Here is a 57,671-nt window from a genome sequence, read left to right as displayed (position 1 = left end):
GGCCGGGACCGGCCCCCAGGCCGCACGCCCGGACGGCGGGCGGGCGGAGGGCCGGGGATACGGCGCCGCGCCGCGCCGCCGCTTGACGGCTTACACCGAGGTCTGGCAGGAGGCCCGCACCCTGGCTCTCAGCCCCGCCCAGGTCGCCTCACCGCTCGCCCGGCGACCGTACGACCTCCGGCACGCGGCCGTCTCACTCTGGCTCAATGGCGGCGTACCGGCTCCGGAGGTTGCAACCCGTGCCGGCCACGGGGTGGGTGTCCTGCTCCGCGTATATGCCAAGTGCATCGACGGTCAGGAGGAGATCGTCAACCGGCGGATAGCGGACGTACTGACCGCATGAGATCACGAGCAGCACACCTCGAAGGGCTCCGGCTCCCCCGGGGCCTTTCGGCGTTGCAGGGCCGAACCATCCCGTGCGCATCCCGGATCATGGGCGTCTACCTGGGAAAACGCCTCATGATCCATCCCGTGTATATCCCGTGACCAGCGACAAACGGCCGCTCACGGCGGCATCTGGCTGCCACCATCCACCGTTCGACTCCGTCCCCTCCGCTTCCTCCGTCCAGCGGGTGAGGCCGTCTCGGATAGTCAGGGTGTCAGGGTGTCGGGGTGTTCGGCGCCCTGGACGCATTCGCTGACGGGAAGCAGTGCGGCGAGATCGTACACGTGCACGGCGGAAGCGCCTCATCCGACACCCAGACCCGGAGGATGGCGATGCCCCACACACCCTGGGCGATGATCACGTCGGACTACAATGAGGCCAGCCAAATAAGCCTAGATGCGGCGATCAGGACGATTCCTACGGCAAGCACTCGGAGAGTCCATGATCTTGTAGGCAAGATGACAGCTATTGCCGCCGGGACGCATGCCAGTCGCGTCAATAAGGATGCTGCGTCTACAGCATCCGCATCAACTTGCGGCGGCACCACCGACGTCCATTCGAATTGATAGACGTTGACGATGAAGTTTGCCGCAAGGAGGAATGCCGCAATTGCCATACATAAGACCCAGGGCACAATAATCCATATTGACCCTTTCTTGGACCCCCTGGTCACAGCATTCATGCGCATACCACCGCGTGCTTGGGCCTGCACGGGTTCTCACCCAGCAGACCTTTGACTAGATTTTTATTCGCGACCATAACCTTGCCGTAGGCTTGGGCGTCCCGAGTGTTCCAATATTTCGAGCCGCCATTGTACCAGGCTCCGACGCGCTGCACCTCTTGGTCGGTCCACTGTCCACCAACGGCGTTATGCACCCTCCCCAGATAATACGCCACAATGAACAAGTTCGATGCAGTATTTTGCAGCACGTCCAGCACGTTCTTGACAACCTCCTTGACTGTCATTCCCTTGTCATTGTATCCGAGCAGTGTAGCGGCAAGATCGAGCTGCATCTGCACTTCCCCGAAGGACGTATCCAATGCAGCCTTGAGATCTTTCTCACCGGCCCTCTTAATGAACGCCAAAGAGTCGACCCATGCTGGATCGCCTCCCACCTCGTTATAAGCCACCGCACCGAGAACCCAACTGGGGATTCCCCAGTAAGCAGCCGCCGCGCCAATCACATCCTTATAGGCGGCCACCCATCTTTTCTTGAAGTCTATAAGGCGAGCCTTGTCCCCAGCGGCATAACGAGCTGCATCTGCAGTTGTCCACTTCGGCCCCTTAACCTTCGCCCAATGGCGCGCGAATTCTTCTGCCGCTCGGTGCATCGCCGTTTTTTTGTCATTGCTCGGCGGACCCTCTGCGCAAGTGATATAGCAGCCGTCCGGGTGTGTCGGATACTGGTTGTAATACGCGGCAGTAACAGCCCACATGATCCCAAGTGCTTTATCGCTAGCGCCGGGATCATACCTACTCATGAAATCATTTTGAGCTTCTTCGCTGGCATCCCAGAAGTCGATGACCAGACCGTCCGCCCTCTTCGGCACGGGTCGACCATTAGGCATGACCTTCATGCCCAGCCTCTTGATCTCGTCCTCGCCGAGCCAGAATTTCATTTCGTTCTGGAGCTCGATCATCCGGACCCAGCTCGGGTCGACAATGGCTCCGCCGCAGCCCCAGATCATGCAGGCGATGGCTCCGCCGCCGATGTCTTCTCGGCCACAGCTGCCGATGCATTGTCCGCCGCCTGATGACCAGGAACTGTTGTAGCCGCCTGCGGGGATGGTGGTATAGCCGCTCGATCCGAAGTAGCTGGAGCCGCCATAACCGGATCCGGAGATGGAGCCGTTGTCGATGACGGTGTAGCGGCCGGTGGGGTCCGTGCCAGTAAGGGGCGAGGCGTTGGCATAGGTGTAGCGGTTGCTTTGCACCGATGGACTAGGGCTAAGACCTGCGGTATCGCGACTGGTGAAGGTCCCCGTGCCGGGCTGGTACCAGCGGGCGTGCATGTTGACCTTGCCAGTGTCAGGGTCGGTGTATTCGCCCTGGTAACCGAGGCCGGTCTTGGTGCCGGTCTGGGCGATGACGGTGCCGAACGGGTCATAGGCGGTCGAGGTCTGCAAGCTGGTGGTGAAGGCGGCCACCAGATCGCCGCGCAGGTCGCTCAGTGCGGCCACCGCTGCGCCGGTGCCTTCCTTCAAGCCGAGCAGGCCGCCGGCGGGGTCGCGGGCGTACTTGGCTTGGACGGTGCCGCCGCTGTCGGTGATGGCGGCCAGGTCGTTGCCGAGCCCGGAGTAGGCGAAGGTGTGCTTGGCGGTGCCGCGGATGCGGCTGGTCATCCGGTTGAGGGCGTCGTAGCTGTAGAGGCTGTCGCCGTCGGCGATGAGCCGGTCGAAGGCATCGAAGGTGTACTTGGTGGTGGCACCCGCCTTGATGCTGGTGGCCAGGGTGCCGCGCGGGGTGTAGGTGTAGTCAGTACCGTCGCCGTTGGTGAGACGATTGCGCTCGTCGTAGGTGAAGGTCGCGTTGCCGGCCTTGGTGCGGTTGCCTGCGGCGTCCCACTCGTAGGCGGTGACCGCGCCGCTGGGGGCGGTCCAGGAGGTGAGCCGTCCGGCGTGGTCGTAGCCGTAGGTGTTGGCGCCCGATCCGGCGGTGCCCGCGGTGGTCTTGGCGGTGAGGTTGTCGTCCTTGTCCCAGCCGTAGGTGATCTTGGCGAGTTGGGTACCGGAGCCGTTCTTCAACGTCTGGCCGGTGACCCGGTCCATGTCGTCGTAGTCGATGGTCTGGGTGCTGGCCGCGCCGCTGGTGGCCGTGATGGTCTTCAGCCGGCTGGCCGGGTCGTAGCCGTAGGTGAGGGTGCGGCCGGTGACTGGGTCCGTGGTGGTTTGGAGGCGGCTGGCGTTGTCCCAGGTGAAGGTGGCGGTGCCGGCGGCGTCGGTGCGTTGGGTGGGGTTGCCGAGGTCGTCATAGCTGTACGCGGTCTCCTGTGTGGAGCCGCGGGAGACCTTCAACGGCAGGCCCCGGTCGTTGAAGTCGACGGTCAGGTCGCCTGCGACTACCGGGCGGCCGGCCAGGTCGTAGCCGAAGGTGCGTTCGGCACTGGTGGCGCCGCTGCCCGCGCCGCTTTCCTTGGTGAGGCGGCCCAAGTGGTCGAAGGTGCGGTCGACGCGTACGCCGCCGGGCTGGATGGTAGCTACCTGGTTGCCTGCCTTGTCGTAGATCTGGGTCCAGGTGCGGTCGGCCGGGTTCGGGTGGGCGGTGGTGGACGCTTCGGCCACCGTCTCGACCAGGCCGAGGCTGTTGTAGCTGGTCCAAGTGGCGTTGCCGCGGCCGTCGGTGAGCCGGGTACGGGCGCCGGCGGCGTCGTAGCCGAAGCTCGTGGTGATCTGCTCCGTGGACGAGACCGGTTCGACGAGCGAGGTGGCCCGATTCAGCGCGTCGAAGGTTTGCTTGGTGACGTGGCCCTCGGGTGAGGTGACGCTGATTTGGTTGCCCGCCGCGTCGTAGCGGTAGCCAAAGGTGCGCTGCACCGTGCCGCCTGCGTTCAGATCCTTGGCGGCGGTCTTGCGGCCGGCCAGGTCGTATTCGGCGGTGGTGGCGTTGCCGTTCGGGTCGGTGGCCTTGATCAGGCGGCCGGCCAGGTCGTAGTCCATGGTGGTCTTGTTGGTCAGCGGGTCTGCCATGGTGGTGACCTGGCCCGCGGCATTCAAGGTGTAAGACGTCGCCTTGCCGCCTGGGGTGGTCTGCTTGAGCAGGCGGCCTGCATTGTCGTACTCCATGGTGGTGGTATAGCTGGCGGTGGCGGGCCTGCGCTCGATCTGCGTGGCGGTGATCCGGCGGCCGAGGTCGTCGTAGGTGGCCTCGCTGCGCGCGCCGTTCGGGTCGACGGTAGCCAGTTTCTCTCCGGCCAGGTCGTACTCGGTCACCCACGTGCCCGCCAGCTGCCCGTCCGGAGCTGGGTCGGTGACGCGGACCTGACGGCCGAGCTTGTCGTAGTCGAACGTGGTCGTGTAGCCGCGCGGATCAGTGGTGGAGATCAGTTGCCCAGCGTCGTCGTAGGCGTAGGAAGTGGCCGGGGTGAGCGCAGTGCCGCCGGGTGGGGTGTAATTGGGCGCGCGTCGGCTGGTCAGGCGGCCGACCTTGTCAAAGGCCGAGGTCACAGTGCGGCCTTCGGCGTCCGTCTCATGGGTCTTGGCACCGAGGGTGTCGTAGCCGAAGTGGGCCGTGGGGTGCGCATCGGCAGCTGTACCGGCCCTGTCCACCTTGACCTGCGGGCCAGTCGCCTCAATCATACGTCCCAGCGCGTCATAGCGCATTTCGGTGGTGAAGTCGGCCTTGGTGGCGCCGTCGGCGTTGCCGCGCGGGTCGGTGATCGCGGTGGTCAGACCGCGGTCGTCGATCGTCCAGGTGGTGACGAGGTCCTGGTCGCCGTTCTCGATCGTCTGGCGGGTGCGGATGCCCGCGGCGTTGTAGGCGTAGCTGGAGGTTTCCTCGCGGGTGCTGCCGGCGCCGGTCCGGGTTTCCTTGGTGGTCAGGCCGTTGGCGTCGTACTCGTAGGCGCTCTTGCGCTTGAGTTTGGCCGGGTCGAGCGTGGCCGAGGTGAGCCTGCTGGCGGCATCGTAGATGTAATCGGTGGTGGCGACACTCACGCCTGAGATGGGGTCCAGCCCGGTCACCTGCTTGACGAGGTTACCCGCCGCGTCGTACGTGTTGGCTTCCAGCACCACGTCCTTGGTCGTGGTGGAACCGTTGAGCTTGACATCGTCGCCGACCACCTGCGACAGCCGGTCGTCACCAAAGTAGGTGTAAGACGTCTTGCGGCCTATCGCGTCCACGCGCGCCGACAGGCGCCCACCGGGATCGTAGGAGAACGACTCCAGGACGATCTCCTTGGCCGGCTGCGGGCTGACCGGGCTGCCGGTCCAGTTCTTCAACGTCCGTGTGGCCAACTGGCCGCGCTTGGTATAGGTGTAGCCGAACACCGAACCGAGCTCGTCGGTGACGGTCGCCTGCAGGCCGAGCTTGTCCCAGCTGGTGCGAACCACACCACCCTCAGGGTTGGTGCCGGTCTCCTGGTGACCATAGGCGTCGTAGGTGTAGGTCATGGTCCGCGCCGGGTCGCTACCGGTCAGGTCGCTGACAGTCGCGGTGAGCGTGTTGCCGTCCGGGTCGTAGGTGTAGCTGGTCTTCGCCGTATGCGTGACACCGCTGATCTCGTTCTTCACACCCGGTGCCGTCTGCGTGGCCACCCGGCTCAGCTTGTCGTAGGTGAAGGTGGTCTTCACGCCGCCGGGTTCGGCGTCGGAGATCTGCGTCTGGGCGCTCACACGGCCTAACGCATCGTGCTCGAACTTTGTGACCAGCCCGGATGGGTCGGTCTGCTCGGCCAGATCGCCGGCGGCACTGTAGCCGAAGGTCGTGGCGTTGCCCTTGGCATCGGTACGTGTCTTCACCAGACCGGCCGGGGTGGTGCCGCCGCCGACACCCGCTTCGGTGCCGTCGGTGTAGGCGATCGTGGTCGAGCGGCCGTTGGGGAAATCGAGCGTGGCCGGGGTGGTCTGCTTGGTCAGATCGCCGTACGTGTTGTACTCGAAGCTGGTGAGGTAGGTGTTGTCGTTGGCGCTGGCAGAACGGCCGTCGCGAACCTTGGTCACGCGGTCGTTGCGGGCGTCGAACGGGTCGTCCTTGTTGAAGGAGAACTCCGAACGCGCCGTCTGGCAGTCGCCGCTGCCCCGGCACGTGGTGGTGGACAGGACGTTGCCGCGGCTGTCGTTCGCCCAGGTCGTGCTGTTGTTGTTGGCGTCGGTGACCTTGTTCAGGTAGCCACCGGTGTCGTACTCATACGTGGTCTTGTACTCGAGCTGATCGACGGTCGCGGCCAGCCGGTAGCCGCGCCAGGCGTCATAGTCGTATTTGACGGCGTTCTGCTGGGTGGGGTCCGTCACCGTCACCCTGGACAGCTGGGTGGTCTTGTCGTAGACGGGCTCGGACAAGCTCCATAGGCCACCGTGCTGGTCGGTGTGGGTCTTGAGCCGGTCGGTGGCGGTGTCGTAGGTGTTCTGCGCCCGGACTCGGCCGGACGGCAGGGTGATCTTGTCCAGCAGGTTCAGGGCAGGGCCGCGGGCGGCGTAGTGGTCAACTATCTCATCCGGGCTCAGCGCCTTGTCATACAGCGCGACCTCGTCGATGTCGCCTCGGAAGTAGAAGGAGACGTAGGCGTACTGGCCGGGCGAAGGCGCGGCGGGCCAGTTCTGGTCGAAGTCGCCGACGCCGACACGGGCGTACTCCAGCCACGTTTGGGGGCTGGGCTGCGAGCCGGTCCGCGTGGCGACGCTCTGCCCGTCCAGATAGATGGTCTCCTTGGGACCGTCGCCGGTCAGGACAAGGTGGTGCCATTGGCCGTCATTGACCGTGCGGCTGGTCGTCATGACATTCGCGGGGGTTGCGCCGCGGTACAGCTGGCCGCGCAGTTTGCCGTCGGTACCGACGTACAGCATCGCCGGCACCGGCCTCTCATCCAGCGGCGCACTACCGCCGTAGCCGGGGCTGTCGCCGGTGTCCTTGCCGGACAGCAGCACCCCCGCCCCGGTGGTCTTGAACCACATCTCGACCGACATGCGCGTATGCCGGGAGGCCATCGCGTTGCGCGGCAGGACGAGATACTGCGCGTCTTCGTCGAAGCCTGTGAGCTGGACGGCCCCGTTGGTGGTGCCACTCAAGGGTGAAGGCCGGCCACGCGAGGAGATGCGAAAGTAGCGGGCGGTGCCGGAGACCCCGGTCAGGTCGCGGGCGGCGTCAGTGGCGGGGGGCTGGCACGCAGCGGCGTCCGGGTCCCAGTAACACCTTTGCGGCGGCTCCCATTGTGTGCCTGTCCCGGTTTCGTCCAGACGCCAGTAGCCGATCGGGTCCGTGTCCAGCACCCGGTTCTTGTACTGCGAGCCGGTGGTGTAGCTGTAGATGGTGCAGTTGGGCGCCTCGGCGGGCGAGCACACCTTGGTGAGCTTGTCTCCGTCGTAGTGATAGGTCCATGTCAGCGGGCTGCCGTCGACCGGATCCGTGGACACCGAACCCACGTGGGCGCCGTTCCAGGCGAACGTGAGGGATCGGCCCCCGGTCGCGGTGACCTTCGACAGGCCGGTCCCGGTGTAGACCAGGTCTTGGGTACGCCCCCGAGCGTCAGTGATCTTCTGAAGGCGGCCCTGGGCGTCGAAGGTGTAGATGGTGGACGACTTGTCCATCAACCGCCAACCCCCGGCGGCCACGTCGGCCAGGGTCGCGTGAACACCCGGCGGCGCCTGGTAGCCGCCGTCACCCTTGGCGACGAAACGCAGCACCTGCCCCTGCGGGTAGGTGACCAGGAGCGAGGCGACACCGAGGCTGGTCTCCCGCTGGATGCGCATGTCCCAGCGGGTACTCCAGCCGGCGCCGAAGATGCCCGTACGGCGCGGGTCGAGGCTGTTGTACCAACGGTTGACCGTCAGGCTGGGACCGGCGGCGGGCACCTGCGCGTCGGTCGCACTCGTCGTATAGTTGCCCGCCAACGGCTCAAATGCCCGCCCACCGGGGCCGGGCTGGCCAAGCGTGGAGGCGACGACCGGCTGCCGGATCCCAGTGATGAAGCAGCTGGACTCCCAGTCCTCAGTGGCGTCGGAGTAGCGGGCGATGAATTCGACGCAGTACTTCTTGCCCCACTCCAGCTTCCCCGCGGGGGTCTGCCAGCTCCGGCTCTGGCTCAAGCCCGACTCCGCGCACACGGCCGTCGACAGTTCCCCACAGTGCAACTTGAACGAGTACTGGGCCGCCACGCCGCCGTTGATCTGGCCATAGATACGCGAGCTGGCGGTCATCAACGGGGTCAGCGTGCTGACCAGCGATCCCTGTTGGGGATAGACGTTGAATATCTCGACACAGTCGATGGTGCATCCACCGCCGGCGGCCACCCCGGCCCGTGTCGTGGTCGCTTCGTAGGCATCGGCCTTGTCCTGACGCCCCGCGGGCTCCCGCTCCGCCACGGCGTGTGCGGCTCGTTCTCTGTCACCAGGATCACGGCTGTCGGGGGCAAGTGCACCCTTCGGCGGCCGGGTCGATCGCCTGGGTGTGCCCGCTTTCTCTGGGGTAGCGGTGACCGCCGATTCCACCAGCGAAGGCAGTTCGGTGGCGGAGCCTCGCATCTGCACGGGCACGTTCTCGATACCGTCCGACACCAGGACGTCCTGAGTAGTGGCAGCAGCAGACACGGGCTGCGGATAGAACGCCGGCGGTGCTCCTGATAGCAGGACTGTTAACGCCACCACCGACGGCACAGCCAGACGAGCCCATGACAAATACCGGCGCATACGCCGTCACGCTCCGAACCACAACGAGGGACACCCTTATTGGGGTGCCAGACGTCGCTCCACCCCACCCGGCAGAAGTCCTGACTCGTGCGGCTCTGGAGCACTGACCAAACGGGCAAAGCGTAACTTTCGCAAGATCAGTCAACAAGGGTCATCTCAGCTACCAAATCGGCACGGAGTGCGACGTACCGGATGAAAGCTCGCGGCCATAGGCGAACCAGTGGCAGGCACCTGCACGTCGGTCGCGCTGGTCGCATAGTTGCCCGCTAGCGGCTGGAACGCCCTGCCCCTCAGGGCCGGAGGAACCAAGCGTGGAGGTGACGACTGGCTGCCGGATCCCTTGTGATGGAGCAGTTGGTTCCAATCCTCGGTGGCGTCGCACGAAGGAATGCGGACAGCGGAGGCGATTCATCAACACTCCCCACGAAGACAGGTATCGACAGTTAGTAGGTGACTCCGAAAACCAGCAGTTCGTCAAGCTGTGCCAATAGGGAGCCAGTACAGAACGAGCCACAGAGTTGACCGGTCGGCGGAGCTGGTGCCGACGAAGAGCCAAACCATCAATCCGCAGAATCAGCAGAATGCCTCTTCGAGAGAAAGGACACAGGCCAGCCGCCCGGCTAGGCCCCGCTTCTGCATAGGCCGACGCGATCCGCAGATCGCCGCGGAATTCTGCAGAAACGGCGCAGACTACTCGCCATCCCCACAATCTTGGGCCGCCAGGTAGGTCATCCACAGACCCGACACGAACCTCATGATGTGCAGATCTACCGCTCACAGCGTGTTTGAGAGGGGTGAAGCAACACTGTGATCACCGCTGGTCAGACTGATACGTGTGGAAGTACGGGATGGGTGGTGGGCAAAGTTGCCCCCCCGCAGGTTCGTGATCGAATCGACGAACACCTTCGTCGTGGACGGCTGATTGCAGCCATCATGCTGTTACGGTCCGAAGGCGGCATTGATCCTGTGCCTGGCCTATATGAGGCGCAGGACATGCTGCAGGAACGATCCGTCCGGTTGGCCGAGCAGGGCTTGGATGACATTGAAGAAGCGCCTGTGCAACTTCCACGGCTGGTCAAGGCGGTTAGGGCGATCAGCGAGCCGGTGGTCGCGGTTGAAGCGCTGTGGGACGGAGATACCCAGGGCTGGTTCGTGGAACTGGTCGCGATCGTGCAACGGCCGGGCCGGCACCATCACCGCTTCGACGAGTGTCTGCTGGCACTGTTTCGTCGCGGGAGTGACCTGCGGCTGTTCAACGGGGAGGTTCCGACTTGGCCGGAAGCCGTTGAGGCTGTCGAGAAAGGCCAGGCGATAGCCCACAGCCTGGGCGTGCCATTCCACTTCGCCAGCCCGGACACACCCGATGACAGCTTGCCACGCTGGTGGGACTCATGAGCTTCGCGACAAGCGCGATCAAGGCTGGCGGAGGTTGTGTCGACGCCGACGTTGGGCCGGATGGCGGCGTGTGATCCGTCAGGCCATGCCTGTGATGGCGGCCCAGTGGATGATGGCCTCGGAGAAGGCGGGATCGCATTCATGGTCACGGGCCAGGCAGCGGCAGGCGGGCAGCCGAACCAAGGTACGCTCGACCGCCCACCTGCGGGAGATGACGTTGAAACTGCGCTGGTCAGCGGGCTTACGCACGATCTCCAGGGAGGTACGCAGGGAGTAGCGTGCCCAGTCCACCAACCGTCCCGCGAAACCCCTGGTCGGCGAAGACCTGCCGGATGGGCGTTGTTAGGTACGCCGACAGAGCTCCCACTGCATGTCGGTCAGGTCCGAAGGGTAGCGATCAGGGGGCATCCAGCCGCCCTCATGCTGCCACGCCGAACATGAATGATCTTCTAAAACACGCACTCAGTCGCCGCTACCGACCCGCATCGACGATCGATCAGTTGAGGGTCGAGTCGGGCAGCCCCTAGGGGCGCAAGTAGACCTGCAAACTTGGCCGCGTATTGGCCGTGAGTGGCCGTAGAACGCCGATGATCGCCGTAGACAGCCGGACACAAAGCGAGAGGCCCGTCACTGCGTTTCCGCTGGTGACGGGCCTCTTCCCGCTGGTGTGGCAGGTGCAAGGTTCGAACTTGCGTAGGCTGAGCCGACGGTTTTACAGACCGCTCCCTTTGGCCACTCGGGCAACCTGCCGTGCCATCCGCTCTCGCGGCGACAGATAGAAGGATAGCGGACTTCCGAGGTGTACGTGACAACGGTTGGGTGTGCGCCGGATCTCCGTTGGGCACCGCGCCGAAACGGGTGGAGGGGAGCCGGAATCTGGACGGTTCTCCGTACGGGGAGCGGTGTCCTGCGCGGCGGGCCGATGCTGGCTAGGCTCGTGCGCTGGGTCCGCGCGTTTTCGCGTACGCCGGGGAAGCAGGATCCGGGTAGTGCTTTCGCCGCTGAGAGGATGAGTGTTTTGGCCGATTCGTCTTTCGACATCGTGAGCAAGATCGACCGTCAGGAGGTCGACAACGCTCTGAACCAGACGGTCAAGGAGATCGGGCACCGCTTCGACTTCAAGGGTACGGGGGCCGCGATCAGCTGGTCAGGGCAGGACAACATCGAGATCAAGGCGAACAGCGAGGAGCGGGCGAATGCCGCTCTCGACGTGTTCAAGGAGAAGGTGGTCAAGCGGGGCCTCTCGCTGAAGATCCTCGACGCGGGTGAGCCCAAGCTGTCGGGCAAGGAGTACCGGATGCTGGTCAGCCTGAAGGAGGGCATCGACCAGGAGAACGCGAAGAAGATCTCCAAGCTGATTCGCGACGAGGGGCCGAAGGGGATCAAGGCGCAGATTCAGGGCGAGGAGCTTCGGGTCAGCTCGAAGAAGAAGGACGACCTTCAGGACGTCATCTCCCTTCTGAAGGGCAAGGATCTGGACATCGCCCTCCAGTTCGTGAACTACCGCTAGCGGAGGCCTACTTCAGGCCTTTGAACTGGCGTTCCAGCGTTCCGCAGGGCTCGGAGGGCACATCCGGGGCACACGGTCGAGCGCGCTGTCCACGAGGGCACGCGTCTTCTCCTGTGCCTCGGGCCGCTCCCCCACATGTACGTATCCTCGGTGGAGTGGCTGAGAGCGGGCTACACAGCCTTGGTCGAGGTGCCCTTGCGGATCGGCCAAATGGCTCCGTGGGTGATGTAGGCCAGTCAGAGGCGGGGGCACCCACCCGCCACCAACAAGGTGCCGGCGAAGTCTCCGCGTTTGATGGTCTTCTTGGCTCGTTGAACCATCTATCCGAGATCTCGTGCCTGTGTCGATCGTCGACGCGGCACCCGGTCTTTCCGATCCGTCGCCTTGACCCGTTTTCGCTGGCCGGAGTTCTTCGCCGACGCGCACCATGGGAGTTCGATCCTCCTCCCGGGGAAAAGAAATCTAGGCACCGGTGCGAAAGAACCACTGCCTGACTACGGGCGCCCATCGGCAGTTGGGGAACTGTCCGTCACTGAGTCCTCACTCAATGAGACCATGGATGAAGTCAACCACAAGGGAGTACTCCCTCTGCCGCAAAGGTGGAACAGTGGACATAGAAGGACGCCTTCTCGACCTGATGTCACGGATGCGGGCACTCGAAGCGGGCGTGCCCAGCAGTGGCGCCGGCAAGGCCACAACGGCCGAAGTCGACCAGATAAAGGCCGACATCGCCGAGTTCCGTATTGAGGTCAGACAAGATCTCGCAGCTCTCGGCGACGAGATGGCCGGGCTTCGGCGGCACTTGAACGAGTACCTCAGTTCCATCCAATGCAAGGTTCAGCTCCAGCCGGGGTCCCTCTAACCCGAGCTCATCCCTAGATAGCCAAAGGCTCAGCCAAAGCCGCCGATCTGCTCGCGGCGGCTCAGGCTGAGCCCAGCATCCGCTTGATCTCTGACCTGCGTGGTACGGACATGAATGATCGGCCTCACAGTGCTTCAGGTTGATCTGGTCCAGTCCCCAGGGTCTGGCTGGTTGTCCAGCCCGATCGCGCCCTCAGTCAGATTGCTCTGGAGGATGGCGGCGGGCGGTATGTCGGGGCTCGATCGTAAGCTCGGTAAACGTGACGAAGATCCCCCTGCGCCGCTTTACAGCGCGTGCCCTGCCCATTGATGATCAAGATCGGGTTCTCCTGCTCCACGGCTTCGATCCGGCCAGGCCCGATGAGCCGTTCTGGTTCACGATCGGCGGGGCGGCGGAGGATGGCGAGACGTTGCAGGAGGCGGCGGCGCGGGAGTTGTTCGAGGAGGTCGGGATCCGGGCGAATGCGGACGAGCTCAGCGGACCGTACGGGAACAGCGTGATCGAGTTCAACTGGTCCGAGTACGCCATCACGCAGGATCAGACGTTCTTCGCGATCTGGGTGGGGGCCGCTGCGGTCGTGTCGTTCGATCACATGGAGCAGACCGAGAAGGACACGACGATGGCTTACCGGTGGTGGAGCGCGGAGGAGCTCGAGAGCACGGAGGAGACCTTCTTCCCGACGGATCTCGCGTCCATCCTGCGCCGGGTCACTGAGGGCGGAGGATCCGCGTAGCGCCGGCGATCAGCGCCGTGGCCAGGATCCAGCCGGAGACGATCAGTCCGTACGCGAGCCACTGCGTCCACCCACCCGGGTCGAACAGCTCTCGTTGCCCGAATGCGGGGATCGGGAGCAGGAGGTCGAAGGTGTAGGCGAAGGCGTTGAAATCGGGGCTCTCGGAGGGTTTGAGCGCTCTTGGGGGGCTGATGGCGAAGACGACCGTCCCGATCGCCAGCAGCAGGGCGAACCATATGCCCGCCAGCCAGGGGCGGTAGCGGTACCCGACCGCGACGTCGAGCAGCCGCCCCCACGCCCGGCTACCGAGGCCCTGCGTCTGCCGGCGGGCGCGGAGTTTGGCGAGTTGGGTGCGCCGGGCGAGCGCGTCGTTGCCGTCGCTGAGGAACCACGCGGCGAGTTGCTCGTACGGCTGCGGCCTGAACCCCTCCGGATCCCGGGTCACCCAGTCGATTCGGCGGGTTACGCCGGAGCCGCGCAGGCGGTCGTAGGTCAGGCCGTTCAGGCGTAATTTCTCGGGCCAGGTGTCTGGATTGTCGTGCAGCGTGCCGACGGTGGTGTGTGCGAGGGTGACGACGCCTTCGATGGGCTTTGCGGGCTTCAGGTAGAGCTCGCGGAGCTCCATGTGGCTTGCGTGGAGGGCGTAGCGAGTGTCCGGGCTTCGGATGATCCCGTTGAGCGAGAGTGTCCCGTTGATTCGCGCTCCGCGTAATCGTATGCAGCCCAGTGCCAGGAATCCGTCGGTGCAGCGCATGGTGTCCTCGACGACCATGTTGTCGGCGATGAGGGCCTGGTTGCCGGGATTGCGGAGGGTTGCGCCGTCCAGGAAGAGTCCACCGTTGAGGCGGGCGCCGACCAGACCGATTGCTCCGGTGAAGTCGGCGTTGCGCAGGTACGTGCCGGAGTCCACGACGACGGCGTTCGCGTAGAGCGCCCATCCCTCGTCGTCGTCGGCCGTCACCTTGGTCCCACCCAGCCACAGCCCGCTCTCGAACTGGGCCCGGTTCAGGCGGACGGTGCCGGTGATGTTCGAGCCGGACAGGCTGAGGTGCCCGGCCACCCGCAGGCCGCCGCCGCTGAGGCCCGGGAGACGGCAGTCGGTCAGGCGTACGGTGCGGGTGTTGGAGTCGGTGAAGCGGATGGGTTCATCCAGATGGCAGCCGATCAGGCTGAGTTCGTACGGGATCGTGCCGCCGATGATCGTGAGCCGGCCGGTGATCCGGGCGCCGCGCAGACGTACCGCCGGGACCGAGCCGGTGCCGGTGTCGCGGGCGCCGAGGAGCAACTGGGCGATCACTTCGGCTCTGATCGAGCGTTCGGGCCCCCACGTGTGGCCGTCCGTGGGAGCGTTCGCGCCGGCCGTACGGAACGGACCGATCTTGAACGGGCCCAGCTCGACGGTCTGGCCGGTGGAACGCGTTCCAGAGCCTCCGCTCCGCCTTGGTTAATCGGCCCATGGGTCAGCGGCGGTAGCCGGCCATCCGCTCGAGGCGGGCGACCCGCTCGGACGTGGGCGGATGCGTGGAGAACAGCCGGCCGAAGCCCGAGCCGCTGAACGGGTTCGCGATCATCATGTGGGAGGCCGAGGTGAGGCGGCTGTTCTCGGGGAGCGGAAGCCTGCGGGCACCCATCTCGATCTTGCGGAGCGCCGAGGCCAGGGCGAGCGGGTCGCCCGTGAGCCTGGCACCCGATTCGTCGGCCTGGAACTCTCTCGTCCGGGAGATCGCCATCTGCACCATCCCTGCCGCCACCGGTCCGAGCACCATCATCAGCAGCGCGCCCACGAAGCCCGGCCCCTCGTCATCGTCCGAGCCGCCGAAGAACACGGCCACGTAACTGATCCAGGTGATCATCGTGGCCAGCGCGCCGGCTACGGAGGAGATGAGGATGTCCCGGTTGTACACGTGTGACAACTCGTGCCCGATCACTCCGCGCAGCTCGGCCTCGTCGAGCAGCTTGGTCAGGCCGTACGTCACGCACACCGCGGCCTGGCGAGGGCTTCTGCCGGTCGCGAACGCGTTCGGCTGCACCGTCGGCGAGATGTACAGGCGCGGCATCGGCTGGCGAGCCTCGGTGGAGAGCTCTCGCACGATCCGGTAGAGCGTGGGCTGCTCCACCTCGCTGACCGGCCTGGCACGCATGGCCGACAGGGCGATGCGGTCGGAGAAGAAATAGGCGACTCCGTTGCTCGCCAGGGCGAGCACGAGCGCGATCTGCACACCGGCGCCGCCGCCCAACCACGCGCCCACCGCGACAATCAGCGCCGACAGGCCGCCCAGCAGGATGGCCGTGCGCAGACCGTTGTGGTGCAAGGTTTCCCCCCTTCGTGGTCTGGGTTCACCTCCTCCAACGACCACGACCCGGTGCTTCGTTCCCCAGCCGCTCCCCGGCGTGCTCAGCTGCGGGCGGAGCGCGACTTTCTTCTTACCCACGGCCCGTCTCTCAACCGAAGGCGGACAGTGCGGTCATGTCCAGGACCAGTTGGGGGGCGATCGAGAACAGCACGGCCACTGCCAGAGCGAGGCCGATGGCCAGCCACGTCATGGGCGTCGGGCGGTGCCGGACGAGGACCGGTGCCGTGGGAGGGGTGAAGAGGCGCGCGGTCCAGACAGCGTAGTAGTAGAGGCCGATCACGGTGTTGACGGCCATGATCAGGGCAAGCCAGCCCGAGCCGCCCTCCACGATCTCGCGGAAGACGAACACCTTGGCGAAGAGCCCGGCCAGGCCCGGTGGCAGGCCGGCCAGGCAGACCAGGCAGAACGCCAGCGCGAGCCCCGCCGCGGGTCGCCGGAACGCCAGGCCCCGGTAGTCGTCGAGCTCGTTGCGGGTGGCGGTCCTGGAGACGAGCAGGACCACCGCGAACGCGCCGAGGTTCATGGCGGCGTAGATGACCAGGTACGCCATGGAAGTGCTGACCGCGCCGACCCCGGTTCCGGCTGGGTATGTGCCGGGTCCCCTGGCAGGCCGAAGGGTTATGCCCTGGGCCGCCACCGCCAGCGGCGCCAGGATGTAGCCGGACTGCGCGACGGAGGACCAGGCCAGCAGGCGTACGGCGGAGCGTTGGCGCATGGCGAGCAGGTTGCCCGCGGTCATGGTCAGCGCGGCGATGATCCCGACAATGGGCGCCCAGGTGGCAGCCTGCCCGGACAGTCCGGCGACCAGTACGAGGATCAACCCGGCGAACCCGGCCGCCTTGGAGATCACCGAGAGCAGCGCGGCCACGGGGACCGGGGCGCCCTGATAGACATCGGCCGCCCAGGAGTGGAACGGCACCGCGGCGATCTTGAAGGCGAACCCCGCCACGACGAGCACGACTCCGACCGAGACGACGGCGGGCAGACCCTGGACCGCCGCGAGGGTCGTGGTCTCCGCCAACCCCGGCGCCGGGGCCTGACCGCTGAACACGGCCGCGAGGCGGGACAGGTAGACCGTGCCCGCGATGCCGTACAGAAGCGAGACGCCGAACAGCATGACGGCCGTCGACACCACCGAAACCACGAAGAGCTTCACGGCGGCCTCGGAGGCTCGGCCGTCGTAGCGCTTCATGGCGGTGAGGGCGAAGACCGGGAGCGAGACCAGCTCGAGCGCCACCACGAGCATGATCAGGTCTCGGGAGGCGGGCAGGGTCACCGCGCCGACGAGGGTGCAAAGGAGGAGGAAGTACCACTCACCCACCGGGATGCCGCCGGCCGCCAGCTCGGTCATCGACATCAACACGACCACCACGGCCGCGACCAGCACCATGCCCGCGAAGACCAGCGTGAAGCCGTCCGCCACGAAGGAGCACTGCCTGGTGGGACCGGCGAGGTCGGCCGGGACGCAGAAGGTCGATCGCGGCGGGCCGCCCCCGATCGCCTGGGCGACGACGAAGGCCAGCGCGACCAGGACGCCTGCCAGCGTGACGAGCCCCAGCACGGGCTTCGTACGGGGGCGGGCCGGGAGGAAGGCGTCCAGCAGCAGGACCAGACCGGCCACCAGGGCCAGCGCCAGCGGAGGCGCGATCACGAAGTAGTCGATCTGCTGGATCATGAGACGGCTCCCAGCAGGGTCTGCACGGCCGGTGTGGTGAGCGACAGGAGGAGGCCCGGCCAGAGCCCGAAGAGCAGGATCAGGGCCACCAGCGGTGTCCATGCCAGCAGCTCGTAACTCCTGATGTCATCTGGCGCCTGCCGCCGGGGCGCGCCGGTAACCCGCTGAGGGCCGCCCGGGAGGGTGCCGCCGCTCACGGCTCCGGCATCTTCCAGGCGCGCGTCACCGCTGGACGGTCGGACGTGCTCTGAGGGCGTGCCGCCGCTCAAGGGTCCGGCATCTTCCAGGTACGCGTCGTCACCGGACGGTGCGGCATGGTCCGGAGGCGTGCTGGGTTCGGTGGCGCTTGGAGGCTTGTGCTGGCCGCTGTAGGGCTCCGGTCTCGGGGGCGGCTCCAGGGTGGCCGTCGCCGAGCGTCTTGCCGTCGAGCCGAGAGGTACGACGGGACGCTCGTCCGGTGTGACGCCTTCCCGCTCGTCCATGCGGGGGCGACCGTGGGTCACGCGGGACAGCATGACCAGGAAGTACGCGGCCGTCAGGACCGCCCCCAGCCCTCCGATCGCCATGTACGTCACGAACAGCGCGCGGGGCAGCCCGTTCGCCGGCTGGAAGGCCCCGAACAGCGCCAGCATCTCCCCCCAGAATCCGGCCAGCCCCGGCAGCCCCAGCGAGGCGATCGACGCGAAGGTGAGCACCGAGCCCAGCCGCGGCAGCGTCGCCAGCATGCCGCCGCCCAGGGAAGGCATGTCGGCGGTGTGGTAGCGGTCCTTGATCGCCCCGGCCAGGAAGAACAGCAGGCCGGTGATGAGGCCGTGGGCGACGTTCGCGAAGAGGGCGCCGTTGATGCCGACCGGGGTCAGCGTGGCGAACCCCAGCAGGACGAAGCCCATGTGGCCGACGGACGAGTAGGCGATCATGCGTTTGAGGTCTCGCTGGGCGAGGCAGGCCAGAGCGCCATAAATGATGCCCACCACGGCGAACGCACCGAGCCACGGAGCCACCGCCATCGCGCCCTCGGGGAGGATGGGGATGGCGATCCTGGCGAAGCCGTACGTGCCCATCTTCAGCAGCACCCCGGCGAGCAGCACCGAGCCGACGGTGGGAGCCTCGGTGTGGGCGTCGGGCAGCCAGGTGTGCAAAGGCCACATGGGGGTCTTCACCGCCAGGCCGATGCCGATCGCCACGAACGCCACGATCTGCACAGACCTCGCTATACCGGCACCGTGGGCCGCGCTCAGGGCCTCGATGTCGAGCGTGCCGGTCTGCGCCCATACGAGCAGCAGGCCGAGCAGCATCACGACCGAGCCGAGCAGCGTGTACAGGATGAACTTGACCGACGCCGCCCGGCGGCCCTCTCCGCCCCAGATGCCGATCAAGAAGTACATCGGGATGAGGACGATCTCGAAGAACACGAAGAAGAGCAGCAGGTCGAGAGCGAGGAACGTACCGATCATGCCCACTTCGAGCACCAGCAGCGTGAACACCAGTGCCCTCGGCCGCGCCCCCACGAACCCCCTCCGCGCGGCGCCCCAGCACAGGTAGACGAAGCACAGGAACGTCAGCAGCGCCGTCAGCACGATCAGCGGCAGCGAGATCCCGTCGACGCCGAGGTGGAAGCGGAGTCCCAGCCCGGGGATCCACGCCTGATCGACCTCGAACTGCGGCCGCGCGCCCCGTGAGTAGTCGAACGTCGCGGCCAGCAGCACGGCCAGTGCCAGCGTCAGGCCGGACAGGGTCAGTCCGTACGTGTGCAGCAGCGGCCGGAGCCGGTGCGGCGCGAGGAGGAGCAGGAGGGCGCCGAGCAGCGGCACGGCCAGCAGCGCGACAGAGAGCCAGGCCATCATGCGAGCACCTCCGCCTCTGCGCCGAGGCGATACCGGGCCGTCATGCGAACACCACCGCCCCCACCGCGATCAGCAGGACACCGGCCAGCAGGCCGCTCACGTAGAGCTGGACATTGCCGTTCTGGGCCAGTCGCAGCAGTCCGGACAATCCGCGCGCCGACCTGCCGGACGCGCGCACCGCCCCGTCCACGACCACGTCGTCCGTCCGCACCACCAGCCTGGCCAGGGCCAGGACCGGGCGTACGAACAGCGCGGCGTAGAGGCCGTCCACGGAGAACGCCCGCTCGCACGGCCCCCGCAACGGCCCCAGCAGGCGGGCCGGGTCGGCGATGGGATCGATGCGCCAGAACGCGTACACCGTCCCGGCGCCGAGTGCGGCGAGCACGACGCTGACGGCGGCCACGCCGAGGTCCAGGTGCAGCTCCCCCGCGAAGCCCAGCAGCAGGGCGGGGACGGCGAGGACGACGACAGGAACGAGCATCGTGCGGGGGGCCTCGGTGACGTCCACGACGTGGGCCGTGCCCGGCTCCGGCTCGGGGAGCGCCACGGCCCGCGCCTGGCCGAAGAACGTGCGTAGCCAGGCTCTGGTGGCGTACGCGCCGGTGACGGCCACGGTCGCGAGCGCGCAGCCGTACAGGAGGAGCGCGGCCGCGTCCGTCAGGCCACCGGTGGACAGTGCGCGGTCCATGGCCAGCAGGATGCCGTCCTTGCTGAAGAAGCCGCTGGCCGGAGGGATGCCCATCAAGGCGGCGAAACCTATCGTCATCGTCACGAACGTCACCGGCAGTTCGCGCCGCAGGCCGCCCATCTGGGTCATCAGGTTGGAACCGACGTGGTGGATCACCGCACCCGCGCACAGGAACAGCAGAGCCTTGAACGCGCCGTGAGTCAGCAGGTGGAAGATGGCCGCCGTGTCGGAGCCCGCGGCCAGGCCGCCTGCCATGTACGCGAGCTGGCTGATCGTGGAGTAGGCGAGCACGCGTTTCAGGTCGTCCTGGGCCAACGCGGCCAGCGCCGAACCCAGCATGCCCAGGGCCGCGACGACGGCCAGCACGTCGAGCGTGGGCCGGGCCGCGAGGAACGCGGGGAACAGCCTGGCCACGATGAAGATCCCGGCGGCGACCATGGTGGCGGCGTGGATCAGGGCGCTGATCGGCGTGGGGCCCGCCATGGCGTCAGGGAGCCACGTGTGCAGCGGGACCTGGGCGCTCTTGCCCGCCACACCGGCCAGCAGGAGCATCGTGGCGGTCACGAGCGTGGCCGCGGACATCTCCGGCACTTTGCCCAGCACGTCGGTGATGCGGAAACTTCCCGCCGCGAGACCGAGCACGAAGATGCCGAAGAGGAAGCCGACGTCGCCCAGGCGGGTGACGAGGAACGCCTTGACCGCCGCGCGGGAATTGCTCCGGTCTTCCCACCAGTGGCCGATGAGGAGGTACGAGCAGAGGCCCATGATCTCCCAGCCCACGTAGAGGACCAGGAGGTCGCCCGCGTAGATCACCAGGAGCATGGCGCTGGTGAACAGGCTGATGAACGCGCTGTAGGAGGGGTAGCGCGGATCGTCCTTGAGGTAGCCGACGGAGTAGACCTGTACGGCCAGGGCGACGAGGGTGACCAGGACGCCGAGGATGCTCGACAGGTTGTCGGCCTGGAGGATGAGCGTGATCGGGACGCCGCCGGTGACGATGGTGCCGTACGTCTGGCCTGTGGGTGGGGAGGTGGTCGCGCCGTGCAGGTAGGCGACGCCCGGGCCCCAGGCGAGCCAGCCCGCCAGGATCGCTGAGAGCGTGGTCGGGAGGATCGCGATCCAGGCTGCCCGGGTGTTGGCTCGCTGGGCCGCCGCTCTGGTTGCCGCAGCTGTCTCGGCTGACTTGGCTTCGTGCTCGGGCGTTGTGGCCTCTATCGCGGAGGTCGCGGTTTCGAGGGCCGGGGTTGTGGCCTTTGGGGTGGAGGCGGGTGTCGTCGTCCCGAGGTTGCCGGCTGGGGCGCCTGGGCTGGGTGTCTTGGGCTCTCCTGTGCTGGAGGGGGCGGTGGAGCGCTGGTGGGGCCAGCGGGAGAGCAGAAGCCCTGCCGCGGCGGCGACGAAGGGCAGGAGCACGGCGATGAGCGGGAAAGTCGTCACAGCGTGCCACCTCGCTTGGCGGGCTGCTCGTCCCCACGACCGCCTTCGGTCTCCGCCTTCCCTGTCCGATCCGCCTCGCTTGTCCCGTCCGAGTGGTCTGAGGCTGCTTGGGGTGCCTGAGCCGGCTGGGTGTGGTGGTGCTCGTTGGGCTCGGCGGTGGCGGGTGGACGGCCTTCGGTGGGCTCAACCGTGTTGGCGGGCGTGGCGGGATCGGACGTGGCGGGGTCAGGTGGGTGTTCCGGGGCGATGGCGTGGCCTCGTACCGGTGTCGTCGCTGAGCGCGCGGCGGCGGCGGGCTGGTCGGGAGTGCCCGCGATCGCCGGCGTCTCTGTGGGCTCGTCGGTGGGTTCGGCGAGGTCGCGGAGGTGGTCGATGTCGACGGTGCGGCGGTTGCGGTACAGCGCCAGCACGATCGCGAGGCCCAGGCCCACCTCGGCGGCCGCAATGACGATGACGAACAGGGTGAGGACCTGACCGCTGTGCAGGCGGTCGGCCAGCCACACGTCGAACGCCACCAGGTTGAGGTTGACGGCGTTGAGCATCAGCTCGACCGACATCAGCACGAGGATCGTGTTGCGGCGGACGAGCACGCCATAGACGCCGATGGAGAACAGGAGCGCAGAGACCACGGCCGGGTAGACGATGTGCACTAATGACCCCCGGTCTGATCGGGCGGCAGATGACCCCCGGTCCGGTCGGGCACCGAGTTGTCCCGGGTGTCGGGGGGTGACGGGCTGGTCTCCGGCCGGGCGGGCGAGCTTTCCCCGCTCCGGGTGGATGGTGACCTATCCCCCGTATGCGCATCCTCCCCGGCTTTGTGACCCCCGACCCGCCGAGGTGCCGAGTCCCTTTCCGTCGGCGACCTTGCGGCGCGCGTCTCGTCGGGTGGGGTGTTGCTCCCGGTATGAGCGGACGGCGCGCCGCCGGGGATGTCCGTACGGGACAGGACGATGGCGCCGATCAGGGCGGCGAGCAGGAGCACGGACAGCGCCTCGAACGGCAGCACCCAGGTGGCGAACACACTGGCGCCCAGCTCCTTCGCGGCTCCCTGGCCTGGGGTCAACGGTGTGTAGGCGGCGTGGAATCCGTCGATCACCACCGTGACGAGAATGGCCGCGGTCGCCACCGCCACCAGGGCTGCGACCAGGCGGTTGCCGCTGTCCAGGTCTGTGGAGCGGCCGATGGGGGCCCGGGTGAGCATGATGCCGAACAGCAGCAGCACCACCACCGCGCCCACATAGATCAGCACCTGGACCCAGGCCACGAACTCGGCGGTCAGCACGAGATAACAGCCCGCCAGGGCGCCGAAGGACACCACGAGCCAGAGGGCGGCGTGAACGAGTTGTTTGGTCGTGACGACAAGCAGCGCCGATCCAACCGCTACCGCGCCCAGCAGCAAGAAGACGATCTCTTGCCCGGTGGGTGACAGGTAGGAGGGCACCGCTTCGGTCACGACTCCTCCTCGGACTCCCTTGTCTCGTCAGGACCGAGCCGCCCGGGCGGTCGGATGGACCGTGGATCGGCCATCCTGCGCCTGCGAGGGCTCGCGGCAGAAGTTTGCTCCTCCGGCTCGGGCTTCGGTTGCGGGCCGCCCGAGGCTGTGGACAACTTTTCTGAGGACGACTGCCCTGTGGATGAAGCCTGTCCCTGGGGTGGCTCCTTCGCGGAGGGACCAGTCTCGCCGTCTTCTGTGGGGGGAGAGGCGGTGGCCGCCGTTGGGGAGGGCGCGCTGGTCGTCGGGTCGTCGTCCTTCGTTGCGGGGGCTGCGGCCGTCTCGCTTTCTCCTGCGGGACGAGATGCGGTCGTCTCGCTTTCTCCTGCGGGGCGAGATGCGGTCGTCTCGCTTTCTCCTGCGGGGCGAGATGCGGTCGTCTGGCCCTCTTCCGGGGGGAGGGCGGAGCGCGGCACGTCGGCATTCGGCTCAGAGGTGTCGTCCTGAGCGCGGGATGGGAGGGCGCCTGGAGGACGGATTCCCCGTACGTTCTGGATGGGTCGGCGTGGGCGTCCGCCTGGCGTGCGTGACGGAGCGGTCGCCGGGCCTGATCCGGGCGCGCCCGCAGTGGGCTCCCCGTCCTGGGCGTCGGGCGTGGGCGTCGTCGCTGAGGTGTCGGGGGCCGTGCCTGGGGTGCTGGATTCGGGAATCGTCCCGGATGCGCCAGCTCCGGGCTCGGATGGGACGATTTCAGGCGTTGCTCCGGAAACGTCGGCTTCGGGCGCTGTTCTGGAGACGCTTGCCTCGGACGTTGTTCCGGGCAGGCTTGCTTCGGATGTTGTTCCGGGGGCGCCTGCTGAGTGCTCTGCTCTGGTTGTGGGCTGCGAGCTTTTTGCTGTGGTTGTGGGCCCTGCGTCCGGTGCTTCGGAGGTGGGGCGCGTCTCGCTTGTTCCCGCTGCCGGCTGGGCGTTCTGTGCGTCCGGGGAGGGGCCGGCTGCCGTACCTCCTCTGCGCTGGGGTGGTTCCGCTGTGCGTGCCGTACGGGCGGCGGGCCGGCGGGGGGCGGCCGTGAGTTCCTTCGGGGGCTCGGCACCCGGGTCGTGGGCCGGAGGCGGGGGGACGGTCTGGGTCCAAGCGGCCAGCTTGTCCTTCTCATGGATGAGGTTGCGGATGTCGCCTTCCGCGTACTCGAACTCCGGAGACCAGAAGAGAGCGTCGAACGGGCACACCTCGATGCATATCCCGCAGTACATGCACAGGCTGAAGTCGATGGCGAAGCGGTCGAGGACGTTCCGCTGGCGGGGGCGGCCGCCCTCGGGAGCCGGGATCGTCTCCTTGTGGGAGTCGATGTAGATGCACCAGTCGGGGCACTCTCGGGCACAGAGCATGCAAGAGGTGCAGTTCTCCTCGACCAGGGCGATGACGCCGCGGCTGCGGGGCGGGAGGGCAGGCTTGACCTCGGGATACTGCTGCGTCACCGATTTGCGCAGCATGTGGCGAAGGGTGATGGACAGCCCCTTTGCCAGTCCGACTCCTGGTATCCGCCCCATGCTTCAATATCATGACGCAATTGGTCCCGCAGGCAAATGAGTGGGGACAGGGTCCCCGGTTTTCCACAGCCGTCCACAGGTTGACGGGGAGTTATCCACAAGCTGTGTGCATGCCCGGTATGAACCGTGCCGGGGCGATAGTCTCTCGGCCATGCAGCAGAGCCATCAGGTCCGTCCCGGTGGCGGGGCGTGGGCGGCCGCCGTCGTCTGGGCCTGCCTGCCCCTGTTCACGTGCGGGCTGGCGACCCCGTTCACCATCGGGTTCGCCGCGTTCTGGCTGCGGAGCATCTGGCAGGTCTTCGCGGCGTCCGCCTACCTGGTCTGCATCGGGTCGTTCGTGATCTCGGCGCTGGCGTACGACACCTTCGAAGACATTCCGCAGCCGCTGTCCGTGCTGGTCTCGTTGGGGCTGTTCGTCAGCTGGCTCGGCGGGGCCATTCACTCGGGAATCCTGGTGCCGACCATGGTGCGGGCGCGGCTCCGGGGGCCGGTGCATCCGACGCACACGAATCTGCACCAGAGGACGACCTCGCCCTCCCATCAGCATGGGCATCGGGAGCCCGGCCCCTATCAGGGGCGTCCCGGCCCTGCTGAGGCACACCGGCCGCGTCCCGCCTCCGCCGAGACGCACCGGCCGCGTCCCACCTCGGCCGAGACGCACCAGCGGCGTACCGACTCCGCCGACACCCATCCGCCGCGTCCCGGACGTGGCGAAAACTACCGGCGGCGTACGACCGAGCCCGAGTCGCGCCCGCGGCGCCCCGGAGAGCCTGAGTGGATCGGGCACTATCGGGTGCTCCAGTCGCTCGGGCGTGGTGGGCAGGGGGCGGTTTACCTGGCCATGGCGCCCAACGGGACGCGGGTGGCCGTGAAGGTGCTGCACGATCTCGTCGATGAGATGGCGCGGGCCAGGTTCGCGCGGGAGGTCGACGCGGCGCGGCGGGTGGCGACGTTTTCCACAGCCCGTGTGCTCGACGTGAACATCTCCGGGCAGCACGCCTACATTGTCAGCGAATACGTGGAGGGGCCCTCGCTGGAGCAGCTCGTCAAGAAACACGGGCCGCGTGACGAGGACAGTCTGACCAGGCTGGCGTTATCCACAGCCGGAGCGTTGGCGGCTATCCACAAGGCGGGGATCGTGCATCGTGACTTCAAGCCGAGCAATGTGCTGATCGGGAACGACGGGCCTCGGGTGATCGACTTCGGGATCGCCCGGGCACTGGATCAGGTGACGATGACGTCGGGGAAGATGGTCGGGACGCCGCCGTACATGTCGCCTGAGCAGCTGACCGGGGAGGCTGTGGGGCCGGCTTCCGATGTGTTCAGCTGGGGTGTGACGATCATGTTCGCGGCTACGGGGCGGCCTGCCTTCGGGGAGGACACCGTGCCTGCTGTGTTCAACCGCGTGCTCACGCTGCATCCGGACCTGTCGCCGCTATCGCCTGCTTTACGGGGAGTTGTGGGGTCTTGTCTTAACAAGCGGCCTGAGGATCGGCCTTCGGCGTCTGATGTGATGCTGGCGATCGTGCACTGAGTTGTTGCTGCCCAGAGCGGCCTCCTGGTCGTGGGAGGGATGGGTTGCGGTGTGACGCGCTTGGCGGCTTGGGCGGGCGTGCTGAGTGAGCAGTTGGGGTTGATCTGCCGGTGTTCTCGGCGCTGTTGGCCGCTGCCGCCTCTGGCCCGGGTGCGTTGGCGTCGTTGATCTCCCGGCGCGCCTTCGACATGGGCAGGCGCTGGGGGTCCGGGGGTGCTGACGTCGTTGATCGCGCGGCGTGCCTTCGACATGGGCAGGCGCTGCTGGGCCGGGGGTGTTGGCGCTGTTGTTGACGTCGTTGATGGTGATTAGCACCCAGGCTGGTTGGGCGCCGCCGAACCGGGCGGATCCTCAACCGGGCAGGCCGTTCAACCGGGCCGTTCAACCGGGCAGGCCGTTCAACCGGTTGGGCTCCGGGCGTGTTGTCAGTGTGGGTGGCTGATCGCGGGTGTCCGCCAACGGGAGTTGGTTAGGGCGTGCGGGTGGTCGCTGCTGTTCTTTCCGCGGCTGTTCCGGGGTTGTCACGGGTTGGCTTCTTTGGTGGCTCTGGTGAGGTTGAGGTACTCCTCGCGCGAGATGCGGTGTACGGCGAGGGAGAGGTTGTGGCGTTTGGTGAAGGCGTGGGCGTGTTCGGGGAGCCAGCGGCCCGGGAGGTGGTGGAGGGGGCTGCCGGTTACGTCGAGGATGAAGAGGCCGGTGAGGCTGTCGTACTGATAGAGGAGCAGGCTGAAGGCTTCGCGCGGGGATGCGCCGATTCGCCGGGTGGCCGTGACCTCCGTGCCATGGAAGATCTGGAGCGTTCCGGAGGAGTTTGCTTTGAGGTCCGGTCCGCGGCCCGCTGAGGGCAGGAGGGTGCCTCTGCGCGCCCGCCAGCGGGTTATTCGTCCGAAGACGGGACGTAACACCAGCAGTGCGGGGCTGAAGGCGACCATCAGCCATTTGGATTCGAACATTTCCAGGAGGAACCGGCCCATTGACGAGACAGCGCGCCAGGCAGCCCACATTCCCAGAGACGCGAGGTAAGCCATGACGGCCAAGCCTGCGATTCCCGCGCAAATGGCAACCGGCTTGTGCCATTTGCGCGGGAACAACGGTCGGAGGCCGCGTAAACGTTGCCAGCCGGGGGCGCGGCTTGCCAGGACCGCGCGTACACGGGCCGGAGGGTGGGAGCGGGCGTCCAGCAATGGGATGCCTGCCCTGTGCGCGAAAAGCTCCAGGTCGGGCTTGTGCCACTCGCCCGGCAGGTCGAGCAGGACCAGGCCGTCCGCGTCCAGGGCCGCTATGCCTTGCACGGGTTGGAGCTTGCCGGTTTTGGTGGTGATCTGCTCGCAGTTGTAGTGGTAGAGGCTCGCAGGTGTCACGCGTACGGAATGGTCTGAAGCAACGTCGGTGACGACCAACGTTCGGTCGTGTGATGTCAGAACGGTTTCCGGGCGGAGTTCGCCCTTTGTCGCGCCTGAGATCGGGACGAGATGGTCCATAGTCATACCCCCAAAGGCCCCCTGCCCAGGTACGACGAATAAAGCGAACCTAAAGTTTCTGCTCTAGACGAGAACCTTGATGATGCCGGTCAGGGCCAGTTGGCCAAGGGCCAGGGGGACCAGGATGGCCCAGGCGAGCTTTTGCAGCTGGTCCTCGCGCAGCCGGGGGAACGTGACGCGCAGCCAGATCACCACGAACGACAGCGCGAAGACCTTGATCAGAGTCCACAGCCAGCCGGGGAGGAACGGGCCGTGCCAGCCGCCCAGGAACAGAACGGTGGTCAGGAACGACAGGACCACGATCCCGACGTACTCGGCGAGCATGAACAGCGCGAAGCGCATGCCTGTGTACTCGGTCATCGGGCCCATGATGATCTCGGACTCGGCGATCGGCATGTCGAACGGGGGGCGGCGCAGTTCGGCGAGTCCCGCCAGGAAGAAGACGACGCCGCCGACGGCCTGCCACGGCAGCCACCACCATTGCCACGCCTCGACGATGCCGGGGATCGACAGCGTGCCCGCGGCCATGGCGACGGAGGAGGCCGCCAGGACCAGCGGCAGCTCGTACGACATGAGCTGGGCGGCCGAACGCATCCCGCCGAGCACCGAGTATTTGTTGGCCGAGGCCCACCCGGCCATGATCGAGCCGAGGACGCCGATGCCCATGACGGCGAGGACGAAGAAGAGGCCGAGGTCGAGGTTCACGGCCACGCGGTCCCGGTCGATGGGGATGGCGATCAGTACGACGAGGTACGGGACGAGCGCCACGCCGGGGGCGATCATGAAAATGCGGCGGTCGGCCGCGGCCGGGATGACGTCCTCCTTCTGCGCGAACTTCACCCCGTCGGCGATGAGCTGCGCCCAACCGTGGAAACGACCCGCGTACATGGGGCCCAACCGCGACTGCATGTGAGCCATGACCTTGTGCTCGGTCTGGCCGACGATCAGCGGTAGAACCAGGAACACGATGAGGATGACGGCGAAGCTCAACACCACTTCAAGCATCGGGCGGCCCCCAGTCGGCTGGAACTCCTGGCGGAAGTGTCTTGCGGCGGCTCGGTGCGCCATGTCCCGATTCGCCGGGCTCCTTGGCGCCGGGCCACGGCTTGGCCACGCGGGCGGCGAGAATGAAATCCTTGCGGAGCGGGTGGCCCTCGAACCCGTCGGGCAGGAGGAGGGGCACGAGGTAGGGGTGATCGTCGAAGATCACGCCGAACATCTCGTACGTCTCGCGCTCGTGCCAGTTCGCGCCCCGGTAGACGCCTACCGCGGTGGGGAGGTGGGGGTCTTCGCGGGGTACGCGGGTGCGGAGGAGCAGGCGTGCTCCGGCGGTCAGGTTGTAGACGTGGGCCACGACGAGGAAGGCCTCCGGCGGGTCGTCCACGCCGGTCAGCCAGTCGAAGAACGCGTAGCCGAGGTCGTCTCGGACGAACGTCAGGAGCTCGATCCAGTCGGCGGGGGTCACGTCGATGGTGGTGTCGCCGTAGGACTCGGAGATCTCGGCACGGTCCCCGAACCGGGCCTCCACCTGGGTGAGACCGCCAGGGAGGCCAGTGGTGTCGGGGGGTTGACGCGGTGTCGACCGCTGGGTGCCGTCGTCCGTCGGTTGTGTGGACGGGCGGGTTTCGGGCCGCTCGGACGGCTGTGTGGGCGGACGAGTCCCTGGCTGTTTGGACGGGCGGGTTTCGGGCCCCTCGGACGGCTGTGTGGGTGGGCGGGTTTCGGGCCGCTCGGGTGGCTGCTGGTCGTGGGGGTTGGAGGCGTTCGAGGGGTCGGGGGTGTTGTCCGGTCGGTCCGGGGTTCCCTCGGTGGTCACGCGTCCTCCCCATGGGAGCGGGACCATACGTACCGGTCGCTGAGCTTCTCGTCGGCGATCTTCTCTTGGAGCTTCATGATCCCGTACAGGAGAGCCTCAGGGCGGGGCGGGCAGCCGGGGACGTACACGTCGACGGGGATGATCTGGTCCACGCCGTTGGTCACGCAGTAGGAGTCCCAGTAGGGGCCGCCGGAGTTGGAGCAGGCGCCGAACGAGATCACGTATTTGGGGTCGGGCATCTGCTCGTAGAGGCGCTTGACGGCCGGGGCCATCTTGTCGGTGACCGTGCCGGAGACGATCATCAGGTCGGCCTGGCGCGGGCCGTTCGCGAACGGGATCACGCCGAACCTGATGAAGTCGTGCCTGCTCATCGAGGTCGCGATGAACTCGATAGCGCAGCAGGCCAGCCCGAAGTTGAACACCCAAAGCGAGTAGCGCCGGCCCCAGTTGAGCACGAAGCGCATCGGCTTGGGCGCCAACCTGGAGATCGGGCCCACGGTGGGCATCGGGAGGTCTGTTGCTGCCATGTTGACCATTCTTGCGCGGATCGCAGGTCAGGCAAAGGAATCTTCGGTTGGGGGGTGGTTGGGGACTTCTTGGGATCGGTAAGCGGTGAGAGGAGGCGCGGCGAGCGGGGCGAGCATGGCGGGGCGAGCATGGCGGGGCGGGGCGGGCATGGCGCAGGCAGGAACTCAGGCGCGGGTGGGAACTCAGGGGGGCAGAGGCGAGGGTGAGGGCGAAGGCGAGGCGCAGGCGAAAGCGAGGTGCAGGCGAAGGCGCGGGGCGAAGGCGGAGGTGAAGACGAGTCGGGGGTGGAGGTGAGGGTGTGGCGAAGGCGAGATTGAAGGCGAAGCTGAGGGTGCAGGTGAAGGCGCGGCGCAGGTGAAGGCGTGGCGCGGGTGAAGGCGTGGCGCGGGTGAAGGCGTGGCGCGGGTGAAGGCGCGGGCGGGTGGGTTAGGTCCAGGTGAGTACGCGTTTGCGCCAGGCGTACAGGATGCCGAGGGCGATGAAGCCCAGGAAGACGAACATCTCCACGAGCGTCGTCAACCCATAGCCAGGCGTGTCGAAGATCGTGGCCCAGGGGAACAGGAAGACGGCGTCCACCGCGAACACCACATACAGGTAAGTGAAGACGTAGTAGCGGACCTGCGACTGCGCCCACCCCTCCCCGACCGGGTCGACCCCGCACTCGTACGTGGTCAGTTTCTCCGGAGTCGGGCGGGTCGGGCGGAGGAGGCGGTTGGCCATCAGGGCGCCGGCCACGATGGCGACGCCGATGGCGAGCAGTGCGGCGACGAGCACGTAGGACCCGAAGTAGCCCTCCATGAGTGAGATCGTAACCCGGAACCCCCCTCACGAACCTGGTCAAAGTTCAGGAATCCGCCACAAACCCCGGCCCAGAAGGCATCAGCGCCCGCCAGGTACCCGCGCCGGTCAAAGGCTCGGTGGTGATCACGTCAAGACGGGGTAAATAGTAAGATCAGCAACATACCCTGACATTCATGCACAAATTGCGATTCTTTTCCGGAATCGCTCTGCTGGCCCTCTCGGCGACCGCCTGCGATCTGGCGGCCGTCACCCCCGAGAGGGAGGTCGTGGTCCCGGCAGAGCCGACGATGATCGACTTTGTCGACCCGGCGGCCGTTGCCGGCCTGTCCACCAGGACGCTCACCGACGACCACTACACCGGCAGCCGATATGTGCACATCAGCTACCCCGAGTTCCAGAACGCCCCCGCGCTCAACCGCGCCCTGCGCGCCGAGGCCGAGCGGAGGTGGCGGGACTTCGGCGGGCGGACCAAAGGCCGCGCCGCCTCCTCGCGGCCCGAGCTGAACGTGGACTGGCAGCTCGCCGCCGCCTCCCCCCAGGCGATCGCGGTACGGCTGCGGACAGGCGAGTTCCAGGGCGCGGGCTGGGCCTACTCCACGCGTACGTACTGGTTCGACCGGCGCAGCGGCAAGGTGGCGGAGTCGGCCGGGCTGCTCGACGGCGAGCACGCCCTGCGGCAGCTCGCCCAGCTGGTGCGGGAGCAGTTCAAGGGGCGCGGGTCGCAGGTCGAGCGGGAAGAGGTCAGCGCCGGAGGCGACCGGTTCGACTCGATGGCGTTCAACCGGGGCGGGGACCTGGTGGTCGAGTTCGACGACTGCCAGATCGGGCCGTGCTCGCTGGGGCGGCTGGCCGTGGCGATCCCGGCGGAGCGGGTACGTCCGCTGCTGTCCGAGTTCGGGCGGCGGGTGCAGGACAGCGTGCGGGAGGCGGCCAGGAGGGCTCCGGTCCGGCGGCCCGAAACGGCGCCCACGGAGAGCCCGCAGGCCGCCAGCAACCGGGCGGGGACCGTGGACTGCGCCAAGGCCAAGTGCGTGGCGCTGACGTTCGACGACGGCCCCGGGCCCTATACCGCCAAATTGCTGGACATCTTGCGGAAAGGCCACGCGAGGGCGACGTTCTTCGTGGTCGGCTCCAACGCCGCCGCCCAGCCCGCGCTGGTCAAGAGGATGAGCGCCGAAGGGCACCTCGTCGGCAACCACACGTGGGACCACAAGGACCTCTCGAAACAGGCGACGAGCCGGATCACCGACTCGCTCGCGCGCACTGAAGATGCCGTCTCGACCGCCATCGGGCAGCGGCCGGCGCTCGCGCGCACGCCGTACGGGACCGCGAGCCAGGCCGTGCGCGACGTCGCGGCCGAACTGGGGCTGGCCCTGGTCGACTGGGACATCGACGTCAAGGATCTGTTCGCAGATAAAGCGGGCGACATCGCGGACCTTGCCGTGCGCAAGGCGCATCCAGGTGCGATCATTCTCATGCACGACATCCACCGGGAAACGGTTGACGCGGTTCCGGACATCCTCAAACGGCTGCGCGGGAAGGGTTACAGCTTCGTCACCGTTCCTGAGTTGTACGGCTCGGCAGGGATGCAGGCCGGACACCTGTACCGGTCGGGGAGCGAGCTGCCGGGTAAGCGCCCCCTGACGTAGGACACGTATTGGGGGGACGTATAGTTGGCGCTCGTGACCCGAACCGTTCTGTACGCCCGCCTGCATGTGGACCTCTGCAGGCTCGCGTCCGGGCTGTGTCGTCGTTCTCCCACCTCACCCTGACTTCGACCGCGTTTACCCGCTATGCGCGGGATGCAAACGCGTGACCTTCCGAGGATCTAGCATGGATACAGAGAACGCGCCCCGGGCAACCGCGCCTCGGGCGTCGAGGAGGACTGAGCCGTGACCCAGCGCAGCGAGGGCACAAACGATGAGCACAGTCGAGTTTCGTTCACAGCACTGACGAGGGAGGCGCTGTGAACAAGCAGGTCCAGCAACTCGACCGCGTGATCATCAGATTCGCCGGAGACTCCGGCGACGGCATGCAGCTCACCGGCGACCGCTTCACCGCGGGCACGGCGGAGTTCGGCAACGACCTGTCGACGCTCCCCAACTTCCCCGCCGAGATCCGTGCACCCGCAGGCACCTTGCCGGGTGTGTCGAGCTTCCAGCTCCACTTCGCCGACCACGACATTCTCACGCCCGGCGACGCGCCGAACGTGCTCGTGGCCATGAACCCGGCCGCTCTCAAGGCCAACCTGGGCGACCTGCCCAGAGGCGCGGACATCATCGCCAACATCGACGAGTTCACCAAGCGCAACCTGCAGAAGGTCGGCTACGACGCCAACCCGCTGGAGGACGACTCGCTCAGCGAGTGGCGCGTGCACGCGGTGCCGCTGACCTCGCTCACCGTCAAGGCCCTCGAGGGCTTCGAGCTGTCCAAGAAGGACGCCGAGCGGTCGAAGAACATGTTCGCGCTGGGCCTGCTCAGCTGGCTCTACCACCGGCCGACCGAGCACACCATCAAGTTCCTCGAGCAGAAGTTCGCGAAGAAGCCGGACATCGCCAAGGCCAACATCGCCGCCTTCCAGGCGGGCTGGAACTACGGCGAGACCACCGAGTCCTTCTCCGTCTCGTACGAGGTCAAGCCCGCCCAGCTCGCCCCCGGCGTCTATCGCAACATCTCCGGCAACCAGGCCCTCGCGTACGGCCTGATCGCCGCCAGCGTGCAGTCCAAGCTCCCGCTGTTCCTGGGCTCCTACCCGATCACCCCGGCCAGCGACATCCTGCACGAGCTGAGCAAGCACAAGCGGTTCGGTATCCGCACCTTCCAGGCGGAGGACGAGATCGCGGGCGTCGGCGCGGCGCTCGGGGCCGCGTTCGGCGGGGCGCTCGGCGTGACCACCACGTCCGGTCCGGGTGTGGCGCTGAAGGCCGAGACCGTCGGCCTGGCGGTCACCACGGAGCTGCCGCTGCTCATCGTGGACGTGCAGCGCGCGGGGCCGAGCACCGGCATGCCGACCAAGACCGAGCAGACCGACCTGCTCATGGCCATGTTCGGCCGCAACGGCGAGTCCCCGGTGCCGATCGTGGCGCCGATGTCGCCGAGCGACTGCTTCGACGCCGCGATCGAGGCCGCCAGGATCGCGGTCAAGTACCGCACCCCGGTCATGCTGCTCTCGGACGGCTACCTGGCCAACGGCTCGGAGCCCTGGCGCCTGCCCGAAGTTTCCGACTTGCCGGACATTTCGCAGCCCTTCACCGAGGCCCCCAACGGCGCCGACGGCGAGTTCCTGCCGTACAAGCGTGACACCGAGACGCTGGCCCGCCCGTGGGCCATCCCCGGCACGGCCGGCCTCGAGCACCGCATCGGCGGCATCGAGAAGGCCGACGGCACCGGCAACATCTCGTACGACCCGAACAACCACGACCTGATGGTTCGCACGCGTGCCGCGAAGATCGCCGGCATCGACGTGCCGGAGCTGGCGGTCGACGACCCCGACGGCGACGCGAAGGTGCTGGTCATCGGCTGGGGCTCGACGTACGGGCCGATCGCCGCGGCCGTCCGCCGGATCAGGCGGAACGGCGGCAAGGTCGCCCAGGCCCACCTGCGCCACCTCAACCCGCTGCCGGCCAACACCGGCGAGGTGCTCAAGAGCTACGACAAGGTGCTGCTGCCCGAGATCAACCTCGGCCAGCTCGCGCTGCTGCTGCGGGCCCGCTACCTCGTCGACGTGATCAGCTACAACCGTGTGCGCGGGCTCCCGTTCAAGGCCGAGGAGCTGGCCGGAGTCATCCAGGACGTGATCGACAGTGACTGAGCTCGTTAACGGGAAGGGCCTGTCGCTCATCCCCAAGACCGACGTCAAGCAGACCCTGAAGGACTTCAAGTCCGACCAGGAGGTCCGCTGGTGCCCCGGCTGCGGCGACTACGCCATCCTGGCCGCGGTGCAGAGCTTCCTGCCGGAGCTGGGGCTCAAGCGCGAGAACATCGTGTTCGTGTCGGGCATCGGCTGCTCGTCGCGGTTCCCGTACTACCTCAACACGTACGGTTTCCACTCGATCCACGGTCGCGCGCCCGCCATCGCGACGGGGCTGGCCGCCTCCCGGCCCGACCTGTCGGTGTGGGTGATCACCGGTGACGGCGACGCGCTGTCGATCGGCGGCAACCACCTGATCCACGCGCTGCGCCGCAACGTCAACCTGAACATCCTGCTGTTCAACAACCGGATCTACGGGCTGACCAAGGGCCAGTACTCGCCCACCTCCGAGGTCGGCAAGATCACCAAGTCGACGCCGATGGGCTCGCTGGACAAGCCGTTCAACCCGATCTCGCTGGCCCTCGGCGCCGAGGCGTCGTTCGTGGCCCGCACCATCGACTCCGACCGCAAGCACCTGCAGTCGGTGCTGCGCGAGGCCACCGCGCACCGCGGAACGTCGCTGGTGGAGATCTACCAGAACTGCAACATCTTCAACGACAACGCCTTCGAGCAGCTCAAGGACCCCGAGGTCCGCGACGACATCACGCTGCGCCTGGAGCACGGGCAGCCGATCGTGAGCGCCTCCAAGGCCGTCGTGCGGGCGGCCAACGGCGGCATCGAGGTGGTGGCGCGCGACGGCGTGAGCGAGGACCAGATCCTCGTGCACGACGCGCACGCTCCCGACCCCTCGGTGGCCTTCGCGCTCAGCAGGCTGGACGAGCCGGCGTTCGAGCACGTGCCGATCGGCATCTTCCGCCAGATCGACCGGCCGGCGTACGACGTGCTGATGGCCGAGCAGCTCGAGGAGGCCGTGGCGCAGAAGGGCCCCGGCGACCTGAGCGACCTGCTCCTTGGTGGAGACACCTGGCGCATCGGCTAGTTGATGATTAGATGGAGCCGTCGGCCCGAACGGCTCCATCTTCCACGGAGGTCAATCCACGATGTCGTATTGGCCGGAGACCGTGGTGCTGGTGACAGGGGCGGCCGGATTCATCGGCTCACATCTGGTGACGCGCTTACGAGCGCTCGGCGCTCAGGTGCACGCCGTCAGCCGCCGCCCCCAGCAGGCTCGCCATGGCGAGACCTGGCACGTGGCGAGCCTGAGCGACGCCGACGCGACGACGCGGCTCTTCCGGTCGGTACGGCCGACGCTCCTGTTCCACCTCGCCGGTGAGGTCACCGGGTCGAGAGGTGACGAGGTCCTGCGCGCCACCCTGGAGAGCAACGTCATCGGCGGGGTCAACGTGCTGGCCGCCGCGCACGAACGCGGCATCAGGACCGTCTTCACCGGCTCCATCGAGGAGCCGCGCCCGGGCAACGACCAGGCCCCGCCGTCGTCGGCGTACGCGATGTCCAAATGGGCCGCCACCGGCTACGCGCAGCTCTACCACCGGCTCTGGGACCTGCCCGTCACCGTCCTGCGCCCCAGCATGGTCTACGGGCCCGCCCAGCCCGACACCACCAAGCTCGTGCCGTACGTGACGCTCTGCCTCCTGCGGGGCCAGCACCCCCGGCTCACCAAGGCCACCAAGCTCGCCGACTGGATCTATGTCGACGATGTCGTCGACGCGTTCGTCCTGGCGGGCGAATCAGACAAAGCCATCGGACACACGCTGGATATCGGCACCGGCGTCAAGACCCCGGCGCACGAGGTCGTCGAGCGGATTTATCGGATCACCGGCACGAGCACGCGACCCGAATTCGGCGCCACCCCCGATCGCCCGCACGATATTACGCAGGTCGGCGACATAGCACCGGCCGCGGACCGGCTCGGCTGGCGTCCTGTCACGGAATTGGACGAAGGGTTGCGCCGAACTGTCGATTGGTATGCGTCGCAAGAATGTCACAAAGAATCGCACGCTCAGCCGGGCCCGGGATAATTCTGGGAGCATAGAGGTACTTGTCTGGCCGGAGGAGCGCCTTTATGAGCCGTCTTAATGCCCTGCGCAGCCGTTTCGTGGACGCTCCGGACTCGCTGGGGGCCAAGGCACGGGCGCGAAGGTGGCAGTGGTTCGCCGACCGGTTCCCCGACCTCGACCAGATGAGCGTGCTCGACCTCGGCGGCACGGCCGGGGCCTGGATGCGCGCCCCGGTCAGGCCGGCCCACGTCCACATCGTCAACCTCGAGCAGCCGCCCGCCGACCTGCCGGGATGGCTGCGGGCCGATGTCGCCGACGCCTGCGACCTACCGGCGTCGATCCGTGGCACGCGCTACGACCTCGTCTTCTCCAACGCGGTCATCGAACACGTCGGCGGGCACCAGCGCCGGCAGCGGTTCGCCGACACCGTGCACGAGATGGCCGACCGGCACTGGGTGCAGACGCCCTACCGCTATTTCCCGGTCGAGCCGCACTTCCTGTTCCCGGGGTTCCAGTTCCTGCCGCTCGCCGCGCGGACGACGATCCTGCGCCGCTGGCCGCTCGTCCACACCCCGACCTCCGACCGCGACGCCGCCCGGATGATCGCCATGGAGGTCGAGCTGCTCAGCGTGACCGAGATGCGGCACTACTTCCCCAAGTCCCAGATCCGCTTCGAGCGGCTGGCCGGGCTGGTGAAGTCGGTCATCGCGATCCGCACCTAGTCCGCGGCCAGCACGCTCGCGCCGCCGCTCTCCCAGGTGTTGCCCTTCCAGACGTTGCCGGGCCCGTTGGAGTCCCAGTACGACACCGGGCCGGCGGAGCCGCCCTTCGGCCACACCTTGCGGCTGAAGACGTTGTCGATCACCTTGATGTTCGAGGACAGGCCCTTCCGGCCGGCGCCCGCGTAGAGCGACCAGCCGCCCCCGGCCAGCAGGTTGCCCTGCACGGTGACGTTGCGGGTCACGCCGAAGTCCTGGAAGAGCGCGATCGCGCCCGTCTGGTCGAGCGTGTTGATCACGGTGTTGCGCCGGATGATCAGCTCGGTGCCGGCGGCGGCGGTGCCCGTTGACATGATCATGTCGGTGTGGTCGCCGGAGTAGTACTTCGGGTCGTGCACGTACGAGTCCTCGACCAGGCCCTGGTCGGTGAGGATGCCGTTGGAGATCGTGTGGATGTCCACCCGGCGCACCGTGATCATCTTGCCCTGGTTGAGGATGCCGAACTGGGTCCGCTGCTTGCCGTTGCCGAAGATCTCGCTGTCCTCGACCTTGAGGCCAGAGAAGCCCTCGCGCTGGAGGATGCCCCAGTAGTCGGTCTGACCGCGCACCCGGGTGTTGCGGATGGTCACGTTGTCGGCCTCGACCGTGATGTCACCGGTGATGTCCCAGCCGTCGATGACCTTGCCGTCCTCCTTGATGACGATCGAGCCGGTCTTGCGGACCAGCTCGGTGCCCTCGGGGACGCCCGTGTTCCCGGGCCCGGGCCAGCCACCGCTCGGCGGCGGTGCGGTCGTCGGCGGTGCGGTCGTCGGCGTCTTCGTCGGAGTCGGAGTGGGAGTGGGAGTGGGAGTACCGGGAGACGTCTTCGTCGGAGTAGGAGTACCGGGAAGCGTCCCGGTGGGAGTCGGCGTCGGCGTCCTGGTGGGAGTCGGGGTCCGGGTCGGGGTGGGGGTCCGGGTCGGGGTCGGCGTCACCGTCGGAGTTGGAGTCGGCGTCCGGGTCGACGTCACCGTCGGAGTCGAGGTCGGAGTCGAGGTCGGCGTGGGCGTCGCAGGAGCAGGAGGAGGAGTAGGCGTCCTGGTCCTCGTAGGCTGAGGCGTCGGTGAGGAGATCAGGGTCGGCGTCTTGATCGGCGTCGAGGTCGGAGTCGCGGAATCGCCGGGCTCCGGCGTCTCGGTCGGCCTGCGCGTCGGCCGCGAGGTCGGCTTCTTGGTAGGCCACCGGGGCCACCACCAATGCCCCTTGGTCTTCCGTGGCCGCGGGCTCTCCGTGGTGGGTCGCGGCCGGGACTTCTGACCGGCGGCAGCCCGCGGTGAGACCGAAGCCCGTGCTCCCCCGCTCGCGTCCGTCAGGGCCGCCTGAGGCTTCAGCACATCAGAGGCGATGACGCCGTATCCGCCCGCCAGCACCGCCACGGCGGAGACACCGGCCAGGGATAACCACCCGGTCCGCCTCTTACTTCGCGTACTCCGCCGATGCCTTGACACAGGTGACTCCTTCCGATCACGGCCATATCGAGTCCCCAAGGGGAGAGAGTAGCCATGCCGGAAGCACTAAGAGGGGCTTTTTGCCGAAAAAGGACTCCTTTACCCCTCAATTCCCAGAAAGCTCAGCTTTCTCAATGATGATCAAAAAGCATGTTATCCCGGACTTACCGCCCCACCGTTTTCCCAGGTGTTACTGTGCCACGTATTTCCGGGCCCGTCCTTATCCCAATAAGAAACCGGCCCGGCAGACCCGCCCTTCGGCCACACCCTGCGGCTGAAGACGTTGCCGATCACCTTGATGTTCGACGAGGTGCCCTTGGCCCCGGCGCCCGCGTAGAGCGACCAGCCGCCCCCGGCCAGCAGGTTGCCCTCCACCGTCACGTTCTTGACCACGCCGAAGTCCTGGAACAGCGCGATCGCGCCCGTCTGGTCCAGCGTGTTGATCACCGTGTTGCGCCGGATGATCAGCTCGGTCCCGGCGGCGGGCGGCCCGGTCGACATGATCATGTCGGTGTGGTCGCCGGAGTAGTACTTCGGGTCGTGCACGTACGAGTCCTCGACCAGGCCCTGCTGGGTCAGGATGCCGTTGGAGATCGTGTGGATGTCCACCCGGCGCACCGTGATCATCTTGCCCTGGTTGAGGATGCCGAACTGGGTCCGCTCCTTGCCGTTGCCGAAGATCTCGCTGTCCTCGACCTTCAGCCCGGTGCGCCCCTCGCGCTGGAGGATCCCCCACCAGCCCTTGGTGCCGCGGACGCGCGTGTTGCGGATGGTCACGTCGTCGGCCTCGACCGTGATGTAGCCGGTCACCTCGACGCCGTCGATGACCGTGCCGTTCTTGGTCACCCGGATGGACCCGGATTCGCGCAGCGGCACGCCGCTGGGCACACCCGTGTTGTCCGGTCCCGGCCAGCTCCGCTCGGCCGGGTTCAGCGGCGGGGCCGAGGCGGACGTGGTCGGGGTCGTGGCGAGCGACTGGGTGGCGAGCGGCTTGTCCTGGGCGCCGCCGTTCTGGCACCCGCTCAGCAGCACGACCAGGCCCAGGCCGAGACACCAGCCTATGGCGGACGACCTCACTAGGCGTTGGGCTTCCGGCCGCCGACGAGGTCGGCCAGCGCCGGTGGCGTCCAGCGCTTGGCGACCTGGCGCAGGTTGCTCTTCCACGCCTCGCCGGGCCGCTGCTTGAACAGCGTGGTGTGCTCGTCGGTGGCCTCTTCCTCGGGCCGGCCGTTGGAGTAGTAGTACAGCGCCATCGAGCGCCGCGCCCGGTCCGGGGGGCAGGTCAGCGGGTCCGGGTGCCCGTGGTTGGCGTCGTCGGTCGTGGCGAACACCACGAACCGGTTGAAGAGCGGGAGGATCTTGCCCTCGCACTCGGTCATGTCCTTGTTCCACAGCTGCAGGTGCCCGCCATAGCTCTCCTCCCAGTCCTTGTTGAGGTAGAGCAGGCCGTTGAGCCGGCGGTCGAGGTTGAGCTTCCGGCTCTTGTTGAAGTCGGCGTGCACCTTGAGGAAGCCGCCCGGCCGGATCTGGTGCAGGCCGCCGCCCTCGAAGTGCGGGTCGGAGACGAGCTGCGTGATGCCGGTCAACCGCTCGAGGAACTGGACGAACACCCCACTGTTGAACTCCGCCAGCAGGTGCCGGGTGGCCGGCCCCATGCGCTCGGTGTCGGCCAGCGCCAGCTTCACCTCGCGCGCGGTGTCGAACCGCTGCCAGGTGGCGTCCCGCGGCTCGGGGAACTCGTCGAGGACGGGCTCCAGCACCTCGGGCGGCAGGAAGTCGTCGATGACCACGTGGCGGAACGGCGAGGCCGTACGGAACTGCTCGGAATACTTGTCCGCCAGCGGGAAGAGGTCATCCCGGCGGAAGGTGAAAGCCTGCAGATCCTGCATGAAATGTGTCTCCGTCTCTACGACACCGCGGCCCCTACCTCGTCATCGCCTCAGCCGTGTCAGCTGTTACCTGTAACGCTCCATTGCTGGGGTGCGATGGGGACATGTGAAGCCCGGCTGCCCCCGAGTCGCGATCGTGATCGTGACCTACAACAGCGCTCCGGTCCTCGGCGGTTGCCTGGCCTCTCTGCCCGAGGGCGCCGATGGGGTGGATCTCGCCGCCGTCGTCGTGGCGGACAACGCCTCCAAGGACGACTCGCTCCGCATCGCCGAACAGGCCGTCGGCCTGCCCATGCGTCCCGTGCCAGTGGGCAGGAACGCCGGGTACGCGGCGGCGATCAACGCCGGCATCGCGGCGCTCGACCTCCACGAGCTCGACGCGATCTTCGTGATGAACCCCGACTGCCGCCTTCGCCCCGGTTCGCTGGCCGTGCTGAGCGAGGCCCTCGGGCGTCCGGGCACCGGCATCGCCGTCCCCCGGCTGATCAGCACCGAGGGCGTGCTCCACCATTCGCTCCGCCGCACGCCGGCCGTACGCCGCGCGCTGGCCGAGGCGGTGCTCGGCGGGCACCTGGCGGGCCGCGTCGGCGCACTGGGCGAGATGATCGTCGATCCCGGCCGCTACGAGCGGCCGGGCCCTGCCGACTGGGCCACCGGGGCCGCCATGCTCATCTCCGTCGCGGCGCTCACCGAGGTCGGCCCGTGGGACGAGTCCTTCCTGCTGTACAGCGAGGAGACCGAGTACGCGCTGCGGGCCGCGGACGGGGGCTGGAGCCTCTGGTACGAGCCCGCCGCCGTGGTCGAGCACATCGGCGGCGAGGCGAAGACCAGCCCGATGCTGGCCGCGCTGCTCACGGTCAACCGCGTGCGGCTGTTCCGGCAGCGCCGGGGCAGGATCGCGAGCGCGGGCTTCTATCTCGCGGTCCTGCTCGGCGAGGCCATGCGGGCCGCCGCGGGCCGCCGCACGGCCAGAGCGTCGGTCGTGGCCCTCCTGCGGCCCTCCCGCCGGTTGCGGACCCTACCTGGATGAGTTGCGTTGCGGGCCCTACCTGGATGAGAGGAACACCATGAGAGTCGAGCACCTGGAGCTCGAAGGCGTGCTGCTGTTCGTGCCGGCGCCCAGCCACGACGATCGGGGCTTCTTCACCAGGACCTTCGACGCCGTGATCGCCGCCGAGCACGGGCTGGACCACACCGCGTTCGTCCAGGACAGCCAGTCGCGCTCGCGCCTGGGCACGATCAGGGGGATGCACGGCCGCTCGGGCCGGGGCGAGGCCAAGCTGGTACGGGCCGCGCACGGCGCGGTGCTCGACATCCTGGTGGACGCGCGCCCGGCGTCGCCGACGTTCGGCTCCCACATCACCGTCCGGCTCGACGACGTGTCGTTCGCGCACCTCTACGTGCCGCCGGGCATCCTGCACGGCTACCAGGCGCTGACCGAGCACGCCGACGTCTGCTACCGCATCGACAGGGAGCACGACCCCGCCGAGGACCTGGCTGTCCGCTACGACGACCCCGACCTCGCGCTGCCCTGGCCGTTGCCGGTCACCGCGATCAGCGAGCGCGACAGGTCGGCGGGCTCCTGGAAGGAGCTCAGGACCATCTTGTCCGCCTGATCCCGCCGCTCGAACCGCAGCAGCGCTCCCGCCGCGCCGACCAGCAGGAACATCACGCTGGTGATGCCGGGGAAGGAGAGCAGGTCGAAGGTGGCCGCCCCCAGCAGCGGGATCACCAGGCAGGCGGCGATGGTCAGGCCCAGGTTGCGTACGTTCGGATCGGAGCTCAACCGGCGGACCCAGAGGGCCACGACGATCCCGCACCCGATCACGCCGACGAACCCCAGCACGCCGAGCACCCCGGTCTCGACCAGTGACAGCAGGTACTGGTTGTCGAACACCTGATGCTTGAACGGGTACCAGGTGCCGAGCCCGCGGCCGAAGACCGGGCTCTTGTCGAACTCCCGCATCGCGAACGGGTAGTCGTGGGTGCGGTAGATGATGCTGCTGTCCTCGCCGGCGCCGGCGAACAGGTTGTAGAACGTTCCGATCAGGCCCGGCGCCAGGACCTTCATGAAGCCCAGGAACACCACGAACGCGCCGATGGTGACGATCCGGCGCCGGTTGGACCAGCCGAGCAGGAGGATCAGCCCCGCCCCCGCCAGGCCGAGCACGGCGGTCCTGGAGACCGAGAACATCAGGCCGGCCGCGATGATGACGGCGCAGATCCACCAGCGGGTCGCGGCCTCGCCGCGGCTGCGCGCCTGGAAGCCGAGATGCGCGGCCAGCGGCAGCAGCATCGCCGACACCGCGCCGAACTCGATCGGGTGCCCGAGCGTGCCGGCGACGCGGCGCAGGTCCGACCGGGAGATCACGGTGGGCACCTCCTCGACGGAGGAGTGGCGCAGCCCGGGGATCTGCATGTACTTGGTGAGGTCGAAGTCGAGCCTGAACTGCAGCAGGGCGACGATCGCCGCGAACGTGCCGCCGATCACGACCGCCTTGAGCACGAAGTCGAGGCGCTCGCGGCTGTCGATGCCGTCGCAGACCATCAGCAGCAGGCTCACGTAGCCCGCGTAGAGCACGAACGTGTGGTCGGAGAGGTTGAGCTCGTCGGACGGCAGGTACAGGTAGGTCGTGTACCCGTAGATCGCCAGCAGGAGCATGCCGTACACGAAGATCGAGGTGCGGACCGGGTTGCCGCCCTTGGCCACGCCGGTCGTACTGATCATCTGGGCGCACACCCACACCACGCCCAGCACCAGAGCCATGATCTCGGCGGGCGTGAGCGACAGCGGAAGCCCGGCCACCGCCAGGCGGGCCGGCAGCATCAGCAGGACCACGACGAAGAAGCAGACCAGCGTGGCGCCGTCGGCGCGCCGGAGCGGCCGCTGGGCCAGGTTGGCCCCGGTCATCCTTCGCGTCCAGCCAGCGACCGCGTTCCGTTGCTCGCGACGGGCTCGTAGAGTCCGAGCTCGGGCGGCGTCGGGCGACGGCGGGCCCGGCGATGGCGGGCGAAGCTCTCGGCCGCGAAGGCGGCGAACAGGCTCATGAAGAACGCCAGCGCCCCGGTGACCACCGCGCTGCGCATCCGGCTGCCCTTCTTCTCGTCGGGTTGGGTGGGCGGCACCACGACGGTGGCGCTCACGTAGGTGGTGGGCGGCGCCTTGACCTGCTGCTGCCGGGCGCGCAGCTCCTGCTGGGCCAGCTGGGTGACCTTCACGACGATGCCGTGGGCCAGCTCGGCGCTCGGCGCCTCGCAGGTGATGACGATGAAGGGGGTCGCCGGCATCATCTCGGGGTTGGTGCCGCCGCTGGTGATCTTGAGCGTGATGTCGCCGCCGATCGGCGCGCCGACCTTGGCGACCGCCTCAGGGGTGTTCAGCGCCTGGATGAGTATGGACGAGGTCATGCTCAACCCCTGGTCGAAGGAGACCAGGGGGTTGGTGCGGGGGTTGGGGAACCTGGGGTCGCTCGGCACGCTGCCGCCGGTGACCGGCAGGGTGAGGACGAGCGCCGAGCTGGAGATGAAGGTCTTGGGCGCCACGGCGAAGACGCCGACGGCTCCCACGACCGTGAGCAGGAAGGCCGGAATCGTCACGTACCACCGCTTGAACAGAACGGTCACCGTCGCCCAGAAGTCCATGCGCGGGCCTCATCCCTCGCCGTTGTCCTGGGTCGCCTTGCCGGGCCAGGGCACGGGCGAGAGAGGCTCCCCCCGGTAGATGGGGAACTCCATGGTGCTGGAGCTGTCCTCGTCGAGCTCCGCCCGCTCGACGGGCTCGTCCACCTGCGCCGCCACCGGCTCCGGCTCCGGCGCCTGCGCCGTCACGGGAGTGACCACCGGGACCGCCAAGGGTGCCGCCAGGGGTACCGCCGGGGGTAGCGGGGGCTCCGGCTGCTTCAGCTGCTTGGGCGCGCGCCTGGTCACCACGCCGTAGGCGATGCCGAGGCCCAGGAGCAGGCAGAGCACGGCGCCGCCGAGCGCTCCCTGCCAGTTCACGCTGTGGTCGGCCTCGGGCGTGGACGGCGGCACGATGTCGGTGGAGGTGATGAAGGTGTTCGGCGGAGCGCCGAGCGCCTTCTGCCATTTGAACAGCTCGGTCGCCACGCGCTCGCGCGCCGCCATCAGCACGGCCGTGGCCTGCCGAGGAGACTCGCTGTCGACCCTGATGTAGATGTAGGGCCCGTTGATGTCCAGGACGTTGGGGTTGGAGCGCCCGTCGTCGATCGTGATCTCCGTCGGGCCGTCCTTGGGCGCGCCGAGCTGCGTCCAGACGTCCTGCGTGTTCATCGACAGGATGACGATGCTCGCCCCGGTCTTCAGCGCGTCGTTGAAGGAGAGGAACGGGTTGGTGAGCCCCTGCTTGGTCTTGTCGGAGGGGACGGTGCCCCCGTTCACCGGCGTGGCCAGCACGAGGGAGACATCGGTCGTGTAGTGCGCCGGAATGACCGTGTACACCACAACGCCCACCAGGATCGAAAGACAGATCAGTGGCGGGCCAATGAGAAGTCGGCGGAGAAGACCAAGGATCGTCTTCCAGAACTCCATTTTGGTACGTTCCCCCGCATCAGCAATGCTTGCTCTATAGCGGACCATCGCCCATTCGCGGCCAGACGTTACATCTCCGTAGAACGGTTACACCGCGCGTAGTCGCAGCGATAGACCTACCGACTACGGCGACGGGGGCTTCGGTGGGGATGACGGTAGAGCGTCCGGCGACGCGGCGCAGGCTGACCGGGCTCGACGGCTTACGGGGGCTGGCGGCGTTGTTCGTCGTCCTTCACCATTGCTGGCTCCTGTCCTTCCCCGGGTTCCCGGTCAACGACGCGCCCTGGTGGACGGGATGGCTGCTCTACGGCCACTTCGCGGTCGTGGTGTTCATCGTCCTGTCCGGCTTCTCGCTGGCGATCTCGCCCGCCCGGTCCGGCTGGCAGCTCGGCGGCATCCCCACGTTCCTCAACCGCCGCGCCTGGCGCATCCTGCCGCCCTACTGGGCGGCGCTGGCGTTCAGCCTGGTGATCGCGTGGACGGTCATCCCGCAGCCCGGGCAGCAGACGCCCACCGGGCAGTCGGCCCTCATCTACGGGCTCCTTCTGCAGGACGTCTTCGGCTCCCCCAGCCCCAACGGGGCCCTGTGGTCGATCGCCGTCGAGGCGCAGCTCTACCTGGCGTTCCCGCTGATGCTGCTGGTCCTGCGCAAGATGGGCGCGGCGGTGATGCTCGGCGCGGTGACCCTGATCGTCGTGGCGGTGGGGGCGCTGGCGCCCTCCGTGCCGGCCGTGGACCTGCTGATGCGGCTGACGCCGCAGTTCGCCGTGCTGTTCGCCGTGGGCGCGGTCTGCGCCGGCGTCGTGCGCGCGCAGGAGCGTACGGAGCGCCTGCCCTGGCACTGGTTCGCGGCCGGCGCCGCGGTCCCGGTGCTCCTGCTGATCGTGGTCGCCGGGCCGGTCTGGGTGGTCGCGAACTTCTTCTGGGTGGATCTGGCGGTCGGCCCGGCCGCCGGGTTGTTGCTGACGGGTGTGGCGACGGGCAGGCCGGTCTGGCTCGTACGGCTGCTCGACACGCGTCCGCTCCGGCGGCTGGGCTCCTTCTCCTACAGCCTCTACCTGATCCACTCACCGCTCGTCGTCATGATCAACCGGCTGGTCGTCGCCCCGCACGTGCCACCGGGCATGCCGACCTTTCTCCTCACGCTCGCCCTGGCAGTGCCGGTGAGCGTGGGGACGGCGTGGTTGTTCGCCTCGGTCTTCGAGTTGCCCTTCCAACGGCACCGGAGCTGGAGGGGCCTGCGCGACGCCGTACGCGCGCGGTTCGTCAGGTGAGCTTGGCCAGCGCCTCGGCCTCGGCCTCGTACTCCGCCGCGAGCTCCTCCGGGATGCGCGTCAGGTCGTCGGCCCGGTAGAAGTCGCGCAGGGTGGTGCCGCGGCAGGTGGCGTCCACGTTGGGCGCCGCCGCGCGGGAGCGGACGTCGTCGATGTGGACGGTGCGGAAGTCGATGCTGAACCGGGTCCTGCCGGAGGTGTTGGTGACGGTCGAGTGCAGGTGCGCCCCGGAGAAGAGCAGCATGCCGCCCGGCTCCGGCACCAGCCGGAGCTCGGTTTCGAGGTCGAGCGCCTCCTCCGGCTTGGGCTGCTCCCGCGTGTCGCTGTGGATGTGCTGGGCGGCCGTGGGCCGGCTGACGGCGGTCCACTCCGCGTAGTCGTAGCGGCCGCTGCCGTTGCGCACGGGGCGGTCGAAGTACTGCGGGTGCAGCGCGAAGACGTTCTCCGGGACCACCTCGTAGATCGGGATCCACCAGTTGACCTGGCAGAACGGCGCGGCGTACCAGCAGTCGCGATGAGCGTGGTAGGCGTAGGAGATGCCGGAGTCGAGGTAGTGATCGGCGGTGGAGGTGCGCAGCCTCGGCACGTCGAAGTAGGTCTTGTCCAGCGCCATGCCCAGCTCGTCGAGCAGGGTGACGAGGAGCTTCTTGCTGGTGGGGTGGTGGATGAAGCGCGGCTTGAGGTCCGCGAGCAGTGCCGCGAACTCCTCGACCGGCATCTCGTACTGGGCGGTCTGGGGGTCGCGGCCCTCGAACGCCTCCTCGATCAACTCGCGGGCGAACTCGATCAGCTTGGTCGAGGCAGGCGTCGCCGAGTAGAGGAAGAGGTCTCCCTGGAAGAGCATTTTGCGCCGGACATCATCGTTGATTCGGCTATTTGCCAATAAAACGGACATAGCGAGATTTTCCCCCTCGCGTGGTTCTTTTCCCTTCTCTCGCCTTAGCCCGCATCTTCGTTACAGGGGGTTGGAGGGGTTACAGAGGCAACTGCGTCTGCGTGTCCGGCCTGCCCACGTAGACCGAATAGTCCGGGTGGTCGAAGCGGTGCAGCGCCTGGATGTTGTCGTTCCAGGGGGCCGGAACCGGGCGCTTGTGCCGCAGCCCGTTGATCGGCGCCAGCTTCATCAGCTCGTTGTCCTCGTTGAACTCCCGGATCGCGCTGAGCTCGCCGACATACTCGTTGTGGATGATCTGGTCGTCGTCGCCGACGGTGTCGTCGAGGTAGCAGAACACGCGGGGCAGGAAGTACTTGTGGTCGCCCCCGAACAGCCGCAGCGCCGCCGCGGTCGAGGAGTAGAAGTCCACGTCGATGGAGACGAACCCGATCGGCGCCGGACGCTCGCCGTCCAGGAACTCGCCGACCGTGTCCTCGATGTTGCCCAGGATCAGGGTGGCCTCCCCCAGCCGGGCCCGCAGGGCGTCGACGTCCATGACGAAGTCGCCTTCGCGCCAGATGTAGGGCAGGTCCCGGAAGTCGGTGGGCTTGGGCAGCCCGGCGCCCGTGTCGAAGCCGTAGACGTCGATCTTCACGCCCGACGCGGCCGACGCCAGCGCCGCCATGCGGTTGAGCTCCACCATGCCCGCGCCGCCCGCGACACCGAACTCGACCACGCTGATCCGGCCGACGCCGAGGCGCCTGGCCAGCTCGGCCGCCTGCTGCACGCCGTAGGCGTAGTGCGGCCTCGGGTAGAGGTCGAGCGAGCAGCGCAGCTCGTACGAGCCGAACGGCAGGCGCCGCATGGCGGCCAGCAGGATCCGGCCCGGCTGCATGAGCAGCCGCACGATGCGAATCAACACGAGCAGATCACCCTTTCGAGGAGACGAGTCGGGCGGCCAACCCGGCGAGTTTGCGGCTGCGGTGCGTCAGCATCTGGTGCTGCCGGCGATAGTAGGTACGCAGCAGCACGGCGTGGGCGCGGTTGCGTTGCTCCGTGGACAGCTCCATGAGCCGCACGGCTCGGTACATCGCCCGGAACTGCAGCGTGGTGGCGAAATGCGCGGTCCAGGCCGGCACCCCGAGCGCCGCGGCGATCCCGGGCAGGCGCCGCTCGCGCAGGTTGCGGTGGGCGAGCGTCTCCGGCACGTGACCCCAGGGCGCGGTCAGCGCGAGCATGGTGGCGTAGACCTCGTCCTCGCGGATCATCAGCGGCCGGGGCACGGCGGCCACCTGCTCCCGCCGCATCAGGCCGTAGAGGGGGTCGAGTCCGTGGTGCTGGGTGGTGACGACGTCCCACAGCTCGTCCAGGCGGTCGATGGGGTCGTCGGAGAGCATCCGGGTGCCACGGTAGCGGGGCTGGTGGACCGTCCCGTCCGCCCCGGTGTAGCTGACGTCCGAGGTGACCAGGATGAGCCGCTCATCGGCCAGGAACGGCTCCAGGCTCCGGGAGACGTAGCCCGGTTCGAGCAGGTCGTCGTCGCCCATCCAGCGGAAGAACTCCCCCCGCGCCCGCCGCAGCACCTCCACGAAGTTCCCGACCACGTGCAGGTCACGCGGCTGCCGGTAGTAGGCGATGCGGCCGTCCTGCCTCGCCAGCTCGCGGCAGAGCTCCTCCGTGCCGTCGGTGGAGGCGTTGTCAGAGATCACCACCTCGATCTCGGCGTGGTCCTGGGCGAGCGCCGAGCGTACGGCCGCCTCCAGGCGGTCCGCACCGTTGCGGACCGGTATTCCGATGGACACCAGCATCGCTTCTCCTCGAGGTCATCGCGCGCGGGCGGGAAGCAGCCGCACCAGGCGATCGCTCACAATGTGGAACTGGTCGCGGGTCACCACGACCAGCACGTAGGCCAGCAGGCCGCCGCCGCCCGCCACGATGAGCTGGACCAGGGGGCTCCCCTGGGTCAGCATCGCGAGGCCCAGCATGACGGCCGCGCACACCAGCGCTCCCGCCGCCGGGCGGGCGAGTCCCGGCAGGGCCGGGGCGAGCCGTACCCCGGCCCGCTGCACGGCGAGCACGGCGAGCGGAAGGGCGACGAGCACGGCGGCGGCCGCCTGCCCGATCGCGGCGCCGCGGATGCCGTCGAGATGCGTGCCGACGATGACCGCCGGGATCATCGCCGCCGCGTGCCCGAGGTTCATCCAGACCGTCGAGCGGGTGGCGCCCTGCCCGTTCAGGATGTCGAGGGCGAAGGAGGTGAGCATGCGCACCACCATCAGGACCGCCAGGAACCGCAGCACGCCGGCGGCCAGCTCCCACTTCGGGCCGTAGATGAAGATGATCAGCGGGTGCGCGAGCAGCGCCATGAAGACGGCCAGCGGCAGCACCATGGCGATGAGCAGCGGCACGGTTCGCTGCACGCCGAGCGACAGGGACTCCTCGTCGCGCTCGGCCAGCCGGGAGAAGCCGGCGATCGACACCATGCGGATGGCGCTGCCGATGATGCCGGGCACCCAGCTCGACACGTTGAAGGCCATCAGGTAGAAGCCCAGCCACGCGTCGCCCATGATGTTGCCGACGATGATGTAGCCCACGTTGAGCAGCATGATCTCCAGCGCGATCCCCGCCGCCGAGGGGATGCCGAACCGCAGCAGCTTGGCCGCGATCTGCCGGTCGAACCCGAACCGGTAGGGCAGGCGCGCGTAGAGCAGCATGAAGACGCCGGTGACCACGGCACCCGCGAGCTGCCCCCAGGCGAAGCTGTACGCGCCCGCCCCGTTGACCGCCAGGATGATCGCCACCGGCGCGTTGACCAGGAAGCCGGCGAGGACGGCCTTGGCGTTCTTGCCCGTGCGGAACCAGCGCAACAGGGCCGCGCTGCGCACCGCGGTGACCGCCTCGACGAGGATGACCGCGGTGAGGATGCGCACCACGGACGTGGCCTCCGCGCTGCCCGCCAGCGCCGAGAAGTACGGCGCGCCGACCCAGAAGATCCCGTACAGACCCAGTGCGGAGATCATGGTCAGGGTCGTCGCCGTGGGCGCGATGTCCTCCAGCCGCCCGCGCCACTGCACGACGGCCGACATCACGCCGACGTCCTTGACCACCATGACGAACTGGGTGGCCGCGAGCGCGACGGCGTAGACGCCGAAGTCCGCCGGCGCGAGGAGTCTGGCCAGAATCAGGCCGAGGATGAACGAGCCCGCGCGGGTGACCAGTGTGCCGAGAAAGCTCCACACGGCCCCTCGGCCCGCCTTGCGCCCGATGTCGCTGATGTCCGGGCCCGATTGGTCTGCCATGCCGGCCTTCCCTAGCTAGGCTCGCTGATCCGCTCCAGCCAGATCTCCCGCCAGAACGGGACGAACGCGCGGGGGCAGTTGGACTTGTAGACGCCGTCGCAGATGATTCCTTCGAGCGCGATGCAGGGGTTCTTCATCTCCAGCATCTCGCCCGTCTTCTCGTCGATGCAGCGCTCGACGCGGGCGCTCACGCGGGCGACGCGGCCGCACGAACGCGCCATGTCCTCCTCGAAGCCCAGCCCGCGGTTGAACCCCTTGGCGTTCAGCGTGGCGATGATCTCGTCCCTGGACTTGATCCGCACCAGCTCACCCGGCTGGAGGTCGGTCGTTCCCGTCGGCGTGGGGCCGGCGTGCGGGCCCGGCCGTACGAAGCCCCAGGCCAGGCCGCCCTTGATGCGCAACCACTTCGGGAACTTCCTGGACAGGCGCTGGTAGCGGTTGAACATCCCGAAGAAGAGCGTGCGCAGGGTCGGTCCGACCCCGGCGTTGCCCACCTGGATGTCGGTGACGTACTGGCTCATGTCCCGGAACGGGAGCCGTTCAGGGGCGGCGCGCAGCAGTTCCGTGGCCTGGCAGCGGAAGCGCTCCTCGCCCTCCGGCCCCGGCTCCCTCCGGGTGTTGACCTCGAGGATCGGCAGCAGCGGCCGCTCGGGGCGGACGGCCGGCTCCGAGGTGGGCGGCCCGTCCACCCGCTTGAGCCAGGCGGTCTTCCAGTAGAGCAGGCAGGCCGTCTGGCAGCCGCCGTGGGCCGACCCGTCGCAGCGGGAGCCCGTCAGATGGACGGCGTCCTCCATGCGCCGCATCCCGGTCCTGGTCATCGTGTCGCAGAGCTTGTTGGCCACCTTGTGAACGGTGAGCCGCTGCCCGCAGAATCGCAGCATCTCCGGCATGAAAGGGAGGCTGTCCAGCTCCCCCTTGTCATCGAGCGTGGCGAGGATCTCTTCCGCACTGAGGACCTCGACCACGTCGCCGACTTTCAGCGCCAGGTTCAACCCATCCACTCCTTCACCAGGCCCGCGTTCTGCAGGGCATGTGCCGCGTCCGCTATTGCCTGGAACGGCAGGTTCGACCGTTCCGCGATGTCCAGGAGACTGTTCAGCCCGTCGGAAAGGCTCAACACCCACAACATCGCCATCTGCGCTTGTTTCGTGTCACTGCGCCCGCCGAGTGATCCGTACAGGCCCCGGGCTCCCAGCTGGGGCTCGCCGTACGGGCTGAGATTCTGGTAGCGGCGGTTGCCCTCCAGAACCCGCACGGCCGTCCACAGCGTCTCAAGGGTGTCCTCCATCGCCTCGGGACGCACGAAATCCGGATTGTCGGCCGAGGTGTGATATTCCGGGTATCCGCCGTACTGCGTCCTGGTCAACGAGCCGACGGCGAGGTTGAACCCCGGCGAGCAGTACTGCCGCTCGTCGTAGCCGTACGGGGAGAAGTCCAGGACGGTGTGCGGCCGGCCCTTCAGCACGTGTGCGAAGACCTGGTCGATCTCGGCGTCGCCGCGCCTGCTGCGCTTGTAGGTGATCGTGCCGCTGTCCCCCGCGCAGGCCAGGGTCACGCCGTGCCTGATCCGGTCGGTGCGCTCCCGGTTCAGGGCGAGCCAGGTGATCGCACCGATGGTGCCGGGCGCGAAGATGAACCGGTAGGTGTACCAGGGGTCGGACAGCCGCTGCGCCAGGGCGACGGCCACCGCCACGCCGGCCAGGTTGTCGTTGGCCAGCGAGGGATGGCAGACGTGGCAGGAGATCAGCACCTCCTGCGAGCTGCTGCCGGGGACCACGTACTCGCCGTAGGTCAGGTACCCGTCGGCCAGCGTGGAGTCGATCCTGACCTCGTACGGGCCGTCGGCCATCCCGTCCAGGGTGTTCTGGCTCAGGCAGAAGCCCCAGGTCTCGGCGTAGTAGCTGGTCCGGTACGGGATCAGGTCCGGCTGTTCGGGCAGGGTGTGCAGGTGCCCGCGCAGCTCCTCCAGGGACATCGTGGCCTCGACCGGCACGCTGTATCCCACGACGTGCAGGTTGGAGTCCTGGAAGTCGACCACCTTGTTCCCCGCGGCGTCCTTGATGGAGGCGTCGCGGATGTTCCACTCCCGGGGGATCGTCCAGTCGAGGACCTTGGTCCCGGTCGGCACCTGGGTGATCTCCAGCGGGATCGACTCGCCGATGATCTCCAGGGTCTGCCGCAGCCCGTCGCCGGTGATGCTCCGGCACAGCGGGTAGAGCCGCCGTACCAGGTCGTGCATTTCCGCGCCGGTCATGGGCGCAGGGTGTCGTCGACGGTGCCGGCCTCGCGCCGGTCGGCGAGCCGGGCCAGCCGGGTGAAGCGGCGCTCGAAGTCCTGCTTCGTCAGACCGTGCTCGCGGTAGGCGTCGATCAGCTCCACCGCGCCCGCCTTGACCGTCCAGCGCGCCTCGTAGCCCAGCTCGGACCTGATCCGGGAGAAGTCGACGCGGTAGGAGCGCGGATCGGATCCCGTCTCGCCCGTGATGCTCAGCGTCGATCCGGGCACCGCGGCGACGACCTCGGCCGCGATCTCGGCGACGGTCACGTTGTTGACCTCGGTGCCGACGTTGAAGGCCGTCGTGTGCACGGCTTCGCGGGGCGCGACGAGAGCCGCCGCGAAGGCCTCGGCGATGTCCCTGGCGTGGACCAGCGGGCGCCAGGGCGTGCCGTCGGACAGCACCCGGACCTCGCCGGTCAGGTGCGCGTGGCCGACCAGGTTGTTCAGCACGATGTCGGCGCGCAGCCTCGGGGAGAACCCGAAGGCGGTGGCGTTACGCAGGAACACCGGCGTGAAGTCGTCGTCGGCCAGCGTGACCAGGTCGTCCTCGACCCGCACCTTGGACTCGGCGTACGGCGTCACCGGCCGCAGCGGCGCGTTCTCGTCCAGCAGCTCCTCGCCGCCGGACGCGCCGTAGACCGAGCAGGTGGAGGCGTACAGGAAGCGGCGCACGCCCGCCTCCTTGGCCAGCCTGGCCAGCCGGACCGAGGCGTGGTGGTTGATGTCGTAGGTCAGGTCGGGCGCGAGCGCGCCGAGCGGGTCGTTGGACAGCGCGGCCAGATGGATCACCGCGTCGAATCCCGCCACGTGTTCGGGACCCGCGTCACGCAGGTCCACCGCGTGCGCCTCGACCTTCTCGGGCGCGGGGCCGAGCAGGCAGTCGGCGAACAGGCCGGAGTCCAGGCCGACCACCTCGTGCCCGGCCTCGGCCAGCATGGGGGCCATCACGGTGCCCAGGTAGCCCTGGTGACCGGTGAGAAGTACCCGCATCAGTTCTCCAGATCGACGGTGAGCTTGGAAACGTGGAACGCCTCGGCATAGCGCGCGTGGCACTCGATGCCGCGGATGCGGGCCAGGCCCAGGAACGCCTCGCGGTCGTACCAGGGCCGATGCCGCTGGGAGGCGTAGTGGCGCTGGAGCAGATCGACCTTCAGCTCCGCCACCTCCTCCGTCAGCGGCTGGAAAACGGCGGGCGCGGCGAGGTCGCCGTCCCATTTGACGATCTCGTAGCCGAGCGTCAGGTGGTCGCGGAAGGCCGTGGGCACCAGCTTGGCCAGCCCGCGGTGGTCCTGGTGGGCGTCGCCCCGCCAGGGTGCGAAGATCAGGCCGGGGTCGGTACGGGCGCGCAGCTCCTCCACCGCGGCCTTGGCCTCCTCCCACCTGGCCGGCAGGTAGCCGTCGGGCAGCTTCAGCACGGTGACGCGTAGCTCGGCGCCCGGGCAGAAGTCCGCCAGCGCCGCGCGCTCCTCGTCCTCGCGCTCGGTGCCGCCGCCGGACAGCACCAGCGCGTCCACGCGGATGCCGGGGCGGGCGGCGCAGACCGTCAGCAGGCTGCCGCCCGCCCCGATCGCCAGGTCGTCACAGTGCGCGGCGAGCGCCACGATGCCGTCGAGCCGCCCCGCGCGCAGACCGATCACCGGGACCGTTCCCAAAGGGCCCACGGGCGCTCGCCCCGGGAGTAGGCCTCGTCCAGCTCCATGCGCTGGTTCACGGTGTCGGTCGGCCGCCAGTAGCCGCGGTGCGGGTAGGCCAGCAGGCGTCCGCGCTTGGCCAGCTCCACGCAGCCGTCGGCGACCAGGTCGCCGTTCTCCGGGATGTGCTCGAAGACCTCCTGGGTCAGCACGAAATAGCCGCCGTTGACCCACACCGGCATCTCGCTGACCGGCGAGATGCCGCCGATCAGGCCGTTCTCGCCCACGTCCACGCAGTGGAAGGTCTGGGACGGCGGCACGACCATCATCGAGGCGGCCGCGCCCGACTCGGTGAAGCGGTCGATGATGTCGGGCAGCGGCGCGTCGGTGAGCACGTCCGCGTAGTTCGCGAGGAACATCTCGTCGCCGTCCAGGTGGTGACGGACGCGGCGCAGCCGTTCGCCGATCGGGGAGTTGGTCCCGGTCTGCACGAACGAGATGGACCAGTCGGAGATGTCGCTCGACAGCAGCTCGACCTTGCCGCCGCGTAAGACGAAGTCGTTGGACGTGGCTTCCTGGTAGCCGAGGAAGAAGTCCTTGATGTGGTGGGCACCGTAGCCCAGGCACAGGATGAACTCCTTGTGCCCGAAGTGCGCGTAATAACGCATGACGTGCCAGAGCAGCGGCCGCGGGCCGACGAGCGCCATCGGCTTGGGCACCTCGCCCGGCACACCCGTACGCATGCGCGTGCCGAAGCCTCCACAGAACAGGACAACCTTCACACGACCTCCAGGTGTGGGATCGGGAAGACCAGACGGCCTCCCCATTCGTGCACATAGGAGAGCTGAGCGGTGAGCTCTTCGCGCAGGTTCCACGGCAGGACCAGCACATAGTCCGGGCGATCTTGAGCGATGCGCTCCGGAGCGGCGATGGGGATCCGGGTGCCCGGAGTGAATCTGCCGTGCTTGTAGGGGTTGCGGTCAACCGTGTAGGCCAGCAGGTCCTGACGGATGCCGCAGTGGTTGAGGAGCGTGTTGCCCTTTCCCGGCGCGCCGTAACCGACGACCGTCTTGCCTTCCTCCGCGGCGTCGATCAGGAAGCGGAGCAGGTCGCGGCGGACGCGTGCGACCCGGTCGGCGAACCCGGCGTAACCGGACAGATCGTGAAGTCCGGCCGCCTTCTCCCGCGCGAGCACGTCGAGCACCCGATCGGACGGGCTCCCCGACGGCCGGGCCCACAGCCGGATGGATCCGCCGTGGGTGGGCAGCAGCTCGACGTCCACCAGCGTCAGCCCGCCGGAGGCCAGCGCCCGCTGCGCGGAGGCGACCGTGTAGTACTGGAAGTGCTCGTGGTAGATCGTGTCGTACTGGTTCAGCTCCATGAGCGTGAGCAGGTGCTGGACCTCGATCGACACCCACCCGTCGTCGGCCACCAGAGCCCGCAGGCCTTCGGTGAAGCCGACCACGTCGGGGATGTGCGCGTAGACGTTGTTGGCCACGACCAGGTCGGCCGGCCCGTGCTCGGCCCGCACCGCAGCGCCCGTCTCCGGCGTGAGGAACGCGGTGAGCGTCGGCACGCCCTTGTCCTTGGCCGCCTGTCCCACGTTGGCCGACGGCTCGATGCCCAGACACCTGATGCCGCGCTCGACGACGTGCTGCAACAGGTAGCCGTCGTTGCTGGCCACCTCGGCCACGAACGACGGCTTCAAACGTTCCACAGCGGAGTCGACGAACTGCCGTGCGTGTTCCACCCATGAGGCGGAATAAGACGCGAAGTAGGCGTATTCGGTGAAAGTTTCTTCCGGTGTGATCAGCGGCGGTATCTGCGCCAACCAGCAACTGGTGCAGACCCGCAGGTGAAGTGGATAAGTGAGCTCGGGCTCGTCGAGCTGTTCCGCGGTGAGGAAGAGCTCACAGGGCGGAGTCGCCCCGAGATCCACCACACCGACCAGGTCGGCCGAACCACACAGCCGGCACGATGTCCTCAACAATGGGCCCCACCCGAAAATGACAAGATTTCCCCCTATGGCAAACCCACAGCCGTACTTCGGGTGGGCGCCAAGGAGTGTTACAAGTATCTTCATGAAGCACCTGAGCATCAGTGGAGCATTTGTCTACACCCCCCGCATCCACAGCGATCCGCGGGGCGACTTCCTGGAAAGTTTCCGCGCCGCCGACCTGCGGGAGGCGCTGGGGCAATCGATGGACCTCGCGCAGGTGAACTGTTCGGTCTCCAGACGCGGCGTGCTGCGCGGCGTCCACTTCGCCGACGTCCCCCCGGGCCAGGCCAAATACGTCATGTGCGTCTCGGGCGAGGTGCTCGACGTCGTCGTGGACGTGCGCGTCGGCTCGCCCACCTTCGGCCGGTGGGAGGCGGTGCGGCTGAACGACGTGTCGCGCTGCGGGATCTACCTCTCCGAGGGCCTGGGGCACGCCTTCATGGCGCTCAGCGAGTCGGCCACCGTCCTCTACCTCTGCTCCACCACGTACGACCCGGCGCGCGAGCACGGCGTCCACCCGCTGGACCCGGATCTCGGCATCGAATGGCCGCTCGACGGGGAGCCGATCCTCTCGGCCAAGGACGGCGCGGCGCCCACGCTCAAGCAGGCTCAGGAAGCGGGGATACTCCCATCGTGGTAAGTGTCGTGATACCGGCCCACAACGAGGCCAAGGTGATCGGCCGCTTGCTGGACGGCCTGCTCCGGGAGGCCGCGCCCGGCGAGTTCGACGTCGTGGTGGTGGCCAACGGCTGCACCGACGGCACGGTGGCCGCGGCGCAGCCGTACGACGTCCGTGTCGTGACGACGCCGGTCCCCTCCAAGCGCGAGGCGCTGCGGCTGGGGGACGAGGCGGCACGCGGATATCCCCGGCTGTACGTGGACGCCGACATCGAGCTGAGCACCGCCTCCGTCCGCGCGCTGGCCGATGTGCTGGCCGCGCCGGACGGGCCGCTCGCCGCCGCGCCCGAGCGGGAGCTGGCGCTGGCCGATCGCCCGTGGCCGATCCGGGCCTACTACGCGATCTGGACGCGGCTGCCGCACGTGCGCGCCGGGCTGTTCGGCCGCGGCGTCATCGCGGTGAACGACGAGGGCAACGCGCGGATCCGTGCGCTGCCGCCGGCGATGGCCGACGATCTGGCCGCCTCGCTGGCGTTCACGCCGGACGAGCGCGTGATCGTGGCCGGCGCGCGTGCGGTGATCCAGACTCCGCGTACCGTCGCCGACCTGATGCGCCGCCGGGTGCGGGCAACGACCAGCGTGAGCGAGCTGGAGCAGGCCTCGGCCACGGCCGGGGAGCGCACGGGCATGCGGGATCTGCTGGCCATCGTGGCCGGAGACCCGCGCCTGGTGGGCGCGGCGGTCGTCTTCGTCATGGTGGCGGTGCTGGCCAGGCGGAGAGCCGCCCGCGCGATCCGCGCGGGCGACTACACCACCTGGCTGCGTGACGAGAGCAGCCGGGACTAACCGACCGGCGTGTTCATGT

At 67.9% G+C, this 57,671-nt stretch carries 49 protein-coding genes, 1 tRNA gene and 2 pseudogenes (2 of these 52 running past the window's edge); 17 read left to right on the top strand and 35 right to left on the bottom strand.

Annotated features, from left to right (window positions below; genetic code table 11):
• Positions 1–343: the 3' portion of a hypothetical protein gene (locus ACWEPL_RS25710; RefSeq protein WP_452437648.1), read on the top strand. It extends 11 nt beyond the left edge of the window; the window shows 343 of its 354 coding nt (coding positions 12–354); its start codon lies beyond the left edge, outside the window; the stop codon is at positions 341–343.
• A 720-nt stretch (positions 344–1,063) separates the two neighbouring features.
• Here ACWEPL_RS25710 and ACWEPL_RS25705 read toward each other — a convergent pair.
• Entirely contained in the window at positions 1,064–8,626 is a 7,563-nt protein-coding gene (locus ACWEPL_RS25705) for an RHS repeat-associated core domain-containing protein (RefSeq protein ID WP_452437647.1), read from the bottom strand.
• 954 nt (positions 8,627–9,580) lie between these two features.
• Between ACWEPL_RS25705 and ACWEPL_RS25700 the strand changes: the two genes are divergently transcribed.
• Positions 9,581–10,120, top strand: coding sequence for a hypothetical protein (locus ACWEPL_RS25700; RefSeq protein ID WP_452437646.1), 540 nt, complete (start codon positions 9,581–9,583; stop codon positions 10,118–10,120).
• A 78-nt stretch (positions 10,121–10,198) separates the two neighbouring features.
• Here ACWEPL_RS25700 and ACWEPL_RS25695 read toward each other — a convergent pair whose 3' ends face one another.
• On the bottom strand, positions 10,199–10,411 hold the full coding sequence (locus tag ACWEPL_RS25695) for a hypothetical protein (protein WP_452437645.1): 213 nt from the start codon (positions 10,409–10,411) through the stop codon (positions 10,199–10,201).
• 377 nt (positions 10,412–10,788) lie between these two features.
• A tRNA-Tyr gene (locus ACWEPL_RS25690) sits at positions 10,789–10,870 on the bottom strand.
• Positions 10,871–11,138: 268 nt separating this feature from the next.
• Between ACWEPL_RS25690 and ACWEPL_RS25685 the strand changes: the two genes are divergently transcribed.
• The 3 genes from ACWEPL_RS25685 to ACWEPL_RS25675 all read left to right on the top strand — a co-directional run bounded on the left by ACWEPL_RS25685 (position 11,139) and on the right by ACWEPL_RS25675 (position 13,225).
• Positions 11,139–11,630, top strand: coding sequence for a YajQ family cyclic di-GMP-binding protein (locus ACWEPL_RS25685; RefSeq protein ID WP_397373647.1), 492 nt, complete (start codon positions 11,139–11,141; stop codon positions 11,628–11,630).
• Between the two features lie 607 nt (positions 11,631–12,237).
• Entirely contained in the window at positions 12,238–12,492 is a 255-nt protein-coding gene (locus tag ACWEPL_RS25680) for a hypothetical protein (protein WP_363981273.1), read from the top strand.
• Between the two features lie 259 nt (positions 12,493–12,751).
• Positions 12,752–13,225: an NUDIX hydrolase gene (locus tag ACWEPL_RS25675; RefSeq protein ID WP_452437644.1), complete on the top strand. Its 474-nt coding sequence runs from the start codon at positions 12,752–12,754 to the stop codon at positions 13,223–13,225.
• Here the strand turns inward: ACWEPL_RS25675 and ACWEPL_RS25670 are convergent.
• The 8 genes and pseudogenes from ACWEPL_RS25670 to ACWEPL_RS25635 form a co-directional block, all read right to left on the bottom strand.
• Complete coding sequence (locus tag ACWEPL_RS25670) at positions 13,200–14,522, bottom strand: hypothetical protein (RefSeq protein ID WP_452437643.1); 1,323 nt, start codon at positions 14,520–14,522, stop codon at positions 13,200–13,202. The two genes, ACWEPL_RS25675 and ACWEPL_RS25670, sit on opposite strands and share 26 nt — an antisense overlap.
• A 163-nt stretch (positions 14,523–14,685) precedes the next feature.
• Positions 14,686–15,537: a zinc metalloprotease HtpX gene (gene htpX, locus ACWEPL_RS25665; RefSeq protein ID WP_185070073.1), complete on the bottom strand. Its 852-nt coding sequence runs from the start codon at positions 15,535–15,537 to the stop codon at positions 14,686–14,688.
• Between the two features lie 130 nt (positions 15,538–15,667).
• Positions 15,668–17,254, bottom strand: a complete 1,587-nt coding sequence (locus ACWEPL_RS25660) for an NADH-quinone oxidoreductase subunit N (protein WP_452437642.1) — start codon at positions 17,252–17,254, stop codon at positions 15,668–15,670.
• Positions 17,251–19,095 (bottom strand): NADH-quinone oxidoreductase subunit M, encoded by a 1,845-nt coding sequence (locus tag ACWEPL_RS25655; protein WP_452437651.1) that lies wholly within the window; start codon positions 19,093–19,095, stop codon positions 17,251–17,253. Before ACWEPL_RS25655 ends, ACWEPL_RS25660 begins: the two co-directional genes overlap by 4 nt.
• A 43-nt stretch (positions 19,096–19,138) precedes the next feature.
• A complete protein-coding gene (locus ACWEPL_RS25650) occupies positions 19,139–21,220 on the bottom strand; it encodes an NADH-quinone oxidoreductase subunit 5 family protein (RefSeq protein ID WP_452437641.1) in 2,082 nt (693 codons plus the stop codon).
• A gap of 347 nt (positions 21,221–21,567) precedes the next feature.
• Positions 21,568–21,870 (bottom strand): annotated as a pseudogene (gene nuoK / locus ACWEPL_RS25645) (NADH-quinone oxidoreductase subunit NuoK); the annotation flags it as partial.
• Positions 21,870–22,673, bottom strand: coding sequence for an NADH-quinone oxidoreductase subunit J family protein (locus ACWEPL_RS25640; RefSeq protein ID WP_363981256.1), 804 nt, complete (start codon positions 22,671–22,673; stop codon positions 21,870–21,872). The gene ACWEPL_RS25640 and the pseudogene nuoK, both read right to left, overlap by 1 nt.
• Positions 22,670–24,040 (bottom strand): 4Fe-4S binding protein, encoded by a 1,371-nt coding sequence (locus tag ACWEPL_RS25635; RefSeq protein ID WP_452437650.1) that lies wholly within the window; start codon positions 24,038–24,040, stop codon positions 22,670–22,672. The genes ACWEPL_RS25640 and ACWEPL_RS25635 overlap by 4 nt, the downstream gene beginning before the upstream one ends.
• A 268-nt stretch (positions 24,041–24,308) precedes the next feature.
• Here ACWEPL_RS25635 and ACWEPL_RS25630 point away from each other — a divergent pair, with 268 nt between their 5' ends.
• Positions 24,309–25,736: a protein kinase domain-containing protein gene (locus ACWEPL_RS25630; protein WP_452437640.1), complete on the top strand. Its 1,428-nt coding sequence runs from the start codon at positions 24,309–24,311 to the stop codon at positions 25,734–25,736.
• 521 nt (positions 25,737–26,257) lie between these two features.
• On the opposite strand, the gene ACWEPL_RS25625 is transcribed toward ACWEPL_RS25630, so the two are convergent.
• The 5 genes from ACWEPL_RS25625 to ACWEPL_RS25605 form a co-directional block, all read right to left on the bottom strand.
• The gene (locus tag ACWEPL_RS25625) at positions 26,258–27,217 is read right to left on the bottom strand and encodes a hypothetical protein (protein WP_363981250.1); all 960 of its coding nucleotides are present in this window, start codon (positions 27,215–27,217) and stop codon (positions 26,258–26,260) included.
• A 63-nt stretch (positions 27,218–27,280) separates the two neighbouring features.
• The gene (gene nuoH, locus ACWEPL_RS25620) at positions 27,281–28,222 is read right to left on the bottom strand and encodes an NADH-quinone oxidoreductase subunit NuoH (protein WP_363981248.1); all 942 of its coding nucleotides are present in this window, start codon (positions 28,220–28,222) and stop codon (positions 27,281–27,283) included.
• Entirely contained in the window at positions 28,215–28,745 is a 531-nt protein-coding gene (locus tag ACWEPL_RS25615; protein WP_452437639.1) for an NADH-quinone oxidoreductase subunit C, read from the bottom strand. The genes nuoH and ACWEPL_RS25615 overlap by 8 nt, the downstream gene beginning before the upstream one ends.
• A gap of 284 nt (positions 28,746–29,029) precedes the next feature.
• Positions 29,030–29,560 (bottom strand): NADH-quinone oxidoreductase subunit B, encoded by a 531-nt coding sequence (locus ACWEPL_RS25610; protein WP_192789552.1) that lies wholly within the window; start codon positions 29,558–29,560, stop codon positions 29,030–29,032.
• 427 nt (positions 29,561–29,987) lie between these two features.
• Positions 29,988–30,359 carry an NADH-quinone oxidoreductase subunit A gene (locus ACWEPL_RS25605; protein ID WP_350733559.1) on the bottom strand — a complete coding sequence of 124 codons (372 nt, stop codon included), beginning with the start codon at positions 30,357–30,359 and terminating at the stop codon, positions 29,988–29,990.
• Positions 30,360–30,535: 176 nt separating this feature from the next.
• On the opposite strand from ACWEPL_RS25605, the gene ACWEPL_RS25600 reads away from it, so the two are divergent.
• The 6 genes from ACWEPL_RS25600 to ACWEPL_RS25575 all read left to right on the top strand — a co-directional run bounded on the left by ACWEPL_RS25600 (position 30,536) and on the right by ACWEPL_RS25575 (position 36,913).
• Positions 30,536–32,011, top strand: a complete 1,476-nt coding sequence (locus ACWEPL_RS25600; RefSeq protein ID WP_452437638.1) for a polysaccharide deacetylase family protein — start codon at positions 30,536–30,538, stop codon at positions 32,009–32,011.
• Positions 32,012–32,044: 33 nt separating this feature from the next.
• Positions 32,045–32,134: a putative leader peptide gene (locus ACWEPL_RS25595; protein ID WP_350733556.1), complete on the top strand. Its 90-nt coding sequence runs from the start codon at positions 32,045–32,047 to the stop codon at positions 32,132–32,134.
• A gap of 194 nt (positions 32,135–32,328) precedes the next feature.
• Positions 32,329–34,173: a 2-oxoacid:acceptor oxidoreductase subunit alpha gene (locus tag ACWEPL_RS25590; protein WP_363981239.1), complete on the top strand. Its 1,845-nt coding sequence runs from the start codon at positions 32,329–32,331 to the stop codon at positions 34,171–34,173.
• Positions 34,166–35,212, top strand: coding sequence for a 2-oxoacid:ferredoxin oxidoreductase subunit beta (locus ACWEPL_RS25585; RefSeq protein WP_350733553.1), 1,047 nt, complete (start codon positions 34,166–34,168; stop codon positions 35,210–35,212). Before ACWEPL_RS25590 ends, ACWEPL_RS25585 begins: the two co-directional genes overlap by 8 nt.
• Positions 35,213–35,273: 61 nt before the next feature.
• Positions 35,274–36,212 (top strand): NAD-dependent epimerase/dehydratase family protein, encoded by a 939-nt coding sequence (locus ACWEPL_RS25580; protein ID WP_363981236.1) that lies wholly within the window; start codon positions 35,274–35,276, stop codon positions 36,210–36,212.
• Positions 36,213–36,256: 44 nt separating this feature from the next.
• Positions 36,257–36,913 carry a class I SAM-dependent methyltransferase gene (locus ACWEPL_RS25575; protein WP_363981233.1) on the top strand — a complete coding sequence of 219 codons (657 nt, stop codon included), beginning with the start codon at positions 36,257–36,259 and terminating at the stop codon, positions 36,911–36,913.
• Here the strand turns inward: ACWEPL_RS25575 and ACWEPL_RS25570 are convergent.
• The 4 genes from ACWEPL_RS25570 to ACWEPL_RS25555 all read right to left on the bottom strand — a co-directional run bounded on the left by ACWEPL_RS25570 (position 36,910) and on the right by ACWEPL_RS25555 (position 40,286).
• On the bottom strand, positions 36,910–37,539 hold the full coding sequence (locus ACWEPL_RS25570; RefSeq protein WP_350733548.1) for a hypothetical protein: 630 nt from the start codon (positions 37,537–37,539) through the stop codon (positions 36,910–36,912). The genes ACWEPL_RS25575 and ACWEPL_RS25570 overlap by 4 nt on opposite strands.
• Positions 37,540–37,561: 22 nt before the next feature.
• Entirely contained in the window at positions 37,562–38,131 is a 570-nt protein-coding gene (locus ACWEPL_RS25565; RefSeq protein WP_452437637.1) for a hypothetical protein, read from the bottom strand.
• 419 nt (positions 38,132–38,550) lie between these two features.
• On the bottom strand, positions 38,551–39,474 hold the full coding sequence (locus tag ACWEPL_RS25560; RefSeq protein ID WP_350733545.1) for a right-handed parallel beta-helix repeat-containing protein: 924 nt from the start codon (positions 39,472–39,474) through the stop codon (positions 38,551–38,553).
• Positions 39,474–40,286 carry a 2OG-Fe(II) oxygenase gene (locus ACWEPL_RS25555; RefSeq protein WP_363981227.1) on the bottom strand — a complete coding sequence of 271 codons (813 nt, stop codon included), beginning with the start codon at positions 40,284–40,286 and terminating at the stop codon, positions 39,474–39,476. The genes ACWEPL_RS25560 and ACWEPL_RS25555 overlap by 1 nt, the downstream gene beginning before the upstream one ends.
• Before the next feature lie 91 nt (positions 40,287–40,377).
• Here ACWEPL_RS25555 and ACWEPL_RS25550 point away from each other — a divergent pair, with 91 nt between their 5' ends.
• Together ACWEPL_RS25550 and ACWEPL_RS25545 are read left to right on the top strand one after the other, a co-directional pair.
• The gene (locus tag ACWEPL_RS25550) at positions 40,378–41,316 is read left to right on the top strand and encodes a glycosyltransferase family 2 protein (protein WP_452437636.1); all 939 of its coding nucleotides are present in this window, start codon (positions 40,378–40,380) and stop codon (positions 41,314–41,316) included.
• A 37-nt stretch (positions 41,317–41,353) separates the two neighbouring features.
• The gene (locus ACWEPL_RS25545) at positions 41,354–41,902 is read left to right on the top strand and encodes a dTDP-4-dehydrorhamnose 3,5-epimerase family protein (protein ID WP_350733541.1); all 549 of its coding nucleotides are present in this window, start codon (positions 41,354–41,356) and stop codon (positions 41,900–41,902) included.
• Here the strand turns inward: ACWEPL_RS25545 and ACWEPL_RS25540 are convergent.
• The 3 genes from ACWEPL_RS25540 to ACWEPL_RS25530 are packed head-to-tail and all read right to left on the bottom strand — an operon-like array spanning position 41,791 to position 44,747.
• On the bottom strand, positions 41,791–43,197 hold the full coding sequence (locus tag ACWEPL_RS25540) for an O-antigen ligase family protein (protein WP_350733540.1): 1,407 nt from the start codon (positions 43,195–43,197) through the stop codon (positions 41,791–41,793). The genes ACWEPL_RS25545 and ACWEPL_RS25540 overlap by 112 nt on opposite strands.
• Complete coding sequence (locus ACWEPL_RS25535) at positions 43,194–43,928, bottom strand: hypothetical protein (RefSeq protein ID WP_452437635.1); 735 nt, start codon at positions 43,926–43,928, stop codon at positions 43,194–43,196. The genes ACWEPL_RS25540 and ACWEPL_RS25535 overlap by 4 nt, the downstream gene beginning before the upstream one ends.
• A 9-nt stretch (positions 43,929–43,937) precedes the next feature.
• Positions 43,938–44,747 (bottom strand): hypothetical protein, encoded by an 810-nt coding sequence (locus tag ACWEPL_RS25530; RefSeq protein ID WP_452437634.1) that lies wholly within the window; start codon positions 44,745–44,747, stop codon positions 43,938–43,940.
• A 236-nt stretch (positions 44,748–44,983) separates the two neighbouring features.
• Between ACWEPL_RS25530 and ACWEPL_RS25525 the strand changes: the two genes are divergently transcribed.
• Positions 44,984–46,108 (top strand): acyltransferase family protein, encoded by a 1,125-nt coding sequence (locus tag ACWEPL_RS25525; RefSeq protein ID WP_452437633.1) that lies wholly within the window; start codon positions 44,984–44,986, stop codon positions 46,106–46,108.
• Here ACWEPL_RS25525 and ACWEPL_RS25520 read toward each other — a convergent pair.
• The 11 genes and pseudogenes from ACWEPL_RS25520 to ACWEPL_RS25470 form a co-directional block, all read right to left on the bottom strand.
• Positions 46,101–46,952, bottom strand: coding sequence for a hypothetical protein (locus ACWEPL_RS25520; protein ID WP_350733534.1), 852 nt, complete (start codon positions 46,950–46,952; stop codon positions 46,101–46,103). The genes ACWEPL_RS25525 and ACWEPL_RS25520 overlap by 8 nt on opposite strands.
• Before the next feature lie 130 nt (positions 46,953–47,082).
• A complete protein-coding gene (locus tag ACWEPL_RS25515) occupies positions 47,083–47,904 on the bottom strand; it encodes a hypothetical protein (RefSeq protein ID WP_350733533.1) in 822 nt (273 codons plus the stop codon).
• 7 nt (positions 47,905–47,911) lie between these two features.
• Positions 47,912–48,790 carry a glycosyltransferase family 2 protein gene (locus ACWEPL_RS25510; RefSeq protein WP_350733531.1) on the bottom strand — a complete coding sequence of 293 codons (879 nt, stop codon included), beginning with the start codon at positions 48,788–48,790 and terminating at the stop codon, positions 47,912–47,914.
• Between the two features lie 15 nt (positions 48,791–48,805).
• Entirely contained in the window at positions 48,806–50,281 is a 1,476-nt protein-coding gene (locus ACWEPL_RS25505; protein WP_363981205.1) for an oligosaccharide flippase family protein, read from the bottom strand.
• 11 nt (positions 50,282–50,292) lie between these two features.
• Entirely contained in the window at positions 50,293–51,282 is a 990-nt protein-coding gene (locus ACWEPL_RS25500) for a hypothetical protein (RefSeq protein ID WP_397373624.1), read from the bottom strand.
• Complete coding sequence (locus tag ACWEPL_RS25495; RefSeq protein WP_452437632.1) at positions 51,270–52,535, bottom strand: DUF4910 domain-containing protein; 1,266 nt, start codon at positions 52,533–52,535, stop codon at positions 51,270–51,272. Before ACWEPL_RS25495 ends, ACWEPL_RS25500 begins: the two co-directional genes overlap by 13 nt.
• Positions 52,532–53,548, bottom strand: coding sequence for an NAD-dependent epimerase/dehydratase family protein (locus ACWEPL_RS25490; protein WP_397373622.1), 1,017 nt, complete (start codon positions 53,546–53,548; stop codon positions 52,532–52,534). The genes ACWEPL_RS25495 and ACWEPL_RS25490 overlap by 4 nt, the downstream gene beginning before the upstream one ends.
• Entirely contained in the window at positions 53,548–54,195 is a 648-nt protein-coding gene (locus ACWEPL_RS25485; RefSeq protein ID WP_350733522.1) for a PIG-L deacetylase family protein, read from the bottom strand. Before ACWEPL_RS25485 ends, ACWEPL_RS25490 begins: the two co-directional genes overlap by 1 nt.
• Positions 54,192–54,971 carry a sugar phosphate nucleotidyltransferase gene (locus tag ACWEPL_RS25480; protein WP_355206657.1) on the bottom strand — a complete coding sequence of 260 codons (780 nt, stop codon included), beginning with the start codon at positions 54,969–54,971 and terminating at the stop codon, positions 54,192–54,194. Before ACWEPL_RS25480 ends, ACWEPL_RS25485 begins: the two co-directional genes overlap by 4 nt.
• Positions 54,968–55,906 carry a class I SAM-dependent methyltransferase gene (locus ACWEPL_RS25475; protein ID WP_449903045.1) on the bottom strand — a complete coding sequence of 313 codons (939 nt, stop codon included), beginning with the start codon at positions 55,904–55,906 and terminating at the stop codon, positions 54,968–54,970. The genes ACWEPL_RS25480 and ACWEPL_RS25475 overlap by 4 nt, the downstream gene beginning before the upstream one ends.
• Before the next feature lie 84 nt (positions 55,907–55,990).
• Positions 55,991–56,272 (bottom strand): annotated as a pseudogene (locus ACWEPL_RS25470) (class I SAM-dependent methyltransferase); the annotation flags it as partial.
• Here ACWEPL_RS25470 and rfbC point away from each other — a divergent pair.
• Both rfbC and ACWEPL_RS25460 read left to right on the top strand, forming a co-directional pair.
• Entirely contained in the window at positions 56,271–56,828 is a 558-nt protein-coding gene (gene rfbC / locus ACWEPL_RS25465) for a dTDP-4-dehydrorhamnose 3,5-epimerase (RefSeq protein WP_350733516.1), read from the top strand. The pseudogene ACWEPL_RS25470 and the gene rfbC sit on opposite strands and share 2 nt — an antisense overlap.
• Positions 56,822–57,652 carry a glycosyltransferase gene (locus ACWEPL_RS25460; protein WP_350733515.1) on the top strand — a complete coding sequence of 277 codons (831 nt, stop codon included), beginning with the start codon at positions 56,822–56,824 and terminating at the stop codon, positions 57,650–57,652. Before rfbC ends, ACWEPL_RS25460 begins: the two co-directional genes overlap by 7 nt.
• Here the strand turns inward: ACWEPL_RS25460 and ACWEPL_RS25455 are convergent.
• Positions 57,649–57,671 carry the end of a LamG-like jellyroll fold domain-containing protein gene (locus tag ACWEPL_RS25455; RefSeq protein ID WP_452437631.1) on the bottom strand. Its footprint extends 3,790 nt past the window's final position, so 23 of the gene's 3,813 nt are visible here — the last part of the coding sequence; its start codon lies beyond the right edge, outside the window — the gene reads right to left on this strand; its stop codon occupies positions 57,649–57,651. The two genes, ACWEPL_RS25460 and ACWEPL_RS25455, sit on opposite strands and share 4 nt — an antisense overlap.

Source organism: Nonomuraea sp. NPDC004186 (assembly GCF_053603495.1).
Note: the sequence above shows the minus strand (reverse complement) of the source record. Positions and strands in the feature narration are given on the sequence as shown.

What these genes read in the sequence shown, in the direction of transcription:
- ACWEPL_RS25600 (WP_452437638.1), top strand. Translation starts at nt 30,536, where the DNA reads ATGCACAAATTGCGATTCTTTTCCGGAATCGCTCTGCTGGCCCTCTCG.
- ACWEPL_RS25610 (WP_192789552.1), bottom strand. Translation starts at nt 29,560, where the DNA reads ATGGCAGCAACAGACCTCCCGATGCCCACCGTGGGCCCGATCTCCAGG.
- ACWEPL_RS25535 (WP_452437635.1), bottom strand. Translation starts at nt 43,928, where the DNA reads ATGGACTTCTGGGCGACGGTGACCGTTCTGTTCAAGCGGTGGTACGTG.
- ACWEPL_RS25635 (WP_452437650.1), bottom strand. Translation starts at nt 24,040, where the DNA reads ATGCTCTGTGCCCGAGAGTGCCCCGACTGGTGCATCTACATCGACTCC.
- ACWEPL_RS25510 (WP_350733531.1), bottom strand. Translation starts at nt 48,790, where the DNA reads ATGCTGGTGTCCATCGGAATACCGGTCCGCAACGGTGCGGACCGCCTG.
- rfbC (WP_350733516.1), top strand. Translation starts at nt 56,271, where the DNA reads ATGAAGCACCTGAGCATCAGTGGAGCATTTGTCTACACCCCCCGCATC.
- ACWEPL_RS25525 (WP_452437633.1), top strand. Translation starts at nt 44,984, where the DNA reads ATGACGGTAGAGCGTCCGGCGACGCGGCGCAGGCTGACCGGGCTCGAC.
- nuoH (WP_363981248.1), bottom strand. Translation starts at nt 28,222, where the DNA reads ATGCTTGAAGTGGTGTTGAGCTTCGCCGTCATCCTCATCGTGTTCCTG.
- ACWEPL_RS25520 (WP_350733534.1), bottom strand. Translation starts at nt 46,952, where the DNA reads ATGCTCTTCCAGGGAGACCTCTTCCTCTACTCGGCGACGCCTGCCTCG.
- ACWEPL_RS25580 (WP_363981236.1), top strand. Translation starts at nt 35,274, where the DNA reads ATGTCGTATTGGCCGGAGACCGTGGTGCTGGTGACAGGGGCGGCCGGA.
- ACWEPL_RS25625 (WP_363981250.1), bottom strand. Translation starts at nt 27,217, where the DNA reads ATGGACCATCTCGTCCCGATCTCAGGCGCGACAAAGGGCGAACTCCGC.
- ACWEPL_RS25605 (WP_350733559.1), bottom strand. Translation starts at nt 30,359, where the DNA reads ATGGAGGGCTACTTCGGGTCCTACGTGCTCGTCGCCGCACTGCTCGCC.
- ACWEPL_RS25495 (WP_452437632.1), bottom strand. Translation starts at nt 52,535, where the DNA reads ATGACCGGCGCGGAAATGCACGACCTGGTACGGCGGCTCTACCCGCTG.
- ACWEPL_RS25655 (WP_452437651.1), bottom strand. Translation starts at nt 19,095, where the DNA reads ATGGCCTGGCTCTCTGTCGCGCTGCTGGCCGTGCCGCTGCTCGGCGCC.
- ACWEPL_RS25575 (WP_363981233.1), top strand. Translation starts at nt 36,257, where the DNA reads ATGAGCCGTCTTAATGCCCTGCGCAGCCGTTTCGTGGACGCTCCGGAC.
- ACWEPL_RS25490 (WP_397373622.1), bottom strand. Translation starts at nt 53,548, where the DNA reads ATGCGGGTACTTCTCACCGGTCACCAGGGCTACCTGGGCACCGTGATG.
- ACWEPL_RS25540 (WP_350733540.1), bottom strand. Translation starts at nt 43,197, where the DNA reads ATGACCGGGGCCAACCTGGCCCAGCGGCCGCTCCGGCGCGCCGACGGC.
- ACWEPL_RS25660 (WP_452437642.1), bottom strand. Translation starts at nt 17,254, where the DNA reads ATGATCCAGCAGATCGACTACTTCGTGATCGCGCCTCCGCTGGCGCTG.
- ACWEPL_RS25545 (WP_350733541.1), top strand. Translation starts at nt 41,354, where the DNA reads ATGAGAGTCGAGCACCTGGAGCTCGAAGGCGTGCTGCTGTTCGTGCCG.
- ACWEPL_RS25505 (WP_363981205.1), bottom strand. Translation starts at nt 50,281, where the DNA reads ATGGCAGACCAATCGGGCCCGGACATCAGCGACATCGGGCGCAAGGCG.
- ACWEPL_RS25555 (WP_363981227.1), bottom strand. Translation starts at nt 40,286, where the DNA reads ATGCAGGATCTGCAGGCTTTCACCTTCCGCCGGGATGACCTCTTCCCG.